Source organism: Aggregatibacter aphrophilus ATCC 33389, from assembly GCF_900636915.1.
Lineage (GTDB): Bacteria > Pseudomonadota > Gammaproteobacteria > Enterobacterales > Pasteurellaceae > Aggregatibacter > Aggregatibacter aphrophilus.
Genome location: NZ_LR134327.1, coordinates 344,227 through 401,897, shown reverse-complemented (window position 1 = coordinate 401,897; position 57,671 = coordinate 344,227). Strand labels below are relative to the sequence as shown.

Annotated in this window: 50 protein-coding genes, 1 other RNA gene and 1 pseudogene (1 of these 52 running past the window's edge); 33 read left to right on the top strand and 19 right to left on the bottom strand. The window is 40.1% G+C overall.

The annotated features are described in order from the left end of the window. The 14 genes from tssM to rapA all read right to left on the bottom strand — a co-directional run. Window positions 1–3,201: the 5' portion of a type VI secretion system membrane subunit TssM gene (tssM, locus tag EL144_RS02140; protein ID WP_005703593.1), read on the bottom strand. Its footprint begins 483 nt before the window's first position; 3,201 of the gene's 3,684 nt are visible here — the first part of the coding sequence; its start codon is at window positions 3,199–3,201; its stop codon lies beyond the left edge, outside the window. Beyond that, on the bottom strand, window positions 3,198–4,625 hold the full coding sequence (locus EL144_RS02135) for a type VI secretion system domain-containing protein (RefSeq protein WP_005703592.1): 1,428 nt from the start codon (window positions 4,623–4,625) through the stop codon (window positions 3,198–3,200). Before EL144_RS02135 ends, tssM begins: the two co-directional genes overlap by 4 nt. 1 nt (window position 4,626) lies before the next feature. After that, window positions 4,627–5,253, bottom strand: coding sequence for a type VI secretion system-associated protein TagO (locus EL144_RS02130; protein ID WP_005701996.1), 627 nt, complete (start codon window positions 5,251–5,253; stop codon window positions 4,627–4,629). Between the two features lie 25 nt (window positions 5,254–5,278). After that, on the bottom strand, window positions 5,279–6,136 hold the full coding sequence (gene icmH / locus EL144_RS02125) for a type IVB secretion system protein IcmH/DotU (protein WP_005703591.1): 858 nt from the start codon (window positions 6,134–6,136) through the stop codon (window positions 5,279–5,281). Further along, window positions 6,133–7,476 (bottom strand): type VI secretion system baseplate subunit TssK, encoded by a 1,344-nt coding sequence (gene tssK, locus EL144_RS02120; RefSeq protein ID WP_005701999.1) that lies wholly within the window; start codon window positions 7,474–7,476, stop codon window positions 6,133–6,135. The genes icmH and tssK overlap by 4 nt, the downstream gene beginning before the upstream one ends. A 3-nt stretch (window positions 7,477–7,479) precedes the next feature. After that, window positions 7,480–8,166 carry a type VI secretion system lipoprotein TssJ gene (gene tssJ / locus EL144_RS02115; protein ID WP_005703590.1) on the bottom strand — a complete coding sequence of 229 codons (687 nt, stop codon included), beginning with the start codon at window positions 8,164–8,166 and terminating at the stop codon, window positions 7,480–7,482. A 14-nt stretch (window positions 8,167–8,180) separates the two neighbouring features. Next, window positions 8,181–8,966: an FHA domain-containing protein gene (locus tag EL144_RS02110; RefSeq protein ID WP_005702001.1), complete on the bottom strand. Its 786-nt coding sequence runs from the start codon at window positions 8,964–8,966 to the stop codon at window positions 8,181–8,183. A gap of 1 nt (window position 8,967) precedes the next feature. After that, complete coding sequence (tssG, locus tag EL144_RS02105) at window positions 8,968–9,966, bottom strand: type VI secretion system baseplate subunit TssG (RefSeq protein WP_005703588.1); 999 nt, start codon at window positions 9,964–9,966, stop codon at window positions 8,968–8,970. Further along, window positions 9,930–11,681 carry a type VI secretion system baseplate subunit TssF gene (tssF, locus tag EL144_RS02100; protein WP_005703587.1) on the bottom strand — a complete coding sequence of 584 codons (1,752 nt, stop codon included), beginning with the start codon at window positions 11,679–11,681 and terminating at the stop codon, window positions 9,930–9,932. The genes tssG and tssF overlap by 37 nt, the downstream gene beginning before the upstream one ends. Continuing rightward, window positions 11,682–12,098, bottom strand: a complete 417-nt coding sequence (tssE, locus tag EL144_RS02095) for a type VI secretion system baseplate subunit TssE (RefSeq protein ID WP_005702007.1) — start codon at window positions 12,096–12,098, stop codon at window positions 11,682–11,684. 9 nt (window positions 12,099–12,107) lie between these two features. Next, a complete protein-coding gene (gene tssC, locus EL144_RS02090; RefSeq protein WP_005703586.1) occupies window positions 12,108–13,592 on the bottom strand; it encodes a type VI secretion system contractile sheath large subunit in 1,485 nt (494 codons plus the stop codon). Window positions 13,593–13,613: 21 nt separating this feature from the next. Then, complete coding sequence (tssB, locus tag EL144_RS02085) at window positions 13,614–14,111, bottom strand: type VI secretion system contractile sheath small subunit (protein ID WP_005702010.1); 498 nt, start codon at window positions 14,109–14,111, stop codon at window positions 13,614–13,616. Between the two features lie 191 nt (window positions 14,112–14,302). Next, a complete protein-coding gene (rluA, locus tag EL144_RS02080; RefSeq protein WP_005702011.1) occupies window positions 14,303–14,962 on the bottom strand; it encodes a bifunctional tRNA pseudouridine(32) synthase/23S rRNA pseudouridine(746) synthase RluA in 660 nt (219 codons plus the stop codon). A gap of 2 nt (window positions 14,963–14,964) precedes the next feature. Beyond that, window positions 14,965–17,826, bottom strand: a complete 2,862-nt coding sequence (gene rapA / locus EL144_RS02075) for an RNA polymerase-associated protein RapA (RefSeq protein WP_005703585.1) — start codon at window positions 17,824–17,826, stop codon at window positions 14,965–14,967. Window positions 17,827–18,023: 197 nt separating this feature from the next. Between rapA and pnuC the strand changes: the two genes are divergently transcribed. Beyond that, entirely contained in the window at window positions 18,024–18,713 is a 690-nt protein-coding gene (gene pnuC / locus EL144_RS02070) for a nicotinamide riboside transporter PnuC (RefSeq protein ID WP_032995061.1), read from the top strand. A gap of 56 nt (window positions 18,714–18,769) precedes the next feature. On the opposite strand, the gene EL144_RS02065 is transcribed toward pnuC, so the two are convergent. After that, window positions 18,770–19,474, bottom strand: a complete 705-nt coding sequence (locus EL144_RS02065) for a tRNA1(Val) (adenine(37)-N6)-methyltransferase (RefSeq protein ID WP_005703583.1) — start codon at window positions 19,472–19,474, stop codon at window positions 18,770–18,772. An 89-nt stretch (window positions 19,475–19,563) separates the two neighbouring features. On the opposite strand from EL144_RS02065, the gene srmB reads away from it, so the two are divergent. Together srmB and mutS are read left to right on the top strand one after the other, a co-directional pair. Next, window positions 19,564–20,892: an ATP-dependent RNA helicase SrmB gene (gene srmB / locus EL144_RS02060; RefSeq protein WP_050332745.1), complete on the top strand. Its 1,329-nt coding sequence runs from the start codon at window positions 19,564–19,566 to the stop codon at window positions 20,890–20,892. Window positions 20,893–20,913: 21 nt separating this feature from the next. Next, window positions 20,914–23,514 carry a DNA mismatch repair protein MutS gene (gene mutS, locus EL144_RS02055; protein ID WP_032995058.1) on the top strand — a complete coding sequence of 867 codons (2,601 nt, stop codon included), beginning with the start codon at window positions 20,914–20,916 and terminating at the stop codon, window positions 23,512–23,514. A 278-nt stretch (window positions 23,515–23,792) separates the two neighbouring features. On the opposite strand, the pseudogene EL144_RS02050 reads toward mutS, so the two are convergent. The 3 genes and pseudogenes from EL144_RS02050 to EL144_RS02035 all read right to left on the bottom strand — a co-directional run bounded on the left by EL144_RS02050 (window position 23,793) and on the right by EL144_RS02035 (window position 28,796). Further along, window positions 23,793–25,949: pseudogene (locus EL144_RS02050) on the bottom strand (AAA family ATPase). Window positions 25,950–26,157: 208 nt separating this feature from the next. Beyond that, window positions 26,158–27,282, bottom strand: coding sequence for a Fic family protein (locus EL144_RS02040; RefSeq protein WP_032995056.1), 1,125 nt, complete (start codon window positions 27,280–27,282; stop codon window positions 26,158–26,160). Window positions 27,283–27,704: 422 nt separating this feature from the next. Beyond that, entirely contained in the window at window positions 27,705–28,796 is a 1,092-nt protein-coding gene (locus tag EL144_RS02035; RefSeq protein WP_005703576.1) for an ElyC/SanA/YdcF family protein, read from the bottom strand. A gap of 209 nt (window positions 28,797–29,005) precedes the next feature. Here EL144_RS02035 and ssrA point away from each other — a divergent pair. From ssrA to EL144_RS01955, 16 genes are all read left to right on the top strand, one after another. Next, window positions 29,006–29,371, top strand: a transfer-messenger RNA (tmRNA) gene (gene ssrA, locus EL144_RS02030). Between the two features lie 287 nt (window positions 29,372–29,658). Continuing rightward, a complete protein-coding gene (locus EL144_RS02025) occupies window positions 29,659–30,903 on the top strand; it encodes a tyrosine-type recombinase/integrase (protein WP_050332738.1) in 1,245 nt (414 codons plus the stop codon). Window positions 30,904–30,966: 63 nt separating this feature from the next. Then, window positions 30,967–31,530, top strand: a complete 564-nt coding sequence (locus tag EL144_RS02020; protein ID WP_005703572.1) for a hypothetical protein — start codon at window positions 30,967–30,969, stop codon at window positions 31,528–31,530. A 193-nt stretch (window positions 31,531–31,723) separates the two neighbouring features. Continuing rightward, window positions 31,724–31,933: a helix-turn-helix transcriptional regulator gene (locus EL144_RS02015; protein WP_005594653.1), complete on the top strand. Its 210-nt coding sequence runs from the start codon at window positions 31,724–31,726 to the stop codon at window positions 31,931–31,933. A gap of 10 nt (window positions 31,934–31,943) precedes the next feature. Then, window positions 31,944–32,216, top strand: coding sequence for a helix-turn-helix domain-containing protein (locus tag EL144_RS02010; protein ID WP_005703571.1), 273 nt, complete (start codon window positions 31,944–31,946; stop codon window positions 32,214–32,216). A 92-nt stretch (window positions 32,217–32,308) separates the two neighbouring features. Further along, a complete protein-coding gene (locus tag EL144_RS02005; RefSeq protein WP_232010639.1) occupies window positions 32,309–32,530 on the top strand; it encodes a hypothetical protein in 222 nt (73 codons plus the stop codon). A 151-nt stretch (window positions 32,531–32,681) separates the two neighbouring features. After that, entirely contained in the window at window positions 32,682–33,065 is a 384-nt protein-coding gene (locus EL144_RS02000) for a hypothetical protein (protein ID WP_005594660.1), read from the top strand. Window positions 33,066–33,086: 21 nt separating this feature from the next. Then, window positions 33,087–33,362, top strand: a complete 276-nt coding sequence (locus EL144_RS01995) for a hypothetical protein (RefSeq protein ID WP_005703568.1) — start codon at window positions 33,087–33,089, stop codon at window positions 33,360–33,362. Beyond that, window positions 33,359–34,123 carry a phage antirepressor Ant gene (locus tag EL144_RS01990; RefSeq protein WP_005703567.1) on the top strand — a complete coding sequence of 255 codons (765 nt, stop codon included), beginning with the start codon at window positions 33,359–33,361 and terminating at the stop codon, window positions 34,121–34,123. Before EL144_RS01995 ends, EL144_RS01990 begins: the two co-directional genes overlap by 4 nt. Before the next feature lie 71 nt (window positions 34,124–34,194). Continuing rightward, window positions 34,195–34,620, top strand: a complete 426-nt coding sequence (locus EL144_RS01985) for a winged helix-turn-helix domain-containing protein (RefSeq protein WP_005703566.1) — start codon at window positions 34,195–34,197, stop codon at window positions 34,618–34,620. 609 nt (window positions 34,621–35,229) lie between these two features. Then, window positions 35,230–35,448, top strand: coding sequence for a host cell division inhibitor Icd-like protein (locus tag EL144_RS11465; protein WP_050332736.1), 219 nt, complete (start codon window positions 35,230–35,232; stop codon window positions 35,446–35,448). Further along, entirely contained in the window at window positions 35,441–35,770 is a 330-nt protein-coding gene (locus EL144_RS01975) for a hypothetical protein (protein WP_005703564.1), read from the top strand. Before EL144_RS11465 ends, EL144_RS01975 begins: the two co-directional genes overlap by 8 nt. Continuing rightward, window positions 35,770–35,970 carry a hypothetical protein gene (locus EL144_RS01970; RefSeq protein ID WP_005703563.1) on the top strand — a complete coding sequence of 67 codons (201 nt, stop codon included), beginning with the start codon at window positions 35,770–35,772 and terminating at the stop codon, window positions 35,968–35,970. The genes EL144_RS01975 and EL144_RS01970 overlap by 1 nt, the downstream gene beginning before the upstream one ends. Further along, on the top strand, window positions 35,957–36,532 hold the full coding sequence (locus EL144_RS01965) for a hypothetical protein (RefSeq protein ID WP_005703562.1): 576 nt from the start codon (window positions 35,957–35,959) through the stop codon (window positions 36,530–36,532). Before EL144_RS01970 ends, EL144_RS01965 begins: the two co-directional genes overlap by 14 nt. Window positions 36,533–36,698: 166 nt before the next feature. Next, window positions 36,699–37,037, top strand: a complete 339-nt coding sequence (locus tag EL144_RS01960) for a type II toxin-antitoxin system RelE/ParE family toxin (protein ID WP_032995054.1) — start codon at window positions 36,699–36,701, stop codon at window positions 37,035–37,037. Further along, on the top strand, window positions 37,034–37,342 hold the full coding sequence (locus EL144_RS01955) for a helix-turn-helix domain-containing protein (protein WP_005640244.1): 309 nt from the start codon (window positions 37,034–37,036) through the stop codon (window positions 37,340–37,342). The genes EL144_RS01960 and EL144_RS01955 overlap by 4 nt, the downstream gene beginning before the upstream one ends. Before the next feature lie 694 nt (window positions 37,343–38,036). Here EL144_RS01955 and EL144_RS01950 read toward each other — a convergent pair. Next, entirely contained in the window at window positions 38,037–38,552 is a 516-nt protein-coding gene (locus EL144_RS01950; protein WP_005702040.1) for an Hcp family type VI secretion system effector, read from the bottom strand. 864 nt (window positions 38,553–39,416) lie between these two features. On the opposite strand from EL144_RS01950, the gene secE reads away from it, so the two are divergent. The 14 genes from secE to glmS all read left to right on the top strand — a co-directional run bounded on the left by secE (window position 39,417) and on the right by glmS (window position 57,627). After that, window positions 39,417–39,827, top strand: coding sequence for a preprotein translocase subunit SecE (secE, locus tag EL144_RS01945; RefSeq protein ID WP_005702041.1), 411 nt, complete (start codon window positions 39,417–39,419; stop codon window positions 39,825–39,827). Between the two features lies 1 nt (window position 39,828). Continuing rightward, entirely contained in the window at window positions 39,829–40,380 is a 552-nt protein-coding gene (gene nusG, locus EL144_RS01940) for a transcription termination/antitermination protein NusG (protein ID WP_005702043.1), read from the top strand. 169 nt (window positions 40,381–40,549) lie between these two features. Further along, window positions 40,550–40,978 (top strand): 50S ribosomal protein L11, encoded by a 429-nt coding sequence (gene rplK, locus EL144_RS01935; RefSeq protein ID WP_005630840.1) that lies wholly within the window; start codon window positions 40,550–40,552, stop codon window positions 40,976–40,978. Between the two features lie 4 nt (window positions 40,979–40,982). Continuing rightward, the gene (gene rplA, locus EL144_RS01930) at window positions 40,983–41,672 is read left to right on the top strand and encodes a 50S ribosomal protein L1 (RefSeq protein WP_005703561.1); all 690 of its coding nucleotides are present in this window, start codon (window positions 40,983–40,985) and stop codon (window positions 41,670–41,672) included. Window positions 41,673–42,029: 357 nt separating this feature from the next. Then, complete coding sequence (gene rplJ / locus EL144_RS01925; protein ID WP_005703558.1) at window positions 42,030–42,521, top strand: 50S ribosomal protein L10; 492 nt, start codon at window positions 42,030–42,032, stop codon at window positions 42,519–42,521. Between the two features lie 51 nt (window positions 42,522–42,572). Next, on the top strand, window positions 42,573–42,944 hold the full coding sequence (gene rplL / locus EL144_RS01920; RefSeq protein WP_005703557.1) for a 50S ribosomal protein L7/L12: 372 nt from the start codon (window positions 42,573–42,575) through the stop codon (window positions 42,942–42,944). A 269-nt stretch (window positions 42,945–43,213) separates the two neighbouring features. Next, window positions 43,214–47,242: a DNA-directed RNA polymerase subunit beta gene (gene rpoB / locus EL144_RS01915; protein WP_005703556.1), complete on the top strand. Its 4,029-nt coding sequence runs from the start codon at window positions 43,214–43,216 to the stop codon at window positions 47,240–47,242. A 103-nt stretch (window positions 47,243–47,345) separates the two neighbouring features. After that, window positions 47,346–51,614 (top strand): DNA-directed RNA polymerase subunit beta', encoded by a 4,269-nt coding sequence (gene rpoC / locus EL144_RS01910; protein ID WP_005703555.1) that lies wholly within the window; start codon window positions 47,346–47,348, stop codon window positions 51,612–51,614. Between the two features lie 316 nt (window positions 51,615–51,930). Continuing rightward, window positions 51,931–52,713 (top strand): NAD(+) diphosphatase, encoded by a 783-nt coding sequence (gene nudC / locus EL144_RS01905; RefSeq protein WP_005703554.1) that lies wholly within the window; start codon window positions 51,931–51,933, stop codon window positions 52,711–52,713. Between the two features lie 7 nt (window positions 52,714–52,720). Beyond that, on the top strand, window positions 52,721–53,785 hold the full coding sequence (gene hemE, locus EL144_RS01900; protein ID WP_005703553.1) for a uroporphyrinogen decarboxylase: 1,065 nt from the start codon (window positions 52,721–52,723) through the stop codon (window positions 53,783–53,785). A gap of 17 nt (window positions 53,786–53,802) precedes the next feature. Beyond that, on the top strand, window positions 53,803–54,393 hold the full coding sequence (locus tag EL144_RS01895; RefSeq protein WP_005703552.1) for a YjaG family protein: 591 nt from the start codon (window positions 53,803–53,805) through the stop codon (window positions 54,391–54,393). A 165-nt stretch (window positions 54,394–54,558) separates the two neighbouring features. Then, window positions 54,559–54,831 carry an HU family DNA-binding protein gene (locus EL144_RS01890; RefSeq protein WP_005702053.1) on the top strand — a complete coding sequence of 91 codons (273 nt, stop codon included), beginning with the start codon at window positions 54,559–54,561 and terminating at the stop codon, window positions 54,829–54,831. 138 nt (window positions 54,832–54,969) lie between these two features. Further along, window positions 54,970–55,746: a DeoR/GlpR family DNA-binding transcription regulator gene (locus tag EL144_RS01885; RefSeq protein ID WP_005703551.1), complete on the top strand. Its 777-nt coding sequence runs from the start codon at window positions 54,970–54,972 to the stop codon at window positions 55,744–55,746. Window positions 55,747–55,794: 48 nt separating this feature from the next. Further along, window positions 55,795–57,627, top strand: coding sequence for a glutamine--fructose-6-phosphate transaminase (isomerizing) (gene glmS / locus EL144_RS01880; protein ID WP_005703549.1), 1,833 nt, complete (start codon window positions 55,795–55,797; stop codon window positions 57,625–57,627). The last annotated feature ends 44 nt before the right edge of the window (window positions 57,628–57,671 follow it).

The window sequence follows — 57,671 nt, the reverse complement described above, 5'->3', positions numbered from 1 at the left end:
AAAGTAATTACGTTGAATATCTTGTAAATCTTGAAGTGCGGTTAAAAATTCAGGTGAAATAATACTTTCTCCGTTAACCACAGAAAGCTCAGTATTATCTTCTAAGAAGAATTTCAAGTAATCATTATAAAATCTCTGTACTCGGCCATTAGGTCCAAAGAACTCTCGGAAATCATCTAATGAAATACTTTGTGTTGCTTTTCGATTTAATGGATAACGGTTCGCAATTCTGCTTTGATAGAAACTATAAACGTTACGATTCCATAATTTATTTATTTCGCTTAAGGCTGTTTTGAGTTCAACAGTCCATGCTTCATCAGCAATATGATTAAGTTGAGTGGATAGCGGTTCAGCTGCTTCATTTGCTAGGCGTTTTAAATCAATAACTGGATTTGTACGCTCTAAATTAAATTCAGCCATGATTGCTTTTAATGCTGTTTGTGCAGGTTCCGGCGATTTCTGAATTGTCTGCATATAGAATTTTAGCTCTGACAATTTCTTCATAATATCATCTAGGTGTGGTTGTGAATCACTACCTGCTTTCACCTCATTTGTTAGTGGAGCAAAATGCTCTGTGATTTTTAATGCTGCAAGTTGATTTGGTGTTGCAACATTTGGATTTTTTGTTGAGTTATCAGTATTGATATCAGCCAGACTTGGATAAATTTCACTATTTTTATCAATTAAATTAATCATTTTTTGTAGTGGTTTTTCATTACTTGTTAATGCCTCTAATACATCAACGGTATGACGTAAATCTACAAAATTAACAACTTCTAAGTCGTTTAATGCTTCTTGCCAAGTATTAATATAGTCAGCAATGTAACGATCACGAATTTCATTTGATAAGGTCGCCAATTCATCTTTTGAATAATTGGTTGTTTGTTGTTTGCCAAGTACCCAGGCGTCGATCGCGGCAAGTTGAAGTAAATCTACTGCTTTAGGATCATAAAAGTCCTTGTACGCCCAATCCGTGAATAGAGGACTGATTAATGTACCTGAGCGGCTAATGTTTTTATCCTTAAAGAATGAAGGATCATCCTCAGCGTTATGATCTACTTTAAATATAGTACTAAATGTTTGCCCAATTTCTGTTTTAAGATTTGTGGCAGGTTGTAATTCTGTATTCGCAAAAATTTTAAAGTTTTGATACACACGATCAGCTAAAGGAAGCATATTATATTCTCGCTGCTTCTCTGCAATTTTTTTATCAAACATACTGAGATCAGGATCAACGTATTTCATTGCATAAGTAAAGTGCGACATTAATTGACGCTGAGTATCAGGGTTTTTAGGGTAGTTTTTTTGTAGATATTTAGCCATCCATTGTTCAGGGATTTTAGCCTTACGGTTTGCCATATCATCAATCATTCGATATACGCGTAATAGCTCTAGCCCTTGATTACTATCATCTGGTAAAGCATCCATTTGTTCAATTAAGCCCATTGCAATTTCTGGTAAGAATCGTTCACCAAGGAATTTTTTATATGCTTCACTTACTTTACTACCAACTTTTTTTCCTTGATACAAACCAAAGTCCTCAATCACAGGAAGTGCTTTTTCATAATCTCCATATGCATAGGTGGCCTGACGTAACATATTTAGCGGTTTTAGCAAATTTCGGCCAGTGGGATCCATAGCTTGGCTGATATTCATTTGCTGAAATTCTTCAGTAATCTTTATCACTTTTTCTGAAGCAGTTTTATTTTGATAGAAAAAGTTTTGCCACATTGCTACCATAAAAATAGAACATATAGCAACGCCAACAGAACTTAATACAAATTTACGTTTATTCCGCCCTAGTTCTTTTTGATTATCACTAACAAGGCCTGCTTCCGGATAAATAATATTTGAGAAGAAATTATGTGTAAAATAGGTGCGTTGTGTTCTTTCTTGTAGATAACTTGGTACCACATGAGGTAACTCAAACTGCTTAGCTAACGCAGATTGGTAGAAATCCATTGGGATACCTTGTTGGAAGATAGATGAAAAGTACACGCCTCGTACATAAGGTGTTGTAGTGAAACGATCGCTTTCTAATACATCACTAATAAATTGTAAGAGAATATCTTTCATTCCTGATAATTGACGAGCGTACATATACAATGATTCACGTTCTTCTTGTGATATTGTTCCCGCAAGTTTATCAAAGATAATTTCTTCAATTTCTTTGATAAAACTGTCGTAGCTGTCTCTTAATTCTTTTGTCCAATCATCAATATGCTCATCAGTATTTAATGTAAAAGAAAAACCTAGATTTTGATAGCGTTCAGCTTGTTTTAGATCACTGTAAAATGTTTCAAAGCCTTCAATAAGGTCGATTTTATTCAATACTACGTATACTGGTACTCTGGCGCCAAATTTTTCTGTCACATCTCTGATTCGAGTGCGAAGGAGCGCAGCTAATGCTTGTCTATCACTGTGATTTGAGGCAATTAATTTAGGCAAATCCACTACAAGTATAATACCGTTAATTGGGCGTAGTGGACGTACATCACTGATCCAATCAAGTAAATGATTCCACAAACCTTGTGCGATTCGTCCTTCAGTATCTTGGCTTGTGTTGAATTGTTGAATCATTTCACCTTCAGGATCAAGCAAGATTGCATCATCACTTGCCCACCAGTCAATTTTATATAATGCATTTTTCCGTAAGTATTGCTTAGATGTCCTTTCAAAAGCTGTTAAAGTGAATTTTTGGTTTGAGCGATTAATAAAACTTGTTTTGCCTGACTCTTTTGTTCCAATTACCATATACCAAGGTAATTGATAAATATAATTTTTATTTGAGAGATGAGATTTTAATGCTTCTGCCATTAATTCAAGACTATCATCTTGATCTTTAATATAAGGTAGAATAGCGTCTTGTTCTTCTTGTTCCTTTTCTAGCTGATTTTTTTCTTTGTTTAACTTAGCATTCTTTAATTGCAGCTTTAAAATGGCAATCACAGCTAAAGAAAGCAGAACGATAGCAGTTGCAATAATGCGACTACCTACGCCAACTTCTTTTGCCATTTTATAATCCCAGCCATTTTCATTTGTTAAACCAGAAAAACTCCAAGATGTTCCATATGTCCATATTCCTATAAACACCAAAATTAAGCCTAGAGTTAGTAATACAGGAACTGAATTCCTTATATGATAAAAAATAGGTCGGAAGAATTGTCTAAAAATTCCTAATAATTGGTTTAAATATTTCATTGATTATCCTTTAATAATTTATCTTTTAATCCTGATAACTGTATAAAGAAATTATTATCCCATTCTTCTACAGTATATTTTTTACAGTTATCAATTAATTCAGAAAGCTCAGTCAGGGCAATAGTAAACATTTCTTCTTTCAAAAAATAACGTATTTTTTCAAATTGAAGATAGTTTTTTGAGCGTATGTCTGTTATCTGTTTTAGTTGTTCATCAATTAATTTTAGTACAGCAACAAATCCCTCAGAATTATAAATTTCATCAAAATTATTTAGTTCTTGTTCTACAGTTTTTAATTCTTGTGGGGAGGCTTCATTTTCTTCTAGCCAAATTGATACTGTTTCTGATAAAAATGGCTCCCCATTTTGGAATTTTGCAGAAGAGAATGTAGAGAATTTACTTACAAACTGTCTAGTTACATTTTTAATTGCTTCTGCCGCTTCACTCATTTTTAATGCTTGGCAACACTTGGCTGATAAGTAACTCCCTTCTACCCAGTATGGACTTGTTGTTACCGTTTTTTCAATTCGACTAAGTAACTCTAAACTGGGAGAAGACGAGACTAATTCTCTATAATCACTTAATTTATCTGCTGGAACAGCTTGCATTGCAGTTATTCCATTGATATCCATCTCGGGTAATTGTGAGATACTATGCCACAATCCAAAACGACGACTGATGTAGCTCAGTATTGATGTAGGTTCAAGTGAGCAAGTTATATCTGCAATTTGGAGATACATCTGCTTTAGTTTCCGTACGTTTTGTAAATCAACTTCATGGATATTCGGGATATCTAAATTTCTAGTGCGTTGAATCGCTGTGTGTTCCTTTGATAACGAAATGTCTTCAGGTTCTTTAGATATTGTTAGAATAGATTCATCGCTATCTGTTTGTTCCTTAATTCGAGGTTGTAATCGATCAAATACACTTTTTACATTTGCTATATATCCATCTAATTGTAAAAATATATCATTAAAAAGTTTATTGAGTTTGTCATTTTCAAGTGCGGTAAATTTTATCTCCGAATTATTATTAAACGCATTTTCAATTCGTTCAATAATGAGACTGATAGCTTTCTCTTTAAATCTATTTAATGTATTATCCGACGGTTTTGGATGCCCTAAAAAAAGATATTTTTTATTAAATTCAGAGAATAACTCAATAAAATCAATAAAGTTTAAGGCGAAGTTTTTATATAGGACAGCATAACCAAAATATTGTAATACCTTGTAGTCTTTACAAACCTCAGATAAATACTTCTGTGAATGAGTAATTAAGTTATCCCAATTAATACTATCATGCTGCAATGAACCAAATTTCATTACTTGTTCATCAATTGTAAAAAAGAGACTCCCTTCCTCGTCAGGAATCCCCACTGGAAATAATTCACCTTGAATATCTTGCAAGATACTTTGGTATTTCATTTTACCAACCACATTCTTTTCTTATTGGCGCAACCTTTGAGGCTAGCCCATTGTTCTTAAAAGTAAACGATCTCTTCTCTTGTGGGATGAGCACTGAAAATGTATCAATATAAAGAATAGCCTTTAGCTGTTGAATTGCATAAAGCCCTCGTCCTGCGTCTAACATATAACCCCGTTCAGCATTTTGCCAATTAATTTTAGAAGCTGACTGTTGAGTTTCGGTATTAGCAATTTCGACAGTTAAAGGATTTTTCGTAACAGGTCTATCCATAACAATCTGAAAGCGAGTTATATTATCTTTACAGGCTATATAAATTGCAGCTTTATCATCAAGACTTGATAAAACAACTTCAAGTTCATTATCTGTTTCTATATTAGTATTTTTTGCTAAAGCAAAAATGTCACTAACTGCACTTGGAATCGTATTGCTTATAACTGTATTATCAATGTGCTGAGAGCGAATTGGTGTTTTAAACAATTCATCAAAACAGGCTAATCGATTCACATTGGATTTAATGGAAGTGCACCGTTCCACTTGCTCTGTTGCGGGATAAGTATAAAAGCTAATTACACTTAAAAAACATACAAAGAACAGTTTTTTTAAAATAGAAGAATAAACTCGAGTCATTCTCAACCTCTTTAATATTTTATGCTTAAGATTTATTCATAATATCATTAATATTGTTTATGATTTCTGTAGAGTAAGAATTTAGATACATACTGTAGAGAAAATAGATGAGTGAGAAAATTAGCAATGTTCCTAAGAATAACCGACTCAGTGATAATGGTTTTTTAACCGTATAATCACGTTCGTATAGATGAGTCTTAGATTTTCGCTGATAATCATAGCCACGCAAAGGACGTAATGTTTTTTGTAACTTTATAAGAATATTTTGGATATTTTCTTGGCCATGTGATTTTAAGGCGTATTGACCTTTAAATCCTAATGCTAAACAAATATACATGAACTCTAGTAACTCATGATATTTTTCAGGCTCTAACATGGTTCGAGATAAAATAGAATAAAATTTTTCCCCTCCCCAAGTTTCATTATGGAAATATGCTAATAGGGAACGCTGTCCCCAAGCCGATCTGCTCCCCCAAGGGGTTGCCATTACCATTTCATCAATAAATGTACAAACACAATACCTAAATGATAATTGGAATGCACTATCATAATTAAGCATTTTAACTTTTTCGCTTAGTGCAATAATCTCATTCTGCATTCTAGTATACAAACTGGAAATATCGTCTAACTGCAAAATTTTTCTCATTCTTAATGCCGTGGCTAGCAAAGGGTTAGCCAATTCCACGAGAGGATTATAAGAGGCTGTTTGTAGTTGAAAATCATAGTCTATATCAAAGTCAACCTGTCCAACCTGATCATATAATAAATCTGTTTTTTCATTTATAACAGGTACATTATTTGTAATATTAATACGATCTATTGGTAAATTATTAGTTAGCTCACCATCATATGAATCAATTACTTCTAATTCATTATGTCTCATGTTAAGTCTCCTCTAATCGCCCAAAATTCAATCTCTAATCCTGGATAATTGCCGGTTATATGAAAACCAAAACCAGCTGAGGATGCAATACTTTTCCAATATGGGGAAGTTTTATCTAGTTGAAAATACATAAAGCCTGAGTGATAAGGTAAATATCTAGGCGCTACAGGTAATGCATGAAGGGGTACGCCAGGTAATTGTAGATGAACCAATTTATTTATTTGCTCTATACTGGATATCTTTGTTTGTTGAACAAATTGAGTTTTTAATAGTTCTGGCTGTAAATGTGCTTTAACAGCAATAATGAATTCAGAACTCGTATACAGCGATGTATCTTTGATTTGTGAGGTATAGATGCCATATTGATGTGCAACCACAGGCAATGGCAACGCTCGAGCATTTGTGACCACGCTTAAATAGGATTTAATATCAGCACATAGAGGTACTAATGAAAGAGCAGGGTTATCGTGAATATAATCATAATAAGTATCTGAAAATCTTTCCTGCAATATAAATGTTGCGAGTTCACTACGTAAGGACGCCAATAATTCATAAACTGTAGCTGGGTGTTCCTTGCCAGATTTAGCAACGGTTTTTATTAAAGGGAGTACCCGATTTAATGTTAATAGCATTAAGAAATCATTTACATCAGCAACGCCAGACTGCTCTGGGTTGTTCATTCTACCTGCGAGATTTTGTGCTCGTAAAGAAATAAGTTCTGATAACTCAGATAATTTTCTGATTAATTCAGGAATGGCTTTTATGTTAAGCGCAGTAGGAAAAAATGTTTCATCTAGAATGACTTGATGATCAGGGGTAACATCCTTAATTCTAGCGACTGGTAATGAGACATAATTACTGAGATCATCTAATGATGATTTTAAGCGATATTGGTTCTTAATTAATTCCAATTGTGCATAGTTGCCAGTTTCACTATGAGTGTCCTTAATTTCTGTGAATAATATCTCACCTCTTGAATCAATCAGTGAATCTTCAAGTGAATAATCTATTTCTATTTCGGTTCCTGTATTTATCGGTAGACTAAAATAAATTATTTTTCCAATAAACCTGCTATCAATAGTAATTGATGAAGGCAAACTGTCTGTTAACGGAAGTTCAAAAAGTGTACCATCAGGCATGGCTCCTTTACATTCAGAAATGGCTAATTTTCCATAAGAAAGCTGGTGATTATCAAAAGATAATTTTTCAAAGCCGAAGCTATATGCTGAAATATCAAGAAGTTGTTTCAACTGAGTCGCAAAAAAACGACTTTCTTGCTGAAAATGCTGGGGGCGGATAAACAGCCCCTCTTTCCACAAAACACGATTTGATACAGACATAAATTAATTATCCTTATAGATTTCAACCTTAGAATCTAGCACACGAATTAATAATGGATAGCTTTCGCCGCCTTTTGGTCTTACTTGGACAATACCTTTCCATTTTCTATTTTCATATCCATTAAATAAGGCAACAACGCCAATATAGTGAGTTTTTTCATTTAATGCTTCTGGTTCAATAAATCTAAATTGGTTTGGTGCAATAATTAGATCAATATTAGATATATAGGTTTTGCCTAAGGAGTCAGTAAAGTCGCTCCCGCGAAAATCATCGTATGTACTACTTAAGAACAAGGATTTATCTGTTAACTGAAAAACTTTTAACATAACAGGTGTTGCTCGTAAATCAGCTTTACCATTCTCTTGTTGGATAACTTGCTTATCGTTTGAAGGATTTGAACTGCTTGCTTTAAGATTATTTTTGTATTCATTGGCACTACGAGGACGTTTAGTCTCTCCCTTTGGACTATCAAAAGCTGAACTATCATAATCCATATTTACTTCATCACTTACAACTGAAATTGCATCGTCCTTTGGAGAGTAAATGTTAATATTTGCACGATCAGTAGCATAGATAGAAAGTGAATATGTTGACGCTTTAGACAGTCGCGGGTTTTCTCCTGGTTCATTAGAAGAACATCCCACAATGATCAGCGCAGGGATTAGTGTAAATAGTTGTTTTAGTTTCATAAGTTTGCCTTTAGTTATTCTATAAAAAATAGAGGATCTAGCATTTCCTCATCATGTTCTTCTCTGTCTCCACTTTTTATGGAAGTGACAGGTTTTAAAGATGCAAAAACATCTTGCGGTGTATTATATAGATTATTTACCGACGCTTCATCTTTCTTGTTTAAAATGTTTAGCTCTATTGGGTCATAATATTCTAAGCTACTATTTATATTGGGGTTAAAAAACTTATAGTCAGAATCTATCATGTAAGATGAGCCTAAATTCAAGATATCTTCAGTGATATCTGAATCTTTGAGCGCTAGTAACGGATCTAATTCTGTTTGATTTAGCGTTAACAATTTTTCAGTGTTTTGTAACGTTTTAGTATGGAGAGAAAAGTCCTCTAGTTTTAGATTATTTTCTCCAATAACCATTTTATCTGAAGGGTTATTTACTAGAAAGGATAGTTCATCTTGTAAGGTCACTATTTCAGCCTGGTTTGTGAATATTTTAGCTCTTATTTCATAATTAAATAATGATATAATGTCGTTATCTTTTAAGCGAATTATTCCTCCTATAGGAAGAGCATAAGAAGATTTGTTGATAAAAATATTTGATGTATGCGCAATTAGACAATAATCAGCATCGTAATATTTTATTTCAAATTCAATATCAGAAATTTCATTTTTAAAATTATTTATCTTCCAGTTTGCTGTCTTGCTGGCACCAATGATCCCGCCCTGTTGATTAAAATGACAATGGGGAAGAGTTCCTTTCTCAAGCATAAAAGCATGTGTAACCATAAGAAGAAGTTTATGCATGCTATCGTTGTCCCTCTATTGTTACTGCATCTAAAGAATATGAATTATCAAATGCTGAATTTAATAATGTAGTCCATCCTAAAAGACTAGATTTATTTTCTCCTAAAACAAAAGTTGAATGAGTTTGAGGATGTAATCCTAAAGAGATATCGTAAGGTAAAGGATCCTTCAGTAAAAAACGGATCAATTCTTTTAATTCCGTATACTTATGGCCTAAGGGTAAGAACTGGTAGAATTGGCTGATATCTAAATTATGTATAGCCACCTCAAATTTATTCGAAAAAGATTCAACGACATCACCTGCAATAAAATCATCACCTAACATCATATTATTGTTACCAAGAGAACTTCTTTGTTCTGAGTTTAATTGAACTAATTGGCGTGCATGTTCTTTTATTTCAACCTTATCTAAGGAGAAATAATATTGAATTATAGTACTTAGAACTTGAGGAGTTCTAATTCTAGATTGGATTATTCCTAGGTAATAGAAGATCTTATCCCATTTTAGATGAGAATATTCTGAATATTCTCTAGATATGCCAATAAGACTCATCATATTCTTTGAATAAATATCTGAGAAGTCTTCTTTAAATTTAATATAGTATTTATACTTTCTCCAAATTTGATGTAAAAGACTAATGAGGTGGTGATTAAAGAAGTCTAAATATTTTATCTTTATATGCTCACTCTCATAAAACTCTTCAGCAATTTCATCTAAAACAGACCCAGGTAATGGCCCAGAGGAGCCTTGTAACCCTAAAAAATTTACTACAATATTAAATTGAGTCTTATTATCTCTATTTATGATATTTACTTTCTCAATATCACCAAGTGGGAAACTAATTTTAGGATTGCTTGAAAATAGATATAATGAATCTTCTAATAGAGTATTTTCTAATAATTCTAAATTGGCTGATGATGCTTTTGCCACTACTTCAATAAGTTGGTGAAAGTTAAAATCTGTTAGATCATATTTTGGAGAGAGATCTTCTGTTCCCATTTGAATGTCTCGTTATTATTTGTATTAATTACCTCTAGAAAATGAAATGAATTAATGGTTCCATATAGTCTAAAAAACTCAGATAAAATAGCGCCAAATAAAAATAATTCACCTTCACATAAGAAAGTATTGCTATCTATCCTTAAAGTTGATTTTTGACCTCTATAAATAATACCTTTTATAATTCTATCTGACTTTTTGGTCTCTAAAGATTCTATTCCTGATAATCTCTTTTCTGTTCTTCTTCGGGCTTGTATATCATTTATTGCAGGGAAGTCATAGGTTGAAAGAACATCTCTTAGCACATCTAAGTGAGTTAAGGATAAGTAATTTAATGATAAATTAGAAATTAATTTCCAATGAAGCTTTTCATCTAATATAGGTCTCACAGTTTTTATTGGAAGAGTTATATTTTTAAATTCTATATAAGATGGTGTATTTTGCGATGGCATACAAATATCACCAATACCAAGTAATTCAGGTAAATTATGGTTTGTACATTTTAGATTAATTGAGATTGTTTCTCTTATTCCTTCTAAGTTTTTATGTTCTCTAGATACAAAAGAAACATAATATTCATATCCATCTTCTTCAACACTCTCTTTTATTACTGATTTATAGAATCTAGTAGATGTATTGTTATGTGCAAAGGATTCAAAATTTGAATACTGCTGAATCCTGTTGTTTCTAGAAGGATCTTTGATCATTGATGATCCTAGAACATCTGTTATACTAAAAATTTCAAAATGACTACGATTAAAACCTACAGGAATGACTGGATATAAAACCTTTTTTCCATCAAAATTAATAGGAATTGCATCATGCTCAAATAAATTAATAATAGGTGAGCAATAGAGTGAAAAATCTGAACTAGTTAGTTTTAAATCTTTTGGTAAAGGTCTATTAAACTCAAATAATAATTTGAAATTTTTTTGAGTCAGAGATTTTAAAAGTATTTGCAATTTTCTTAGTTTAAAAAAGTAAAATTTTTTAGGAAAAAAGAAAAATTCTTGTATTAATCTATACCCATTAAAGGCATTCTCTGGATATGGTATTAAAGCTTCATTTTCACTAAATCCTTGAGGCTCAATGCAATCTACAGGCAGTTTTATAATGTCTTCGCCTGCTTTAACATAGATTTTAGTTAAATAATTAAAAATCCATTGATAGTAGGTTAACGCGCTATAATCACTACCGGATAAATAGAAAGATAATTCATCACATTTTAGTGATGCAAAGTCACCATCTGAAATATTTTCTAAGTTAAATTCTATAAAAGTTGTTTCTGTTGCTGTACTGCTTGTTACTGAATTTAATAAAATCGGGTAAACAGAAACATCCATAGTTGTCTGAAATTGACATGGGGTGCCATCTACTGGTTTTGATGAAACAAAAGTTCCTTTAGGAATAATATGTTTTGTTGTGATCGAGCGATCCTTGGGTGAAAATTTTAAAATTGCACAGCTAGGTAAAGGTCGTAGATAGTTAGGCCAAAGTAGCTGCATCATAGATTGAGTTAATTCAGGTAAATTATCTTGAATTTTTTCTTTTAGGCGAGCAGTAAGAAAAGCAAAAGACTCTATAATTCTTTCTGCCTCAGGATCAATAATTTCATCAGACAAAAAACGAGATAAGTGAGGGTAAGCCTTTGAGAAATGCCGACCATCTTTTTTTAAGAAATCTAACTCGGCTCTAAAAAATTCTTTCAAAGACATCTACACAACCTTAAATCTTTTATTGGAACTATCTAAAATAATATTTAACTCAGTTAATTCATTTTTCTGCTTTAATAACACGACGCACGTTATACGAAAATTAAGCTGTAGGACATCATAAGGATCCGGAATATATTCAATTCTTGAGATTCTTACTCGAGGCTCATAACGTTCAATATTAAAGCGGATATCAGCAATAATTGTTTGGCTTAAACTACGTGTTGTTGCTGTTGAATCGTTGAAATCCCTTAAACCAAAATCAGGTGCACATAATGTGCACCCTTGTTTGGAGTTGAGAACCAATTCTATGTTTTTCTTGATTGAGCGAATCAGTTCACTAATAATTTCTGATTCGCTTTTTTTAACAATCGTTTTTGTTTCTTTTGAGGCTTCTTTAATTCGATTCCAAAAACTCATAAATAATAATTATTTATCATCAAGATCTAAACGACCAACAAGAGAAAGATCAAAACTTGCTCCCATATATTTAAAGTGTGGACGTACAGATAATGAAACTTTATACCAGCCTGGTTCTCCAGCTACACTGGACACTTCTACTTTAGCTGCTCGTAATGGACGACGGCTGCGTACCTCTGCTGGTGGGTTTTCTTGATCTGAAACATATTGTTTTAGCCACACATTTAGCTCACGTTCAAGATCTTGACGCTCTTTCCATGAACCAATTTGCTCACGTTGTAATACTTTTAAGTAATGTGCTAAGCGATTCACAATAAACATGTAAGGTAGTTGAGTACCAAGTTTATAGTTTGTTTCAGCGAGTTTGCCTTCCTCTGTATTCGGGAATTTTTTAGGTTTTTGCACTGAGTTTGCTGAGAAGAATGCTGCATTATCACTACCTTTACGCATCGTTAAAGGGATAAATCCCTCATCAGCAAGTTCAAATTCTTTACGATCAGTAATTAGCACTTCAGTTGGAATTTTAGCTTGTAGTTGACCAAAGGACTCAAATAAGTGAACTGGTAAATCTTCAACGGCACCACCGCTTTGAGGACCAATAATATTTGGACACCAACGGTATTTAGCAAAACTTTCAGTTACTTTTGAAGCCATTAAGAATGCGACGTTACTCCATAAGTAATTGTTGTGCTCACCAGCGATAGTTTCTTGATAGTTAAATCTTTTTGTTGGATTTTCAATTGGATCATACGGCAAACGAGATAAGAAACGAGGCATAGTTAAGGCCAAGTATTTTGAATCTTCAGATTCTCGTAAGGCCCGCCATTTTGCGTATCTAGGACCTTCAAAAATATCTTTGACTTCTTTGATTTCAGAAAGTGATGCATAACTATCTAAACCAAAGAATTCAGGACCTGCCGCTGAGATAAATGGCGCATGAGACATAGCGCCTACGGAAGAAACGTATTGTAACAATTTAATATCTGGTGCTGCTGGTGTGAATGTATAGTTACCAACAATTGCTGCTACCGGTTCACCACCAAACTGTCCGTAATTTGCTGAATAAACATGTTTATATAGACCGCTTTGAGTAATGTCTGTCGCATATTCAAAATCGTCTAAGAGTTCTTCCTTGGTTACGTTTAAAACTTCTATTTTAATATTTTCGCGGAAGTCAGTTCTGTCTACTAGTAATTTTAAACCACGCCATGCAGACTCAATTTCTTGGAATTTTTGATTATGTAAAATTTCATCTACTTGATGACCAATTTTTTCGTCAAGACGGACAATCATCTCATCGATAAGTGTTTTATTTACTACCGCATCAGTATTATCGGTTTTTAACATTTCAGAAATAAATTCTGCAATACCACGCTGAGCAATAGTATAATCTTCATTCTCAGGTTTAAAACGAGTTTGTTCCATTACCTGATCAAGCAAGCTTGTTGTTGTCGCTTGTTGTTCTGTTTGAGCCGCCTTATTTTTTGCAACCATACTAATTTAATCCTTATTTAATTATTCTTTCTCTAAAATAATAGCGAGTTCTTTTTCTAATGCCTCTCTCGCACTTTGATCAGAAATTAAATCTTGTAATTTATTTCTAAATGCGGGAATGTTTCCCATTGGACCTTTTAATGCTAAGAGAGCTTCTCGTAATTCTAATAATTTATTTAATTGAGGAACTTGCTTAGCAATATTATCAGGAGAAAAATCTGCCATACTTTCAATTTTTAAGCTAACACCAATATCTTGGTTTCCAGCGTTGTCGTCTAAACGGTTTGGCACTGCCATATCAATTTTTAAAGCAGACTGCTTCATTACTGCATCAAAATTGTGTTTATCAACAGAGACTGTTTCTCTTTCATCAAGACTTGTTTCCTCTGGGGCACCTTTGAAGTCACCTGTCACAAGTAATTTTAGTGGTAACTCAACTTCTTCCTGTTGGTTTCCTGTGGCTGGTGTATATTTAATATTAATTCGCTCTTTAGGTGCGACTGAACCTGTTTTTGACATATAAAATCCCCTATAAATTGAAACTCGCCATTATTAATAGAAACCGATAAAGCTATTTTTTCACTTACGGTATAGCCTAATGATTATAAGAAACGGAGTATAACAAATCAATAATATAAATGATATTGTTCAATGAGCATGTTTACTTGCAAAATAAAATGGCAAAAATATACTTTAACTTATTGTAATATTTAAAATCCCACCGATGCCGTAAAGGTCATGATTTCCCCGCTGATGGGATGTTGGATTTGCAGGCTCTCGGCGTGTAGGCATAGACGGGGAGACATCGCCTTGGCTTGTGGATGGGCGTAGAATTTGTCGCCTAAAATCGGGTGTCCGAGCGCCAGCATATGCAAACGTAGTTGGTGAGAACGCCCCGTAATCGGCGTGAGTTTTACGCGGGTGGTGTTATTAGGGTAGCGTTGTAAAACATCGTAAAAAGTGACCGCTCTTTTGCCCTGCGCAAAGCAAATTTTCTGGCGCGGGCGATTTTCCCAGTCACAAATCAGCGGTAGTTCCACTACGCCATGATCTTGTTCCACATGTCCCCAAACCAGTGCCTGATAATATTTTTTCGGTTCACGCTCACGGAATTGGCGTTTTAATTCGCGATCCGCCGCTTTGCTCAAAGCAAACAACAAAATCCCGCTGGTGGCCATGTCCAGCCGATGCGCAGGCTCGCAAAAGCCGTATTTTTCTTTTACCCGTGACATGGCGCTGTCGTAATATTGCGGTTGGTTGCCCGGTACCGAAAGCAAGCCGCTCGGTTTATTTACCACAGCGATGTAGTCGTCGCGATACACCAAATCCAGCCAAGGTTCCTGCGGCGGGTTATATTCAATGAGAGCCATATTTATTCCTTATTGGTGGTCACAATCACACGTAGGCAATCCAAGCGCCATGTGGCTTGTTGTAAGCATTGTAGCATTTGTTTTCGTTGCGTCTGCAAGGTGTCAATTTCATCCTGACGGATATTTTTATTCACTTTTCGTAAGGCGATGAGGCGTGTTAATTCTTCGTCAAGGTGTTGCAGTGCCTGTTGTTCGGCATTCGCGATAATCTCCTTGCTTTGCTGTGTCATCACCTTTTCGCCTTGCGTAATGAGTGTTTCGATATTCGGTCGCAACATTTTCGCCACTTTATTCGCCATGTTGCGGTCCATCGGTTTGAGCTTACGTTGTAAATGATCAAACGCCACCTGTTGCGCTAAGTCATTGCCTTTGCTATCTAATAATAAACGTATCGGCGTTGGTGGCAGGAAGCGGGTTAATTGTAACCCTTGCGGTGCTTGTGTTTCCACCACATACACCAGTTCTAATAACAATGTACCGGCCGGCAGATGTTTATTCGGTAACAACGCAACGGCGCTTTTGCCGATGTCGCCGGAGGTGATTAAATCAATGCCGTGGTAAATCATCGGGTGGTCCCACGTGAGAAATTCCAACTCCTCGCGTGCTAACGCCAATTGACGGTCGAACGTGACGGTGACGCCTTCTTCTTTTAAGCCCGGGAATTCCGGTACCAGCATTGTGCCTGTTGGGGTAATCACAATGGATTTTTCCCCTAAATCTTCTTGCTCCACCCCAATGACATCAAACAGATTTAACGCAAAATCGACCAATTCCGGGCTACCGTCTTGTGCGGCAATCTCTTGTGCCAGCTGTTTCGCAGACTCACCACCGTTCGAATTCAGTTCCAACAACAGATCTCGGCCTTGTTCCAATAGCTGTTTTAAATGTAACCGTTCCTGTTGGGTATGTTCGATTAATGCCTTTTGAGCTTCAAGTGCGGTCGGATTTTCCAATGTTTTTTGTAATGCTTCACCAAACCGCTCGAATAACAACGCGCCCATCGGACAGGTTTCGTTGAAGGCATTTAACCCCAAATGATACCAATCGGCCAACGCCGCTTGTGCGCCGTCGGTAAAATACGGCAAATAAATCTGAATATCTTTGGTTTGCCCAATACGATCCAAGCGGCCGATACATTGTTCCAACAAGTCAGGGTTTTCCGGCAAATTGAATAACACTAAACGGCTGGCAAATTGGAAGTTTCGCCCTTCGGAACCGATATTGGAACTGAGCAACACCTGAGCACCGTTTTCTTGTTGGGTGAAGTAAGCCGCCGCACGATCGCGTTCCACAATAGACATTTTTTCATGGAATACGGCGCTGCGAATGCCTTCTTTTTCACGCAGAATTTGCTCCAACTGAATTGCCGTTCCGGCATAACGACAAATCACGAACACTTTTTCTTGCCGATGTTGTTTTAAAAAATCTATCAGCCATTGCACACGTGGGTCAAATTCCCACCATGCCGTATTGGCATTGAGTTCGCGCATGAAATGTTCGGGGTAAAGGGCGCATTGCACGGGATGTTCACCAAATGCCCTGAGGGTTTTAATCGCATTTTCGTATTGTTTCGGCTGTGGTAGGGCGATCGGATGATAAATTCTTTTCGGAAAACCTTGTACGCTTTGGCGGGTATTGCGAAATAGCAAACGCCCTGTGCCGTGGCGGTCGATAAGTTGTTTAATGAGCGTTTCTTTATTCGTCCCATTGAAATTGATCTCCTCACCCAACAAGGTAGAAATTTTATTTTTTTCCACCGCACTTAAGGGCTTATTCGCCAATAAGGATTGTGTAGCCTCGGCAATAGGTTGGTAATGCTGTTGTTCTTCCAAAAAAGCGCGGTAATCGTGGAAGCGGTGCGGGTCGAGTAAATTCAAACGGGCAAAATGGCTTTGTTGCCCAAGCTGTTCCGGCGTTGCGGTGAGCAATAACACGGCGGGAATTTGTTGCGTGAGTTGTTGCACGAGTTGATATTCCAAACTCGGATTGATTTCGTCATACACCAAATGATGCACTTCATCGGCAATCAACATATCAAATTCGGCAGCCAATAGTTGTTGCACCCGTTGCGGATGCTGCACTAGCCAGTCTAAGGCGCAAATAATCAGCGATTCGGTAGTAAACGGATTCACTTCCTCGCGATCTTCCGCCGCGGCAAAATCGGCGCAACGTTCTTCGTCAAACAGCGAAAAATGCAAATTGAAACGACGCAACATTTCCACCAACCATTGGTGTTGTAGCGTTTCCGGTACGATAATCAGCACTCGGCGCACTTTCTCGGCGAAAAGCTGTTGTTGCAAAATCATGCCGGCTTCAATGGTTTTACCCAAGCCCACTTCATCCGCCAACAGTACGCGCGGTGCCACGCGTTGCCCCGCTTCTTTCGCAATATGTAGCTGATGAGGAATGAGTCCCGCGCGAATGCCGCGTAGGCCACGCAACGGCGATTGAAATTGGGCTTTTTGATATTGCAACGCGTGATAACGCAAGACAAAATGCTCGTTACGATCAATCTGTGCGGAAAATAACCGCTCTTGCGGTCGGCTGAAGGAAATTCGATGGGCCAACTCCATTTCGCTGACCACGCGATCTTGTCCATCTTGTGGTTGCACCAAATAGAATAGCAATCCGTTGTTTTCTGCAACGTTGGTCACTTCGCCATGCCAACCTTCAATATGTTGAACCTGATCGCCAAGGCGAAATTGCACTCGGCTTAACGGTGCGCTTTGCACCGCATAAATACGCTGTTCTTGCGCGGCGGGGAAGTCAATGGTCACCTGCCGAAAATCCACGGCGCTAATCACGCCTAAGCCTAAATTATTTTCCGTTTCGCTGATCCAACGCTGACCGATTGCAAACGCCATATTCTATTTTCTCCGCCCATAAAAAAGCGGCTATTTTAGCCATCTTACTGTGAAAAAGAAACTGTCCGTCAGCCCGACCACTAAACGAATTTCATCAAAATTTGTGATCCTATCCACAAAAACGTAGCAAATACTTTACATGGAAAAAAATAACTCCTAAGATGACCGCACTTTATGTCATTAGTGAGGTTACGATCATGAATCCGCAAAAATACTTAAATCAACTGGTGCAGGAAATCATTTCCGACTGGAAACCCTTTGAAATTTTCTGGCTATTTTTATTTGTCGCGGCGCAAATAATCGCCTTTGTGCTAGATCCGCAATCGCCGCTTGCTATGATCTCCGGTATTGCAGGGGTGATTTGCGTCGTGTTTGTGAGTAAAGGCAAAATCAGTAATTATCTGTTCGGGCTTATCTTTGCCTACACCTATTTTTATGTGGCATGGGGACAAAATTTCATCGGCGAAATGAACACCGTATTGTACGTTTATATCCCGGCGCAATTTATCGGTTATTTCATGTGGAAGAGCAATATGCAGCAAGAAAAAAGCGGTGCGGAAAGCGTAATTGCCAAATCTCTTACACTCCAAGGCTGGATTGTCCTTATAACCACAGTGGTCGTTGGTACATTATTATTCGTACAGGCTCTTAATGCTGCAGGCGGCAGTTCCACTGGATTAGACGGTTTAACCACTATCATCACTGTCGCAGCCCAACTCTTGATGATTTTGCGCTACCGTGAACAATGGCTTTTGTGGATTTTATTAAACATTCTTTCCATTGCCCTATGGGCGGAAACGCCGGCCATGTATTTGATGTATAGTGCCTATTTACTGAACTCACTATACGGCTACTACAACTGGACGAAATTAATGAAACAGGCTTAAGATGCAAAGAAAAACACCGCATTTTAGAGAAAGTGCGGTGTTTTTTTATGGCGTTTTTAGAAGTTCAAATAAAAATCCTGCGTCAATGTGATGAAATCGGCGTGATATTGATTCTGCACATCGTAAATGATCAGCTCGCTATGTTTCAACGGTTGCGGTTGCATGGCGAAGGTCAGTAGTACCCGTTGTGGCGCTTTGCTTGCTTTTGTCATCACATCGCAGCGTGCAACGCAATAAAGTGCGGTCGTTTTTAGCAACGTTTCGCCTGCCGCAAAAGGCAAGACAAAACTGATTTTGCCATTTGGCGCCAAGCAACGTTGTGCCGTTTGTAACCAGTGTAAATGGGATTGCGCAAAATAACGGGCGGTATTGCGTTCGTCATCGCGACAGGCTATGCCCGCTTCAAAATAGGGAGGATTGGCAACAATCAAATCAAAGCGCTGTGCTGTTTGAGTGCAAAAACTATCTATATCCTGCTGATACACCTGAATTTTCTCCTTCCAGGGGGAAGCTAATGCGTTTTCACGGGCTTGTTGTGTCGCCGCAGGATCGATTTCCACGGCACAAATTCGGCTTTCGGTAGAACTGCGTTGAGCCAACATTAAGGCGATTAAGCCGCTGCCGCTACCTAGATCCAACATCTGTTTTGCCTGCGTCACATCCGCCCATGCGCCCAATAAAATACCGTCCGTGCCCACTTTCATGGCACAGCGATCGTGATTTACCTGAAATTGTTTAAAACGAAAACCCGTATTGCTCATCGAAAAACACCGTCAAAAAGGACCGCACTTTAACGGCAAAGTGCGGTATAATTCGCCGCAATTTTAATGCTAATGAACGACAAATACCAATGACAAACCTCACTCAATTTGCAGATTTTGATCTCGCGCCCGAATTACTCAAAGCCATTCAGAAAAAAGGTTATCAACGCCCAACCGCTATTCAGCAAGAAACTCTCCCGGCCACCATGGGCGGAGAGGATGTCCTAGGGTCGGCACCGACCGGCACCGGAAAAACCGCCGCGTTTTTGCTGCCGGCGATTCAACATTTGTTGGATTATCCGCGCCGTAAACCGGGCGCGCCGCGTGTGTTGATTCTTACGCCAACCCGTGAACTTGCCATGCAGGTAGCGGAACAGGCGGAAGAACTTGCCTGCTTTACCAAACTCAGCATTGCAACCATTACCGGTGGTGTGGCGTATCAAAATCACGGCGAGATTTTCAATAAAAATCAGGACATTGTGGTGGCAACCCCGGGGCGTTTGTTGCAATACATTAAAGAAGAAAATTTTGATTGTCGCGCGGTAGAAATTCTGATTTTTGACGAAGCGGACAGAATGTTGCAAATGGGCTTCGGGCAAGATGCGGAGAAAATTTCGGCAGAAACCCGTTGGCGTAAGCAAACATTATTGTTCTCGGCAACCCTTGAAGGGGATTTATTGGAAGATTTTGCCGACCGCACGTTAAACGAGCCGGTGAAAATTGATGCGGAACCGAGTCGCCGTGAACGTAAGAAAATTCAGCAATGGTATTATCACGCCGACAGCAATGAGCATAAATTCAAATTATTGGCGCGTTTCATTGAGCAAGAGCAAGTCAGTAAGGGGATTGTATTCGTACGCCGTCGGGAAGATGTGCGCGAACTGGCGGAAAATCTGCGCAAACGCGGTATTCGCAGCACGTATTTGGAAGGCGAAATGGCGCAAACCCAACGCAACAACGCTATCGATAAACTGAAAAGCGGCGTGGTGACGGTGTTGGTTTCCACGGATGTCTCCGCGCGTGGTATCGATATTGATGACGTCAGCCACATTATGAATTTTGATTTGCCGTACAGCGCCGATACTTATTTGCACCGCATCGGGCGTACCGCGCGTGCCGGCAAAAAAGGCACCGCAGTGTCTTTCGTGGAAGCACACGATTATCGTCTGCTGGGTAAAATTAAACGCTATACCCAAGAAATTCTGAAAGCCCGCGTGATTGAGGGTTTGGAACCGCGCACCAAAGTGCCGAAAGACGGCGAAATCAAAACTGTCAGCAAAAAACAAAAAGCGAAAAAATTAGAAAAACGCGAAGCGCAAAAGAAAACGGATAAAAAAGCCAAACAACGTCATCAGGATCGTAAAAATATCGGTAAACGCCGTAAACCAAGTGCTTCAACAACAGAAATCACCCAATAATCGCCGGAATAAGATAACAACATGATGTCAAAAGAGAATTTCGAACAACATACACCGATGATGAAACAATATCTGCAACTCAAAGCGGAGAATCCGGATATTTTGTTGTTTTATCGCATGGGCGATTTTTACGAGCTGTTTTATGACGATGCGAAACACGCCTCTGCACTGTTGGATATTTCGCTGACCAAACGCGGACAATCTGCGGGACAGCCGATTCCCATGGCAGGCGTGCCTTATCATGCGGTGGAAGGCTATTTAGCGAAGTTGGTGCAGTTAGGAGAGTCTGTCGCCATTTGCGAACAAATTGGTGATCCGAATACGGCGAAAGGCCCCGTTGAACGCCAAATTGTGCGCATTGTCACGCCGGGCACGGTGAGTGATGAAGCGCTGTTACCGGAACGGCAAGACAACCTCATTGCCGCGGTGTATCAGGAAAAAGATCATTTCGGTTTGGCGACATTAGACATGACGTCCGGTCGTTTTCAGCTATGCGAACCGCAATCCAAAGCGGATTTGCAAACGGAATTACAACGCATCGCGCCGGTAGAATTGCTTTATTGTGAGGATTTCGCTGATTTTCAGCTAATCGAACACGCTAAAGGTTTGCGTCGTCGCCCTATTTGGGAATTCGAGCTAAAAACCGCCATTCAACAGCTTTGCCATCAATTTAATACCAAAGACTTGTGCGGATTCGGTGTCGAAAAAGCGATTCTGGGTTTATGTGCGGCCGGTTGTTTATTGCAATACGCACGCGAAACGCAACGCACCGCCTTGCCCCATATTCAAAGCATTCATCTCATTCAACACAGCGAAAATATTCAGTTGGACGCCGCAACCCGTCGCAATTTGGAGCTAACGCAAAATCTGGCGGGGGGGACGGAAAACACGTTGGCGGCTGTGTTGGATAAATGCGTCACCCCGATGGGCAGTCGCTTGCTCAAACGCTGGATTCACCAACCGATTTGCGATGTGGCAAAACTCACGCAACGCCAACAAGCCATTGGTGTGATTTTAGAACAGGATTTAGTGGCGGATTTGCAACCTTATTTGCAACAAGTAGGTGACATGGAACGCATTTTGGCGCGGGTGGCATTACGCACCGCCCGTCCGCGTGATTTAACCCGCTTGCGTACCGCTTTAGAGCAGATTCCTTATATAAAAGATCGGTTGGCTGAAAAAACGTCCGCCAAAATGACCGCACTTTACCAACAATTGGGCGATTTTTCCGTACAATTTGACCTTTTGCAACGGGCGATTATTGACAGCCCACCGGTGTTAATTCGTGATGGTGGCGTCATTGCGGCAGGCTACAACGCCGAATTGGATGAATGGCGTGAATTAGCCGACGGTGCCACCCGCTATTTGGAAGATCTGGAACAGCGGGAACGGGAAAACACCGGCATTGATACCTTAAAAATAGGTTTCAATGCGGTGCACGGTTATTACATTCAAATTAGCCAGGGGCAAGCCCATAAAGCGCCGATTCATTATGTGCGTCGTCAAACCTTAAAAAATGCCGAACGTTATATCATTCCTGAATTGAAAACCTATGAAGACAAGGTGTTGAAAGCAAAAGGCGCTTCTTTGGTGCTGGAAAAGCAGCTATACGATGAAATTTTCGACCAATTATTACCGCACTTGGGTGACTTACAGCTCGCGGGTTTGGCATTAGCCGAATTGGATGTACTCACCAATTTAGCGGAGCGGGCAGAAAGCCTGAATTATGTGGCGCCGACCTTCTCGGCACAAACGGGCATTCATATTCAAAATGGCCGTCACCCTGTGGTGGAGCAAGTTTTGAAGGAACCGTTTATTGCCAACCCAACAGAACTTACGGAACAGCAACATTTCCTCATCATTACTGGTCCGAACATGGGCGGTAAAAGCACCTATATGCGCCAAACGGCGCTGATTACCTTAATGGCGTACATGGGCAGTTTTGTACCGGCAGACAGTGCAGTCATTGGCCCTGTTGATCGCATTTTTACCCGCATTGGAGCCTCTGATGATCTCGCTTCAGGGCGTTCAACCTTCATGGTGGAAATGACGGAAATGGCGAATATTTTGCATCAAGCGACAGACAAAAGTTTGGTGTTGATTGATGAAATCGGCCGTGGAACCTCCACTTACGACGGTTTGTCCCTCGCTTGGGCTTGTGCCGAATGGTTAGCGAAGAAAATCCGTTCTTTAACCTTATTCGCCACCCACTATTTTGAGCTCACGGTGCTACCGGAACAGGTGCAAGGTATCGGTAATATTCATTTAGATGCCATTGAGCATAATGACACCATTGTTTTCATGCACGCCGTACAAAAAGGTGCAGCCAGTAAAAGCTACGGTCTTGCGGTCGCTGCCTTGGCAGGTGTGCCACAACAAGTCATCAAGCTTGCCAAACAAAAACTGGCACAATTAGAAAAACTCTCACAGCAAAACGCCAACCAACAGGTACAAAATTTACGCCTGCTCAACCATTGCCAAGGCGAACTGGAATTTGCCACGGCAGAAGATGAGAAGAAAGACATGTTGCTTCATATGCTACAAGAGCTAGACCCTGATGACCTCAGCCCAAAACAAGCGCTAGCATATTTATATCAATTGAAGAAAATGGTGAAGGAATAATTCGTTGATTTGAACGCATATCGGGATGTGTGTTTATTGGTGTATGATTTGTCGAAGGCCTGCTGCACCTGATTTATATGGCGAAGTTGAGTGATTTGGTGATTGTGGCGTGTGGGTAGGGGGGCCTGAAAAACAGGGGGGCAGATTTAGGAAGTGGTTTGCAAAAACGTTTTGAAATTTGACCGCACTTTATTGGAAGTGCTTTAGCCCACCGATGGACTAAATAAGAGATCATTCGAAATCTCAACTTTTCAGACACCTTTAGAGTATAGACACTCTTACATTTTAGCCATCTTTTTAAAATGCGATAAATAGCCGGCTTTTTCAAAAACTAACTTCAATCCATCTCTGAAAGCGTCATAATCAAATTCCTTCATATCTATAATATTTTGACCGACAGAATGAGATTCTCTGTTTATGTATCGGTAAAACGCCTGTAAGCGAATTTCCTGTAATTCTTGCATTTGAAATACATTACTAAGGGCTTGTTTGTTCACAAAGTTGAAGAAGTACTCAATGATATTACGCATACAGTTTGCAATTAATGCAGGAGGCTGTTCTCTGTCATTGATAACGCTCCAGTACGCTTGGTAATCATTTTGTATCTCCTCATATTTCATTGTTTGGATAAAACTTCCATTTGATGATTTTGATATACGAAAAAGATTTTGAGTGTTTTTTCTATCATTATGATTAGTATCTGTTAATTCATAGAAAAAATATAAGCTATGAGTCAAAACAAATATCTGTGAAAATTTGCGTTCATCCTTGAAGAATATGTTTTTAATTAATCTGCCTATATTGAATACAAAAATATGTGAAAGGCTTGAAATTGGGTCATCAATGACAATAATCTTAGTAGTGTTAGAGTCTTGAGTGTCAGTTTTTCCTTTACATAATTCACAAAAATATAAAAAGCTAATCATCATTTTTTCACCTTCACTGAGTGAGTGGAAAGTTTCTTTTGATGAATCATTATCTCGTACTATTCTATATAAATTATTAGAGTGTTTAGAAATCTTGAAACTGTCTAAGCCAATTTCTTGTAATCCATTATTGATTGCAGTAATAGCCTCATCAATATTTACTGTTTCACGTTGAGCATCAATAATTTGTTGGTTTTCTATTGCTATATTTCTATTAATGTTATTTATTTCCTTTTGCAGATAATCATTCTTTTGTTCATATTCCTTTTTATCTTGCTCAAACCTTGATAAAGTTTGAGCGTATTGCCATCGCATAATTGACCAAAATTCACTTTTCAAAGAAAGTAGGGTTTCTCTCCGATTTCGTAGTTTTTGGTTATATAAATTAATATCTTGATTAATTTTTCCTATTATTTGGTTGATTAGTTGAAGTGTATCACTAGAAGATTCTAATACTTTAGGTACTTTGGGATTTTTTATTTTCTCTTTAATTTTATTTAAATTTTCTTGTAATATATGAAATAAATCATTATAAGATTTTGTTATTTCATGTACATAGTTTTGTACAAAATTATTCTCTATAAAAACGTCTAGTTTAGGAATTTGATTTAGTGCAAAGTTGTATTCATCTCTATGTTGCTCTAATTTATTCATATTGTTCTGATATGTTTGATCAAAATAATCATGAATATTCTTAATAAAATGAGAGGTTATAGTTTTTGCTTGACAGAATGGACACTCTTTAACTTCCGATGAAGCATGAGTATCATCTAAATAGTTCAATCCTTACTTTATCCAGTCAGCATTTCCTAAGCGCTCTATCAACCCAGCTACTTCACTGTCAGAATTTCCCATAATTGCTGTATTGAATATAATATCACTCTCAATATTTTTTTTATCAAACTGTAATAGTGGGATGTTGGGAATTTCTACTGATGTATTGTCTTTAAAAGATTCAACTTCTTTTTTAATTTCTTCTAAATTTCTCTGGGGTTCATTTTGGGGTTTATTTACCTTTAATATATGCTCAAATAGTTTTTCCTTTTTACTCATCATACCTTCTAGACAATATTCAAAAACTCGATCGCCTCCCGAATACTGAGTTTTTATTTGCCATACGGTATCTATCGCTTGTGTTTTTTGATCTTGAAATGATTTTTGTAACAGTTTTTGTTCATTAACTTTCTCATCCAAAGCTTGTTGAAGCTGGTTTTTATTATTACTGGCTTGAATAATTTTAGATTCTGCCTCTTTGTTTTTTTTTGATAGACTAAAAATACCTTTTAAACTATCTTGAACAAAAAAATTATCATGTATAAATTTTTGATTATAAACAAGGATAGGATCTTGAGATGTACTTGAATGACTACAGTTAGAAAAACAAGGTTGATTAACATCATAAAAATAATTTGAAATTGTTGATTTACCAACTCCATTTAATCCATAAATCAAATTTATTCTTTTATCTGTGTTTAATGTAGCTTGTTTAAAACTTGCTACATTTTTCATGCATATTTCAGTAATCATACATTTTCCTTAGTTATAAAAAGTTACGCAGAAAAACCATTATTTAACATTTTACGTTTATAGAGCTTAATTTCACGTAAGTATTGCCTCGCATTTAAATGCGATTGTTGTTCTATTTATCATAGTAAACGGAAAGCAAAACTCTTCCATATTCAAAGGTTGCCTTAAACCCCAGATGGCCTTTTTTTCATCAAACCCTCACCAACTCCATCATCCCCTCAAATGAATATAATGCCGACTTTCTTCCACTCGCTTCCTCTTTTAATGACAAAATCCCTTTTTCCAGTATTGCTTTGGTAAAACGGTTTGCTGTTGCCGGCGGAATGTTGGTTAGCTCCGATAGACGACTATTTCGGAAAACAGGATAAGTAAAAACAAAATCCAGTACAGCAAGAGAATGTTTAGAAGAAAGTGTTTCAGTAAAAATAGATTTCATTTCTTCATAAAGTACATGAATGTTTTGTGCAATTTTAAGGTTATGTCCTGCCTGCCAATAGATTGCGTCAAAGAAGAATTGGCACCATTCGTTCCAATTACCTGTTTGAGAAACCTGACGCATCAACTCTGTGTAACGTTCTTTGTGTTCCTCAAAATATCCACTGATATAAAAATGCGGGGCGCTGATGGCCTTAGATTGCCAAAGCATTAAGGTAATCAGCATTCGACCAATCCGCCCATTGCCGTCTTGAAATGGGTGAAGTGCCTCAAATTCGAGATGAGAAACGGCCGTTTTGGCTAAAATTGGCGTAGAATCGTAATTGATATAATTGAATAATTTATCCAAACCTTCTTCCAATTTTTCCGAGCTAATTGGCACAAAGAGAATCGCCCGCTTGCCTTTGTCAGCTAGATAGTTCTGCTCGTGCTTGAATGCGCCGGGCGATTTATTCGCGCCACGACCATAAGATAAAAGCTCTTGGTGCATGGTTTTCAATAAAAATTTGTTGAATAGATAGCCATCTTCTATCGCGCCTTGTGCATTTTTCAATGCCCGCTGATACAACACGGTTTCTACAATGTCCGAGCGGACTTCGGTGGAATCATTACCTTCACCGTAATCTGCCTCATATTGCATAATTTCATCCATGGTACTAATTGTGCCTTCCATACGGGAAGAAATAACAGCCTCTTGGTTTCGTAAGGGCGCAAGTAAAATCTCGCTGTTATGCATATTTTTCAACATTTGATCGTAACGGGCTAGCGCATCAGTTGCTTTTAATAGGCTAGGCATAAGTAGGGCGTAATCTAATGATTGAGGAGGAAATTGATTATAGTGATACTGAACGGCATCGTCGAAGTTAAGCGGTTTATACATGTTATTCTCTCTTTGTGAATCAAAAAATATAATTTTTGATTGATAAAATGCATTGTCGCTCATTTATGATTAATAAACAAGTTTGTGAATCAAATTTGTCAAAAAATGATTTACAAAGAACTTTGTAACTCATTTATGATCGACAAAAAAGTTTGTTAATCAACATTAATAAAAAATGATTGGTAAAATTTTTGAGAAAAGATATTTGTAAAAAATGTTCTAAAATCTGACCGCACTTTGGTGTCCAACACGATTTATTATTCAATACTAAAGGCCGTCTAAAAGTGACATTTCAGACAGCTTTTCTTTAACTTTACTGAGTTGTCTTGGTACTACACCAACAAACAAAAAAGTGCGGTCAAAATTTACGGCGTTTTTTGACCGCACTTTACCCTCGGGATGTGACCAATGCATTACTCGGATTAATCCTGTAATGCCCCGCTATTAAACATTGGCAAGCCCATCGTTTTCAGGCTGTCACGATAAATCCCCAGTAAATCTTTTTCACTCACTTTTTGCAATTCGTCTAATGGCTTATCTAATGCCGCCACGGTTTCAATTTTGATACCTTTCGGGCCCGATTCCAAAGTCGCGATTTCAAACAACGCGCGCCCACGACGCACATGACTGCCGGAGCTAATGAGGACGGCGTGTTTGATGTGGTGTTTGGCTAAGGAATAACGGGAGAACAAGGCATTTTCCACGGTTGAACGGGCATAGTTATCGGCGTAAATGCGTTTGGCGTCAATACCTTTGTCAATGAGCCACTGTTTCATTAACGCGCCTTCCGTTTGGTTATTTTGCGGTACGCCCCCGGTGACGATAATTAAGGCGTGAGGGTTTTGATTGGCGATTTCTAAGGTTTTTTCCAAGCGTTGAATTAAGATGTCGTGCATGCTGCCATCAGGGTTTAGCGCATAACCCAAGGTGATAATGGCAGATTGTTCCGGCAATTTATGATCTAATTTGTCGCTAATCGGTTGGCTCGCTACGCTGTCGATAATGCTGAACAGGTTTTCAAGTTCTGCGGCTTTTGGCGGCGCAAGATTTTTTAACTGTTTGAAGTGATTGTCACTTTCTGCTTTGTTGCCTTTGAAACGATGCCATGCGGTTAAGTAAATATGTGCTTTGACATCGTCCGGTGCAACGTTCAAGACTTTTTGATATAGCTCGATAGCTTTGTCGGTGTTGCCGTTATAAATATTCGCGTTGGCGGCACCAAATAAAAAATCCACGCGATAAGGTTCTAACTCATAGGCTTCCAACAAAATCGCGGCAATGCGTTCCATGTTACTTGGCAATTTCGCCGTGAATCCTGCATTGGACACGCGCGCCGGTGAGTTTTGGATTTTCACCGCTTGTGCGATTAAATCATCCACGACTTGTCGCTGGGTTAGTAATTGTTGGTAGTTAATTTGTGGTTCCAGCACCTGCACCGCTTGTGTATTGGCGGTAGCATGGAAAGCAAGTGCGGAAATAATGGCTAACAATGAAACTTTGAAGGGGTTATTCATCCTTTTCTCCTTGGATTTCTTATTATTCAATTCCTAGTGTATGAAAATTCAATTTTAAAACTGGGAGCCAGATCACATTTTAGGACTTTTGTATAGAAAATTATCATTGAAACAAGAGGGATTTGCCCAAACATAACGTAGGGAATGGTTTCTGACTGATGATCAGGCTTTTATTTGACGTGGAATTTTGCTATTCTTACGCCACTTTTGGGGCTGATTCTGGATTCGACGGGATTAGCGAAGCCCGAGGTGCACGTCGAGGTGCGGTAGGCCTCGTAAATAAACCGCAAAAAAATAGTCGCAAACGACGAACAATACGCTTTAGCAGCTTAATAACCTGCTCATAGCCTTCGCTCCCCAGCTTCCGCTCGTAAGACGGGGATAAAGCGGAGTCAAACCCAAACGAGATCGTGTGGACGCCGCCGTTTGAGGATCGAAGCATTAAATTAAATCAAACTAGCTTAATTATCGCGTGTCTGTCCGCAGGGTTAAGCGAATCTTAAAGACTGACTAAACGTGTAGTACTAACGGTAGAGGAATTTCGGACGGGGGTTCAACTCCCCCCAGCTCCACCAAATAACAATCCAAAGCAAACTTATCAAATCCTAAAAGCCCTTGAAAATATTAACCTCAAGGGCTTTTTTATATCCTAAGCGTTCCTACCCAATCCTATAAAATCCTTGAATTTTAGTTATACGTTTAGTTATACTGATAGCCGTATAACAAAATCGGTATAACTAAAACCATACAAAACCTGTTAGCAAAAGGTTTTGCTCATGTTTTGGCTATATCCAAATTTTTAAAAGTCTGAATCTCCGTCGGAGTTATTTAGAACAGTTTTCAACTCTCAGAAAGAAGCAATATGGCACGCACAATCACGCCGTTAAACAGCACGAAAATAGACAAAGCCAAGCCGCAGGAAAAGGAATTTACCCTATCCGATGGCAAAGGGCTTTATCTGTTGGTTAAACCCAATGGGGCTAAGTTATGGCGGTTTAACTATTACAAGCCTTTCACGCAACCAAAGAAAAGGGCGTTAATTGGCGTTGGCAAATACCCTGATATTTCCTTACAGCAGGCAAGAGCAATTAGAGAGGAATATTTATCTTTACTTGCGCAGAATATCGATCCGGCAATCTATCGCCAACAGCAAGAACAAGCTAAGCAAAATGAGCTGAATAATACCTATGAAGCAGTGGCGTGGGCGTGGCTTGAGTATCGCAAAACCAAAAAAAACTTTTCAGATAATTATCAAAAGGACGTTATAAGCTTGATTAATCGTTGCTTATTGCCACATTTCGGACATTTACCCATTTCTCAAATTACCGCGCCAATGGCATTAAAAGCATTTAAGCAATATCAAGATGAAGGACACTTAGAAAAGCTCAAACGGACGATTCAGAAGCATAACGAGATCATGACTTACGCCCTACACCGAGACTTAATTTCTTTTAATCCAACGGCGAATATCGCAAAGGAATTTGACAGCCCAACGGTTGAACATTTTAAAACCCTTAAGCCTGAGGATTTAAGCGAATTTATGTTCACGCTACAAAACGCTCAGATTCACTTACAGACGCGTTATTTGATTTTATGGCAACTGCTCACCATGACAAGACCGAACGAAGCGGCTACGGCGAAATGGGCGGATATTGACGAGAAAAACAGAATATGGACGATTCCGGCAGAGCAAATGAAACGCGGCATTGAACATAGAATCACGTTATCACGGCAAGCCTTAGCCCTGTTAGGACAAATTAAAAAATTGAGTGGCGGAAAAACTTACCTATTCCCCAGCGTAAAGAACCCACAAACCCACGTTAATACGCAAACGGCAAACGCTGCCATTAAGCGAATGGGCTATGCCGGTAAATTGGTAGCGCACGGTTTACGCAGTATCGCTAGCACCTATTTAAACGATCAGGGCTTTAATAGTGATTTGATTGAGGTAGCACTATCACACCTCAATTCAGACCGAGTAAAAACTGCCTATGACAGAGGGGAAAAATTAGAACAGCGATTCAAGCTATTGCAAGCATGGGCGGATTTTGTAGAACAATCCTCACAAGGCACTTTGCCGCAGTTTCATTTGAAGATTGTAGCTTAAAGTGCGGTCGATTTTGGCGGAATTTGATCGTTTGTAATTAACAAAGAACAACTAGGAGCGTTTATGGAGCATGAACATTCTTTACTTGATGAAGTAGAGCATATAAAAAAAAGTACGCAAGCATTGATCGATAAAAAGAAAATGCTAGATCACTGTTATTCTATAAAAGGAAAACCACAAACAGAATTTACTAAAGATGAAAAAATTTACAAGGGTATAAAATACGCACTTCATACAATCGATAAATATTTTACAGTTCCATTAGAAAATACTTTATTAGCTGAGTTAGAAACCGTAAATGAAGAAAAAATTGAAGAATTAAAGAAACTAAAAACCAATTTAAAAAGGCTGGTAAAAATTAGAAAGTATATATTGCAATTAGCGGATAGCTATAAATATCGAACAACATTAACAGCTAAAAGAATTAGAGCAAAGAGAAAAACAATAGAAGATCCGAGTAAGCAAAAAGCGATTGAAGAAGCCGTTACAATGTGGAAACGTACCCCCAGATTATCGCTTGATGATATAGCTGAACATATACGAAAAGAGGGCATATCAGAAAAGTCTCACGCTCAAATAAAAAGATGGATAGCTCAATATAACCCCAAAAGAAAAAATAAAACTTAATCATTTAAAGCCGTCAGTAATTTACTGACGGCTTTTTTGTTTCTTTAACGGTTAAAGAGATGAATTAACTGTTAAAGAAATTGATTGACAGTTGGCGTCATTTCCACCCTAAAAACCCTCCTCCATAATCCACTCCGACACAACGAAGCCCTAAGCGGCTTTAACCATTCCAACCAGTACGGAGTAAAACATAATGAATCAATCAGATCGCATTATCCGCCGCCTTGACACTATGAAAATGCTAGGCGTAAGCAAATCCACCTTTGCCGATTGGCAAAACCCTAAATCGAAACGTTACCGCCCGGACTTTCCAAAGAAAATTCAATTAGGGGTTAATTCAGTCGGTTACTTGGAAAGCGAAATTAACTCTTACATTGCCAAGCTGGCAGAAGCGAGAGCATAGGAGGGCGTTAATGATTATTTCCACCACCAGCACAGGCGAACAACGCCGATTCACCATTGAACGACTGAGAGAGCGCCCGCACAGCACTAACGAACTACGCCAAATGGGCGTGTACTCCCCGCCGGCACGTATTAAGGAATTGCGCAATCAAGGTTATTTGATTGATACGTTCTTTCGTGATGAAACCGACAACACCGGCTTAATTCACCGTGTAGGTGTTTATGTTTTACATGAAAACGCAGTAAGCCAAAAACGCAATGAGACGAGCATAGAGGGATTTTAACTATGAATAATACACAATCATTAACCTAGCCCCCAAAATGCAACACAGTGACGCTATGGAGCATTTACGCAATTATTGAGCGTATGTATGAAATGGCTGATTTATCACTTGATGGAAAAATAACACAAACCCGAATTGATGAGACCGGGCAAAAGGTACAAATTCCGTTCACGCACAAAGACGCTTTAGAGTTTATTTGCGACCAAGCCACTTATGCCCTGATGGAAATAGACCTACTGAAAGGACAGCTTGAAATGCTAATTAGCAATCAAGAAGACAAAGGCGAATCGGTCGATTTGTCGGTGGTGGACTAAAGAGAGTTTTGCGACCAGTACGCGCGCGAGGAAGTTCAGGCTATTTTCCCCGCTCTCTGCCACTTGGATCATGGTTTGCGACCAGTACGCGCGCGAGGAAGTTCAGGATAGGTGCATATTGCACAAAAGCAATTAAGGGGAATTTAAAACGATGGGATATGGCCGCGAAATACGAAACCAATTTGCGAAAACCTACGCCCGAATGGGCAATGCAACGCACGCTTTGCGAATGGTATTAGGGGAAGGGCGTGCCGGCAGAATGAAACCGCACACACTACGGGCAAAAGCCAGCGAGTTACTGAACCATTATCGAGTAGCGGAACAAATTGAGCAGGAAAAGGCAGAAATGCAACAGCGTGGGGAAACCTTGCCACATTACCGCTTGAGAACATGGCGGGCGGATTTATTAAGCGGTGAGCCTTATCAACCGCCTGAACCGCCTCCGCACCCTTTTGCGATTCCGCGAGGAATGAAAGGGCTATTTAAGGGAATGGCGAGATTAAAAAGATCCGCTACTAAAACATCACCTTTTTAAAACTGAAAGGATAAGTATTTAATGAAATGCGCAATCGCCAAACATAACCCGCTCATTTTACTTCAAGCGGTTAAACATTATCAGAAATCGGCTCAAATCTTCACTTTTCCGAGCCTGTATGACGATTTTGAGCCTTATCCAATAAAAGAGGTGGTGGATGTATTAAAGCTCAAGGTAAGCGATTTAGAGTGCGCTATAGACGCTCACCTGTTGAATGAATCACTAAAAACCAGCTTTTACACGACCAAGAAACATTTAGAGCGCATGGAAAAGCGACTAAAGGAGATGACACCATGAAAACCGAAATTATAAACCTATTACAAACCACACAAGCCCTTGATGGTGGAAATCAAGGCATTAATGCACGCGATGTTCACCGACTTTTGAAAGTGGGGCGGGATTATTCAAAATGGATTAAAGCGCGAATTAATCAAGCGGGCTTTATTGAAAATCAAGATTTTGCCATTGTTCAAAGTTTAGTCGTTGATTTGCCAAAATTGGCAAGCAAAGAAAGTGATTGTTTTTTGCACGACAAAATGGGCGAGCAAAAAGAAACCCGAGGAGGACACAATAGGGTTGATTATATCGTTACCCTTGATATGGCAAAGCACCTTTGCTTAATGGAGAAGAACGAAATCGGCAGAGCGGTTAGACAGCACTTTATTGACGCAGAAAGACAGTTAAGACAGGTTGCGCCAACGGTTTATAAAAACACGCTTGCCAAAACACAGGCACGGTTGGCGGCAATCGACCATAACCGAGAAATGACGGACGCAATCAAGGCAACATTACAGCGCACTAATAAAGCCCCTAAAGCGTTTTATTACTCAAGGGAACAGGAAATGCTGGATAGTCTTGTTCTAGGTGAAAACGTGCGCCGGTGGAAGAAACAACAAGGCATTATTGGCAATGTGCGCGACAGATTCACCACAGAACAACTAAACACCCTGAAAACCTTGCAGGCCACCAACACCGCGCTAATTAATTTAGGCATGAACTACTACGAGCGCAAAGGACGATTGATAACACTGGCAGAACGGGAACGCCACCATTCATAAACAAAAATGCCTATGCTTTCTTCAAGAATGGGCATAGGCAAGATTAAATATAAATTGAACAGGTTTATTATATGACGGGTTACGCAGAAAGAAAAGGCAGAAGCGGTAAACGTAGCGAACTGAAAAAAAGTATTAATGACAGTACATTCACTGCCTTACGGCATGATGTAATCAATAGCCCTAGCTTCTTAGGCTTAAGCAATTCCGCAAAAGTGGCTTTTTTACACTTATTGGCAAAATATAACCGTAAGAATAACGGGGATTTATCCGCGCCACAAAGCCGATCTAAGCAAGAATTTAACTTATCCGCCCCTAGTCTAAGAACCAGACTAAAAGAGCTTGAACAGAACGGCTTTATTGAAACCACCCGACAAGGTGGCAAGAATCAATGCTCACTTTATGCCTTAACGTGCTTTCCGCTAAATGATGTAAACAAGGCGGGAATATTTATCAAAGCGACAGAAAGACCGAGCGATAAATGGAAAAAGTCATTTTAGCTTTTGGCCCGAATTTTTTTGCGAAAGACCAAATTATATTTATCGTTCATTTTTTGAATAATTTTACAGATAAAAAACACAATAAAAAAACATAGCCTATGGCTATAATATATAAAGGTAGTAAAAATTTTACCCAATGAGAGTACTAAAAATACGCTGACTTAGTAAAATTTTTACTCAACTCAACATAAAAATGATTAAAAAATGCGCAAGGTATGTAAAATTTTTTCCTAAGTTAGGTAAATTTTTTACTATCAAAAAATCGAAATTACCCTCAAAAACCGCTTTACAACCCCCCATATTTTTGCCAATATATTCACGCAGTCGCAAAAAACGATTGCCAGCCGTGAGAAGCTGAATATTAAGTTATTGGCGAACGATAGCACGCCACAGAACCGTGCTTTTTTTGTTCGTAACATTCGCACACCTCAAGAATTTGCGGATTTTGTTTTATCTAATCTAAAAATTCATTCAATGGTAGAGCGTAATAGGCCGTCTTTGACGGGCTGTTTTCCAATAACGACAGTTTCTCACCCTGTTACGTTCTACCGCCCGACCGTGAGAAGTCTAGCGGTAGATTCTAAAAATCAGTTATTGGAATCTACGCAAATGTATCAATTCATTTTTGCGGCTATTCGCCGTACCGATCTAACCAATCAGATTCAAAAAATCCGTATCACTGCTGACACTGAACGAGCCGCACGCGCCCAATTCGCCCGTGATTTTGTTCTTGTGCTTGCCGGCAAAATCAATCTTCAAAACACCGTGAAAAACGACCGCACTTTTGCGGCAATCTCTCGTGATTCTATGGAGGTGGCTCATGCTTAGTTATGGCGCTATTCAAATGGCATTAAATGACGTAGTTGCTCGTGATGATATTGATGAAATGGAGCTTATAAAGTTACGTTCAGAAAGCGAAACGCTTTGCGAAACTATCGAGTTCGGACTAATGGAATTAGGCGATATGATAAGCCGTTTAGGGCATTTTGCTGATTCTAAGCAGGATTTTGATAATCAAGCGATGAGCAATGACAATGTAAAACATATTGGAGCATTAATTCAGGCTAACGCATATTTTCTAAACACATTGCGCAATGTATCAACAGAAGCCACCTATCACCTTAACAGTGGAAATAAGGGGGCGAAATGATGAGTAACACTAAATTTCCTTACGCCCTTGTTTTTACCTATGACAACGACGATCAATTCACAGCAGGGCAATATTGTTCACTTAGAGACGCACTACAAGCCAAAATCAGGGCGAAAGCTGAGATTGGCGAAACAGATATTACCGGCAGACGTTTAGAAACTATCACCGTTTTAACGGAGGGTGGAAATGAAACCAACTAATCCAATGGCAAAGCTTGAGCAATGGAAGAAAAACAACGAGCAAGAAAAAATAAATCAGTTTGTGAATGAAATGAACCAAACCCAAATTGGTGCGGTTAAAAATTGCGAAACCGATCGCCAGTTTGCGAAAGCGCAGAAAGCAAATTTGCATTCTGATCAAAAAACGCAACAGGAAGCGCAAAGCGGAGAGAAACGCAAATACCAAGGGAAACTATCATTCAACCCATTAGCCTTTGAATATGCCCAGCTTTCGCGCCAATTTAAGCTAATTCATGATAGCAATAGGAAATGTCTTGAGGTTTACCCAGACGACTTCCACCACAAACTAAAAATGCGTGAGGAATGCGTTGATTTAGTAGAGCGGTTGAAAGGTGGTGGAACGTTATTTAACGAATTAGCGAAAGCTGCCGATTTAACAAAAGAACAGACCGCACTTTTGAAGGCATTTAATCAGGTGAGCGGCTATCTAATCCATAAGTTTTCGGAAGTGGTAGAGCAGATTGACCGGCTCAGTATTGAGCGCGTTGAAAGGCAAAAAACGACGGATAGCAAAGTGGATTAATCCACCGGTTACACCGATGTAAAAAGGCTTGATGTAGTGCATTGAGCCTTTTTTATTGAATTTCGCGACCAGTACGCGCGCGCGAGGAAAGGAGCATTGAACAAAATGTTTACTTCATACCCTTAAAGCGTATAATAAGCAACAAATAACATTTAGCCTATTTATCGTGAAACTATCGTTTATTGAATTGCCGCCCTTTGAGCGTTACAGAAAAGCGTATTTGTCCGATGATGAATATAGGGCTTTCCAGAATGAGCTATTAGAAAACCCCGAAAAGGGAGACGTGATACAGAACACGGGCGGATTGAGAAAAATTAGAATCGCTGACAGTGAGAGAAACAAAGGTAAACGTGGTGGCGCACGAGTGATTTATTACTATCTCATACGTAAATCACGGATATTACTCGTTACTGCTTACAGTAAAAACAGATGCGAAGATTTAACCACAGAGCAATATAAAATTTTAGCTAAACTGGTGAAAGAGATAGAGGAGCTAGAGCAATGAGTGAATTATTTGATGAGCTTATAGAGGGGCTAAATGCCTATAAAGACTTTACACAGGGGAAAATAACGCTAAGAGTAGAGACGCGTGAACGAATTGAACCTGCAAGCATTACGGCAGAGGAAGTGAAAGCAATTAGAGAGAAATTAAACCTTTCTCAAGCTGTCTTTGCGCAGAAGTTACGAACCAGTGTAAGAACCTATCAAGGCTGGGAGCAAGGCAAAACCAAACCTAGCGCGCACGCCTCTTTATTGTTGCGCATGGTGGATAAAGCCCCGCAAACCTTTGAGCTTATCGCAGGGATATAAGAAAAATCAACGCCATTAATCATAGAACGCCTACTTTAGGCGTTTTTTATTGAGTTTTTTGACCAGTACGCGCGCGCGGGAAATTACTGCAGGTTTTAGGCCTTAAAACCGCCCATCCCACTCAATTACCACCACCGCAAAATTAAGATTTTATGATGACAGATAAAACCGGACTTGTTTACCTTTGAGTAAAGGTACTCCTAGATGGGCTAGGACTTCCACGGGGTAACGGGTGCGCGGAGACTGCCAATTTTTCACATTTCTAACCATCATCATCTTCTGGTTAAATCGCTTTTTTATAATTCCCGAAAACCTCTTTTTTATAGCGTTCAGAAACCTCCCGATTACCGCCATTTTTATAGGCACTTTAGATTTTAGTTATACGTTTAGTTATACGGAGTAAAAACCAAATTGCACAGATCTAGCAATAACAAGGCTTACAAGCAACAATTCAGATAACCCCAGCGCAAGAGGGTTACTCGGTATTTGTTATCGCTTAAAAGGGTTTAAACAGAAGAAAGATAAATGAGTTAGTGCTCATTTTACCTCTCAAAAGAGGGGAAGGGTAAATAGTAATTACTGCAATAATTATTATATTTCAGCGAAACTAAAAGGACTGAGTCCAACATATATCGAAATCAGTCCTATAATTAGTAGTCTAACTTTTAGAATTAGATTATTTTTTGAATTATGGTTAAACCTGAGGTTTACGCCAGTCATCAGAACCAGAGGTGCCTGCAATGGTGTGATCCCAGTTAATTTTACGATAGCTCATACTCACTTCTAATAGTTGAGTATAAGGTGCGTTGCTAGGATCTTGTGCATTTGGCATTACTAAATTCATATCTACGATTACTGCGTCTTCTAATACAGTAGAGAAGAACTGTTCTTGACGACCATCAATAGAAGTACGATACCAAGTAACTTCAACTTTAGGCAACATTTCACCTGACGCTAATGCGTTGTACATTAAAGGAACTGCTTTATTTAATGAGCAAGTGAATTTAAATGCTTGGTGTACACGTTGTCCAGACGGTTGACCAGATTGTGGGTCTGTTGGAACTGTAACGATATGGCTTACAGCTTGTGCCATAATTTCGTCTTCATGACCTTCTACATAAACATTACCGACAGAATCTTCGGTAAAAGCACCTGCAGTGATTTTTCCTTGGTTACTACCTTCGATTGAAATAAACGCTGGTGTAGGCATAGAATTCTCCTAAATTAGCTTTAAAGATTAAGTTTGTCTTAAATCAGACGGATGTAACTATATCAAATTAAATATTATTTAGCAGCAATTTTTCTTATGGGGGCTCAAAAAAATCATCAAAAATAAAAGTTATTTCACTTTAGAATAATATTCTTACATAGGAAAATAGACTTGGATTAATGTCGTTAAAACTTATTTTGACAGAGGTAATATCTATGTGCTGTTGTGATTTTTCTATACATAAAGAATAAGTGTAATGATTGAAATCTATCGGATAAGTTTCACAGTATGACTGATGAGATAGTTAGTATTCTATTGGGTATTTACCTATATTAAATCGAGCTTTGTTGTTCCTTAAATATATTATGTGGTTCTTATATGAGAGAATAAGCTTGTGAAGAAAATCAACAACACTCTATTATTCATTCAATTTCTATTTATTTTGTTCCAACTGATATTCAAATTTTATTAATACATTTTAGGATGTTTGGAGCTATCAAATGGGATTTATAAGACCAATTATTCTATTACTTTATTCTTGATAGCATTGTGTAAAAAAAAACTATGGTTTCATAGATATATTGCAATCTCTCTGCGTTTTTTGGGAATAAGCTATAGATTTAGCTACTATTTGTGATTTTTCTTTGCGTAAATGTAGGCGTAGAAACTGATGTTTACCAATACCGGTAACCAGGTAAAGCGTGGTAGAAAGACAACCCTACAAGTTGATGACTTAGGTTATGGAGACAGGTGATCTTGCAAATCTTTGTGTAATTTTAATATGAAACTGGAAAATTAGCTGCTATAATCCTGCGTTCGAAAAAGGATCCCTGTTTTTTAAAGTTACATAATGGATAAATTTTTATGGCATTAGAAATTGAGAAAAAGAAAAATGCACCTGAGCCTTTAGAAGGAAAGTCTAAGGGGTTAAACATTTTTTTATGGCTGTTGACTGTTGTGATTATTGCGGCAACAGCTTTCGGTAATATTTATTTCCAAGACCAATATTCTACCCCGATTCGTGTTGTTGCCATTGTTGTTTTGCTACTGATTTCTTTAGGTGTAGCAGCAATGACTAATCAAGGTCGAAAAGCCCTTGGTTTCTTTAAAGATTCCCGTACAGAACTGAGAAAAATCGTATGGCCAACCCGTCCGGAAGCAACTCAAACAACCTTTATGGTTGTTGGTGTGACAGTGTTTGTGTCGTTGATTCTTTGGGGATTGGATTCAATCATTGTACGTATTATTACCTTTTTAACCGACTGGAGATTCTAAAATGACAGACACCGCAAATAAAAAACGTTGGTACGTGTTGCAGGCTTTCTCCGGTTTTGAAGCCCGTGTGGCAACAACTTTACGCGAATATATTAAGCTTCATCAAATGGAAGAACAATTTGGCGAGGTGCTTGTACCGACCGAAGAGGTGGTTGAAAATGTAGCCGGTAAGCGTCGTAAAAGTGAACGTAAATATTTCCCGGGCTATGTGTTAGTACAAATGGAAATGAATGACGATACCTGGCATTTGGTTCGTAGCGTGCCACGTGTGATGGGCTTTATTGGTGGTACACCGGATAAACCGGCGCCAATTAGTAACCGTGAAGCAGATATTATTTTGAATCGTTTGGAACAAAACAGCGACAAACCAAAACCAAGAACAACGTTCCAACCGGGCGAAGAAGTGCGCGTAACCGAGGGGCCGTTTATAGATTTCAACGGTACAGTAGAGGAAATCGATTACGAAAAAGGCCGCCTGAAAGTGTCTGTTTCTATTTTTGGTCGTGCTACACCGGTTGAACTTGAGTTCGGCCAAGTGGAAAAGAATAGCTAGTTAAAACGTTTAAAATTTTGACCGCACTTTAAATGAAATATGATAAAGTGCGGTGACTTTCTCAAGTATTTTTACTTGAAAAACTGGTTGACTTTGATTAGAATGCAACCCTTTTTATCAACAGGGGAGCTAGTAGTAGCGTTATTACCCACTTAGAGGAAACTTAAAAATGGCAAAAAAAGTCCAAGCCTATGTTAAGCTGCAAGTTGCAGCTGGTATGGCAAACCCATCACCACCAGTTGGTCCGGCATTAGGTCAACAAGGTGTGAACATCATGGAATTCTGTAAAGCATTCAACGCTCGTACTGAGAGCTTAGAAAAAGGTTTGCCGATTCCGGTTGTTATCACAGTATACGCAGACCGTTCATTTACATTTGTTACTAAAACTCCACCGGCAGCAGTTTTATTGAAAAAAGCAGCAGGTATCAAATCAGGTTCCGGTAAACCGAACAAGGATAAAGTGGGTAAAGTAACTTTAGATCAAGTTCGTCAAATCGCTGAAACCAAAGCAGCGGATATGACTGGTGCAACTATTGAAACTAAGATGAAATCAATTGCTGGTACTGCTCGCTCAATGGGCTTAGTGGTGGAGGAATAATACGATGGCTAAATTGACTAAAAAAATGAAAGCAATCAAAGCTGGCGTAGATTCTACTAAAGCATACGAAATCAACGAAGCAATTGCTGTATTGAAACAATTTGCAACGGCTAAATTCGTTGAAAGTGTTGATGTCGCAGTAAACTTGGGTATCGACCCTCGTAAATCTGACCAAAACGTACGTGGTGCAACTGTATTACCACACGGTACTGGTCGCGAAGTTCGCGTAGCTGTGTTCACCCAAGGTGCAAACGCAGAAGCAGCTAAAGAAGCTGGTGCTGATTTAGTAGGTATGGAAGATTTAGCTGAGCAAATCAAAAAAGGCGAAATGAACTTTGACGTTGTTATCGCTTCTCCTGATGCAATGCGTGTTGTTGGTCAATTAGGTCAAGTATTAGGCCCACGTGGTTTAATGCCAAACCCGAAAGTGGGTACTGTCACACCAAACGTTGCTGAAGCAGTGAAAAATGCTAAATCCGGTCAGATTCGTTATCGTAACGATAAAAACGGTATCATCCACACTACTATCGGTAAAGCAAACTTCTCTGAAGTACAATTGAAAGAAAACCTTCAAGCGTTGTTAGCGGCTTTAACTAAAGCGAAACCTGCAACATCTAAAGGTATCTTCATTAAGAAAGTAAGTCTTTCTACTACAATGGGTGCCGGTGTAGCTGTTGATCAAGCTTCACTATAATCCGTAGAAATACGATGAAATATGACCGCACTTTTATAAGTGCGGTTATTTTTTGCGGCATTTCTCGTTGTTGAATTGGTGACTTTTTTATCATCAGGCATTTACAAATGTTATTTAGACCGTTATAATTTGCGTCCTTTTTAGGCCGTAGTTTATTTGCGGTTTAGCATTTCTGGTTGGTGTTTGACCTCATTCAAGCCCCGTCCAAGACCGTAGGGGAGCAATCTTAATCATCCTACGTAGATGGTGAACAGAATAAGAATTTTCTTGCTTCTGTGCACCGAATTCGTCCTAATAGTCGTTTTATTAGGTATTTAAATTCCGAGCAATCGGAGTGTATTCAGGAGCTAACAGCCAATGGCATTAAATCTTCAAGACAAACAAGCAATTGTTGCCGAAGTAAATGAAGCAGCCAAAGGTGCCCTTTCTGCTGTGATCGCGGATTCCCGTGGTGTGACAGTAGACAAAATGACCGAATTGCGTAAATCAGCACGCGAAGCCGGTGTTTCTATGCGCGTTGTTCGTAATACTTTATTACGTCGTGCGGTAGAAGGCACTGAATTCGAATGTTTGAAAGACACATTTACCGGTCCAACACTTATCGCATTCTCTACTGAACATCCAGGTGCTGCAGCACGTTTGTTCAAAGAATTCGCGAAAGCAAACGATAAGTTTGAACTTAAAGGTGCAGCCTTTGAAGGTAAGATCCAAGATGTTGAATTCTTAGCAACATTACCGACTTACGACGAAGCAATTGCACGTTTAATGGGCACAATGAAAGAAGCTGCGGCAGGCAAACTTGTTCGCACTTTTGCGGCATTACGCGACAAATTACAAGAAGCGGCTTAATCAAGCGTTTCTTCATCCAATTAACTTTATTTACTTTAGGAATTGATTGTTATGTCATTAACTAACGAACAAATCATTGAAGCGATTGCTTCTAAATCTGTAACTGAAATCGTTGAATTAATCACAGCGATGGAAGAAAAATTCGGTGTTTCCGCAGCAGCAGCAGTAGCAGCAGCTCCAGCAGGTGGTGCAGCAGCAGCGGCAGAAGAAAAAACTGAATTCGACGTAGTTCTTGCTGAAGCTGGTGCTAACAAAGTAGCAGTAATCAAAGCAGTACGTGGTGCAACCGGTTTAGGCTTGAAAGAAGCTAAAGACTTAGTTGAATCTGCACCGGCTGTATTGAAAGAAGGCGTTGCTAAAGCAGAAGCAGAAGCGCTTAAGAAAGAATTAGAAGAAGCCGGCGCGAAAGTAGAAATCAAATAATTTTGATTCTATTTCGTCCTGTTTCTCAGGCTAAATGGCTGGTGGGTGACCATCAGCCATTTTGTGCTATCAAAAACAGAAGTAAATTTGCCGTTTGATTACTTTTGTTTCCTCAAGTTAAACAAAGCATTTTAATTTGAGCTACCCACTCAAGAAGTAAGGTTCATAGTGCGGTCATCTAAAAACGGTATCTAATACATTGTCACCAATATTTGCCCAAATTATTGCGTGTTGATTGTGGGTCACTGAACAGCAAGCAGAGGAACCCTATGGTTTACTCCTATACCGAGAAAAAACGAATTCGTAAAGACTTCGGCAAACGTCCGCAAGTTTTAAATATTCCTTATTTATTAACAATTCAGATTGATTCTTTTGAAAAATTTATTCAAAGAGATCCTGATGGTCAACAAGGCTTAGAAGCCGCTTTCCGCTCTGTATTCCCGATTGTCAGTACAAACGGAAATACTGAATTACAATATGTCAGCTATCAATTAGGCGAGCCGGTGTTTGATGTACGTGAATGCCAAATTCGTGGTACCACCTATGCAGCACCTTTACGAGTAAAACTACGCTTAGTTAGTTACGACAAAGATGCCGCACCGGGCACCATCAAAGATATTAAAGAACAAGAAGTTTATATGGGTGAAATCCCATTGATGACTGATAACGGTACTTTCGTTATTAATGGTACCGAGCGTGTTATCGTGTCTCAATTACACCGCAGTCCGGGTGTATTCTTTGATAGCGACAAAGGTAAAACTCATTCTTCAGGTAAAGTGCTGTATAACGCACGTATTATTCCTTACCGCGGTTCATGGTTGGATTTTGAGTTTGATCCGAAAGATAATTTATATGCACGTATCGACCGCCGTCGTAAATTACCGGCAACCATTATTTTACGTGCGCTAGGCTATACTACCGAACAAATCTTAGATCTTTTCTTTGATAAAATTTCCTTTGAAATCAAAGATAACAAATTATTAATGACCTTAGTACCGGAGCGTTTGCGTGGTGAAACCGCCGCGTTTGATATTGAGGCTAAAGGTAAGGTTTATGTTGAGCGTGGCCGTCGTATTACTGCACGTCATATTAAAGCCTTGGAAAAAGACAAAGTTACCCAAGTTGAAGTGCCGACTGAATATATTGTAGGCAAAGTTGCTGCGAAAGATTATGTGGATCTAGCAACCGGAGAATTAGTTTGCCCGGCAAATATGGAGCTTTCTCTTGAGTTATTGGCAAAATTAGCACAAGCCGGTTATACACAAATTGAGACTTTATTTACCAATGATCTTGATTATGGTCCGTATATTTCCGAAACCTTACGTGTAGATCCTTCTAATGACCGCCTAAGTGCGTTAGTGGAAATCTATCGCATGATGCGTCCGGGTGAACCACCGACAAAAGAAGCCGCAGAAGCATTATTTGACAACCTGTTCTTCTCTTCCGATCGTTATGATTTGTCTGCTGTAGGTAGAATGAAATTTAACCGCTCTTTAGGTATTGAAGAAGCCACCGGTAACGGTACGTTAAGTAATGAAGATATCGTCAGTGTGATGAAGAAACTGATTGATATTCGTAATGGTCGCGGTGAAGTGGATGATATTGACCACTTAGGTAACCGTCGTATCCGTTCTGTGGGTGAAATGGCAGAGAACCAGTTCCGTATTGGCTTGGTACGTGTTGAACGTGCGGTGAAAGAGCGTTTATCTTTAGGTGATTTAGATGCCATCACACCACAAGATTTAATTAACGCAAAACCAATTTCTGCTGCGGTGAAAGAATTCTTTGGTTCATCTCAGTTATCTCAATTCATGGACCAAAACAACCCGTTATCAGAAGTCACACACAAACGTCGTATTTCTGCATTGGGTCCGGGCGGTTTAACCCGTGAACGTGCAGGTTTTGAGGTGCGTGACGTACATGCTACCCACTATGGTCGCGTGTGTCCGATTGAAACGCCTGAAGGGCCAAACATCGGTTTGATTAACTCCCTTTCCGTTTATGCGCGTACTAACGACTACGGCTTCTTAGAAACTCCGTACCGTAAAGTAGTAAATGGTCAGGTGACTGAAGAAATCGAATATTTGTCTGCCATTGAAGAAGGCAAATACGTTATCGCACAGGCGAACTCCAATCTTGATGATGATTTCCGCTTTACCGATGCCTTTGTAACCTGTCGTGGTGAACATGGTGAATCCGGCTTATATAAACCGGAAGAAATTCACTATATGGACGTTTCTACCCAACAAGTGGTTTCCGTAGCGGCGGCATTGATTCCGTTCCTGGAGCATGACGATGCGAACCGTGCTTTGATGGGGGCGAACATGCAACGTCAAGCCGTGCCGACATTGCGTGCGGACAAACCGTTAGTCGGTACAGGTATCGAAAAATCGGTTGCCCTTGACTCCGGTGTGGCGGTTGTGGCAAAACGCGGCGGTACTATTCAATATGTAGATGCTTCCCGCATCGTGGTGAAAGTCAATGAAGACGAAACTGTCGCGGGCGAAGCCGGTATTGATATTTATAACCTCATTAAATATACCCGTTCGAACCAAAATACCTGTATTAACCAAATTCCTTGCGTGGAATTGGGCGATCCGGTGGAACGCGGTGAAATCTTGGCAGACGGTCCTTCCACCGATTTAGGTGAATTGGCGTTAGGTCAAAATATTCGCGTAGCTTTCATGCCGTGGAACGGTTATAACTTCGAAGACTCCATGTTAGTCTCCGAACGTGTGGTTCAACAAGATCGCTTCACCACGATTCACATCCAAGAGCTGTCTTGTGTGGCGCGTGATACCAAATTAGGCGCGGAAGAAATTACCGCAGATATTCCTAACGTCGGTGAAGCCGCACTAAGTAAATTGGACGAATCTGGTATCGTGTATATCGGTGCGGAAGTGAAAGGCGGCGATATTCTGGTAGGTAAAGTGACACCGAAAGGTGAAACCCAATTAACGCCGGAAGAAAAATTATTGCGTGCGATCTTCGGTGAAAAAGCCTCCGATGTGAAAGACTCTTCTCTACGCGTACCAAACAGCGTTTCCGGTACCGTTATTGACGTACAAGTGTTTACCCGTGATGGCGTAGAAAAAGACAAACGTGCGTTAGAAATTGAAGAAATGCAGTTAAAACAAGCGAAAAAAGACTTGAGCGAAGAGTTTGAGATCTTAGAAGCCGGCTTGTTTATGCGTGTCCGCAACCTATTGTTGTCCGGCGGTTTCGATGCGAAATCCTTAGATAAATTAGACCGCACTAAATGGTTGGAGCAAACCTTAGATAACGAGGAAAAACAGCACCAATTAGAGCAGTTAGCGGAACAACACGAAGAATTACGCAAAGAATTTGAACGTAAATTAGAAGTTCAACGCAACAAGATTATCCAAGGCGACGATTTGGCACCGGGCGTGTTGAAAGTCGTTAAAGTGTACTTGGCGGTGAAACGTCAAATTCAACCGGGTGATAAAATGGCGGGTCGTCACGGTAACAAAGGGGTTATCTCCAAAATTAACCCTGTGGAAGACATGCCATACGATGAAAACGGTCAACCTGTTGAAATTGTATTGAACCCGCTGGGCGTTCCGTCCCGTATGAATATCGGTCAAATCTTAGAAACTCACTTAGGTTTGGCGGCAAAAGGTATCGGTGATCAAATTAACGCGATGATTAAACAACAACAATCTATTGCGAAATTGCGTGAATACATGCAAAAAGCCTATGACCTTGGCGGCGGTTCACAAAAAGTGGATCTCAGCACCTTTACTGACGAAGAAGTGATGCGTTTAGCACAAAACTTGCGTAAAGGTTTGCCGATTGCGACACCGGTATTTGACGGTGCCCATGAAAAAGAAATTAAAGGCTTATTAGAGCTTGGTGGTTTACCGACTTCCGGTCAAATTACCCTTTATGATGGTCGTACAGGTGAGAAATTCGAGCGTCCGGTAACTGTAGGTTACATGTATATGCTCAAATTGAACCACTTGGTTGATGACAAAATGCACGCGCGTTCAACCGGTTCTTATAGTCTTGTTACTCAACAACCGTTGGGTGGTAAGGCGCAATTCGGTGGTCAACGTTTCGGTGAGATGGAGGTTTGGGCACTTGAAGCTTATGGTGCTGCTTATACCTTACAAGAAATGTTAACCGTGAAATCCGATGATGTGAACGGTCGTACGAAGATGTATAAAAACATCGTCAGCGGCAACCAACACATGGATCCGGGCACACCGGAATCTTTCAACGTAATTATGAAAGAAATCCGTTCACTTGGTATCAACATCGACTTGGACGAAGAATAAGTCAGGGTATTGACCCCCTATTGAGCCCAAGTGTGGTCGATTTTAAAAACGTTTTGAAAAACGACCGTACTTGAATAAGTTTAACTCCGACAGGAGCAAATCTGTGAAAGACTTAGTTAAGTTTTTAAAAGCACAATCAAAAACCGCTGAAGATTTTGATGTGATTAAAATCGGTTTAGCCTCACCTGACATGATCCGTTCTTGGTCATACGGTGAAGTTAAAAAGCCTGAAACAATCAACTATCGTACCTTTAAACCGGAACGTGACGGTCTTTTCTGTGCCCGTATCTTCGGACCGGTAAAAGATTACGAATGTTTGTGCGGTAAGTACAAACGCTTAAAACACCGTGGTGTGATTTGTGAAAAATGTGGCGTTGAAGTCACTCAAACTAAAGTTCGTCGTGAACGTATGGGGCATATCGAATTAGCTTCACCGGTGGCGCACATTTGGTTCTTAAAATCCCTGCCGTCCCGTATCGGTTTATTGTTAGATATGCCTTTGCGTGATATTGAACGCGTGCTGTATTTTGAATCTTACATTGTGATCGAACCGGGTATGACCGATCTTGAGCGTGGTCAGTTGTTAACCGAAGAACAATATCTTGACGCGGAAGACCGTTGGCAAGATGAGTTCGATGCCAAAATGGGTGCGGAAGCCATTCAAGCCTTATTGCGCGGTATCGATTTGGAAGCGGAATGCGAAAATTTACGTGAAGAATTACAAGAAACCAATTCCGAAACCAAACGTAAGAAAATCACTAAGCGCTTAAAATTATTAGAAGCCTTCTTACAGTCCGGCAACAAACCGGAATGGATGGTGATGACCGTATTACCGGTGCTTCCACCGGATTTACGTCCGTTAGTGCCGTTAGACGGTGGTCGTTTTGCAACTTCCGACTTGAACGATTTATATCGTCGTGTAATCAACCGTAACAACCGTTTAAAACGTTTATTGGATTTAATCGCACCGGATATTATTGTGCGTAACGAAAAACGTATGTTACAAGAATCCGTTGATGCATTGTTAGATAACGGTCGTCGCGGTCGTGCTATCACCGGTTCTAACCGTCGTCCGTTAAAATCATTGGCGGATATGATTAAAGGTAAACAAGGTCGTTTCCGTCAAAACTTGTTGGGTAAACGTGTTGACTACTCAGGTCGTTCCGTAATCACAGTAGGCCCATACTTACACTTACATCAATGCGGTTTGCCGAAGAAAATGGCGTTGGAATTATTCCGTCCGTTTATCTATGCAAAATTAGAAAGCCGTGGTTATGCAACGACGATTAAAGCTGCGAAGAAAATGGTGGAGCGTGAAGATGCGATCGTTTGGGATATCTTGGCTGAAGTCATTCGCGAACATCCGATTCTGTTGAACCGTGCGCCAACATTGCACCGTTTGGGTATTCAAGCGTTTGAACCGATCTTAATCGAAGGTAAAGCGATTCAATTACACCCACTTGTTTGTGCGGCGTTCAATGCGGACTTCGACGGTGACCAAATGGCGGTACACGTACCGTTAACCTTGGAAGCGCAATTAGAAGCGCGTGCGTTAATGATGTCTACGAACAACATTCTTTCTCCGGCAAACGGTGATCCGATTATTGTTCCGTCACAAGACGTGGTGTTAGGTCTTTACTATATGACCCGTGAAAAAGTGAACGGTAAAGGTGAAGGCATGTTATTGCAAGACCCGCGCGAAGCAGAAAAAGCCTATCGTACCGGTCAAGCAGAATTACATTCTCGTGTGAAAGTTCGTATTACTGAGTATGTGAAAAACGAAGCCGGTGAGTTTGAATCAAAAACCACATTAACAGATACGACTATCGGTCGTGCCATTTTATGGATGATCGCACCGAAAGGTATGCCGTTTAGCTTGTTTAACCAAACACTGGGCAAAAAGGCGATTTCTAAGTTAATTAACGAAAGCTATCGTCGTTTAGGCTTGAAAGCCAGTGTCATGTTTGCTGACCACATTATGTATACCGGTTTTGCTTATGCTGCACGTTCCGGTTCTTCCGTTGGTATCGACGATATGGTCATTCCGGCGAAAAAATACGAAATTATTTCTGCAGCGGAAGAAGAAGTTGCTGAAATTCAGGAGCAATTCCAATCCGGTCTTGTGACTGCCGGCGAACGTTATAACAAAGTGATCGATATTTGGGCTGCCGCCAACGAACGTGTGGCGAAAGCTATGATGGAAAACCTTTCTACGGAAGAAGTGATTAACCGTGAAGGTAAACCGGAAAAACAAGCGTCCTTCAACAGTATCTTTATGATGGCAGATTCCGGTGCGCGTGGTTCTGCAGCACAGATTCGTCAGTTAGCGGGGATGCGTGGCTTGATGGCACGTCCGGACGGTTCCATTATCGAAACCCCGATTACGGCAAACTTCCGTGAAGGTTTAAATGTTTTACAATACTTTATTTCCACCCACGGTGCGCGTAAAGGTTTGGCGGATACCGCGTTGAAAACAGCGAACTCCGGTTATTTAACTCGTCGCTTGGTTGACGTAGCGCAAGACCTCGTTATCGTAGAAGACGACTGTGGTACACACGAAGGTATCGTGATGACCCCGTTAATTGAGGGTGGCGATGAAAAAGTGCCTCTACGCGAACAAGTTTTAGGTCGTGTCGTTGCTGAAGACATCTTAAAACCGGGGACGGAAGAAGTATTAATTCCACGCAATACCTTATTAGATGAAAAATTGTGTGATGTATTAGACGAAAATTCTGTGGACAGTGTGAAAGTCCGTTCTGTTGTAACCTGTAATACCGACTTTGGTGTGTGTGCGAAATGTTACGGTCGTGATTTAGCGCGCGGTCACCTGATTAACCAAGGTGAAGCCGTGGGTGTTATTGCGGCACAATCTATCGGTGAACCGGGAACACAGTTAACCATGCGTACGTTCCACATCGGTGGTGCGGCATCTGCAGCAGCCAAAGAGTCTAGCGTACAAGTGAAAAACAACGGTACATTGCGTTTGGCCAATGCGAAATTTGTAACTAACAATGAAGGCAAATTGGTGTTAACTTCTCGTAATACCGAATTAACCATTGTGGATACCTTCGGTCGTACCAAAGAACACTATAAAGTGCCTTACGGTGCGATCTTAAACAAAGGCGATCAGCAAGATGTGAATGCCGGCGAAACTATCGCTAACTGGGATCCGCATACCATGCCGGTTATCTCTGAAGTGGGCGGTTTCGTGAAATTCGTGGATATCGTGGACGGCTTAACCGTTACCCGTCAAACCGACGAATTAACCGGTCTTTCTTCCGTTGTGGTACAAGACGTGGGTGAACGTGCGACAGCCGGTAAAGACTTACGTCCGGCGATTAAACTGGTTGATGATAAAGGTAACGATATTGTCGTGCCGGGTACCGATGTTGTAGCGCAATACTTCTTACCAAGTAAAGCTATCGTGACCCTAGATGACGGCGCAGAAGTGCATATCGGTGATCCATTAGCACGTATTCCGCAAGAATCCGTAGGAACGAAAGATATTACCGGTGGTCTTCCACGCGTGGCAGACTTGTTTGAAGCACGTAAACCGAAAGAGCCGGCCATTTTGGCAGAAATCTCCGGTATCGTGTCCTTCGGTAAAGAAACCAAAGGTAAACGTCGCTTATTGATTACTCCGACGGAAGGTGAAGTGTACGAAGAAATGATTCCGAAATGGCGTCAATTGAACGTATTCGAAGGTGAAATGGTAGATCGTGGTGATTTAATCTCCGACGGTGCGGAAACGCCACATGACATCTTACGTTTACGTGGTGTACACGCAGTAACCGAATATATCGTTAATGAAGTCCAAGAAGTTTACCGCTTACAAGGGGTAAAAATTAACGATAAACACATCGAAGTTATTGTACGCCAAATGTTGCGTAAAGCGATTGTCACCAAAGCTTATGACTCCGAATTCCTTGAAGGGGAACAAGTGGAAGTGGCTCGCGTGAAAATCGTTAACCGTAAACGTGAAGCGGAAGGCAAACCACCGGTGGAATATGAACGTGAATTATTGGGTATTACCAAAGCGTCCTTGGCAACCGAGTCCTTCATCTCTGCGGCATCCTTCCAAGAAACCACACGTGTGTTAACGGAAGCGGCAGTAGCAGGTAAACGCGATGAATTACGCGGCTTGAAAGAAAACGTCATTGTGGGTCGTTTGATCCCGGCGGGTACCGGTTTTGCGTATCACCAAAATCGTCATAAAAATCCAACCGTGATTTCCGAAGAAGAGGTGCCGGTAAGATTATCGGCAGCGGATGAAGAAGAGATTGCTTCCGAATTCGTCATGACTTCTGATGAAGCATCGGCAAATTTGGCTGAAATGCTGAATATGGTAGAAGACGACGATCACGCAGAATAATTTATTCTCGTCACTTAAAACCCGGGCTCATGCTCGGGTTTTTGTTTATACGCAATAATCTGATTTTGCATGGGGTTTTATTCGCTAAATTGAAAAATACCCTCTATAATGACCGCACTTTTCATGCAATGAGATAACGTAGTCAAACATAGCTGAGATTACAATCATTGCGTTTGTCGAAATATAAGTAATTTCAGCGACTAACAACATAAGACTAGAGGTTTGACAAGTTCACCAAGCTTCTTATGTTGTCGCCTAAGAGCAAAAGTGCGGTCGTTTTTTGCGGCGTTTTTCAACCAACTAAACAGGTGTTCATATGCAACCGATTAAACCCGAAGACATGGGGTTTTGGTTATTTACACAAGGCTCAAGCATTCATTTAAACCATGGTAAGTTGCCTTTTGGAAAGGCGGTCGATTTAGGTTTAAATGGTTTAAATGCGCTGAAAATTGGCGAGTGGCAACAACAGCCGTTTTATTTGATTGAAAATCAAACGGAAGATACCCGCGATTACTTTTCCTTACGTGAGCAGCTAGGCGAACCGCAGGACTATTTCAATTTATTGTGCCGAGGCGTGGAACTCAACCATTTCTATCAAACCCATCAATTTTGTGGCAAGTGCGGTGGAAAAAACGAACAAATGTCAGATGAGTGGGCGGTGAGATGTCATGCTTGTGGCTTTCGTACTTATCCTGTGATTTGTCCGTCGATCATCGTTGCCGTGCGCCGTGGAAGACAGATTTTATTGGCAAATCATATGCGGCATAAAGGCGGCATATACACCACCCTAGCAGGTTTTGTGGAAGCCGGTGAAACTTTTGAAGAGACGGTGCGGCGGGAGGTTTACGAAGAAACGCATATTCACGTGCAAAATTTGCGTTACTTTGGTAGCCAACCTTGGGCGTTTCCCAATTCACAAATGGTTGGTTTTTTAGCAGATTACGCAGGTGGTGAGATTCAAATTCAGCCTGAAGAAATTCATGACGCGCAATGGTTTGATTATGACGAGCCTCTGCCCGAGTTGCCGCCACATGGCACTATTGCACGTAAACTAATTGAAGCGACACTGGAATTGTGTCAACAACATCATGATAACTAGAGGTTTTATGACCACATTAAAAAATGATCGCTATTTAAAAGCCCTTTTACGCCAACCTGTAGATATGACGCCTGTTTGGATGATGCGTCAAGCGGGTCGATATTTGCCGGAATACAAAGCCACTCGTGCGCAAGCCGGTGATTTTATGTCTTTATGCCGCAATGCGGATTTAGCCTGTGAAGTCACCTTGCAACCGTTGCGTCGTTATGATTTGGATGCCGCTATTTTATTTTCCGATATTTTAACGATTCCCGATGCCATGGGCTTGGGGTTGAGCTTTGGCGCAGGTGAAGGTCCTAAATTTGAACGGGTCATTGACAGCAAAAGTGCGGTGGAAAATTTGCCCGTTCCTGATCCGGAGCAGGAGCTACAATATGTGATGAATGCGGTGCGCACGATTCGCCGTGAACTAAATGGTGAAGTGCCACTTATCGGCTTTTCCGGTAGCCCGTGGACATTGGCCACTTATATGGTGGAAGGCGGTTCTTCTAAAGCCTTTACGAAAATTAAAAAAATGCTGTATAGCGAACCGCACTTATTACACGCCTTGTTAGATAAACTGGCAGACAGCGTGATTCTTTACTTAAATGCGCAAATTAAAGCCGGTGCCCAGGCGGTCATGGTGTTTGATACGTGGGGTGGCGTGTTGGCACATCGTGAGTATCCGGAGTTTTCCTTGCGTTATATGCACAAAATCGTGGACGGTTTGATTCGTGAGCATGATGGTCGTCGCGTGCCGGTAACTTTGTTTACCAAAGGCGGTGGGTTATGGTTAGAAGCCATTGCCGATACTGGTTGTGATGCAGTGGGCTTGGATTGGACGGTGGATGTCGCTGAGGCACGTCGCCGTATCGGGCATAAAGTGGCATTGCAAGGCAACATGGATCCGAGCGTGTTATATGCGCCTGCCGGCCGAATTGAAGACGAAGTGCGGTCGATTTTGGCGGCATTTGGTGAAGGTAGCGGGCATGTATTTAATCTTGGTCATGGTATTCATCAGGATGTGCCGACGGAAAGTCCGAAAGTGTTGGTGGATGCGGTACACCAACTGTCCAAGTCTTATCATCTCTAAAGTGCGGTGAAAATATTATGCGAAATCCGATTCATAAACGTTTAGAAAATCTCGCCACTTGGCAGCATCTGACTTTTATGGCATGCCTATGTGAACGGATGTATCCCAATTATCATTTGTTCTGTCAAATTAGCGAACAACCGCAAAATGCGAAGGTGTATCACAATATTTTGAATTTGGTGTGGGAATACTTAACTGTGAAAGACACTAAAATCAATTTTGAAAACCAACTGGAAAAACTCGAAGATATTATTCCCGATGTTAATGATTACCGGTGTTATGGTGTTATTCCTGCTTTAGATGCGTGTGAAGGGCTTTCAGAAGTGTTACACACCATCATTGCGGGGGCATCATTGGAGCAAGCCGTAAAAGTTAGCCAACTTTCTTTAGGGACGGTTGCGGGTTATTTGGAAATGGAACAAGAGCGAGAATTGTCCGACACCGAATTGAAAGAATCGGATCTGATTCAGCAGGAATTGGACCTGCAATGGCAACTTTACCGTGTGCTGAATGAAGCGGAAAAACATAATGTAGCGCTGATTCAGGACTTAAAAAACGAGTTACGCGAAGAGAAAATCTCAAATATTTGTATAAAAATTGACCATTAGTGCGATATTTTCAGCAATTTTTGCAATTCCTGCTTTGCTTTAAGGCCAACTTAGATTAATCTTGGCACTGCACTGATTACAGTGATTATGGTCATTGAATAGATAATTACAGAATTATTTATTCCTCCACTGTTAAATTTTATTAAAAATAGAAGGTACTAATCTATGAACAAAACAGATTTAATTGATGCTATCGCAAGCTCAGCTGAATTAAATAAAAAACAAGCTAAAGCAGCTTTAGAAGCAACTTTAGAAGCTATCACCGGCAGCTTGAAAAAAGGTGAAGCTGTACAATTAATCGGTTTCGGTACATTTAAAGTGAACGCGCGTAAAGCACGTACCGGTCGTAACCCACAAACCGGCGCAGAAATCAAAATCGCTGCATCTAAAGTTCCGGCATTCGTTTCTGGTAAAGCATTAAAAGACGCTGTTAAATAATTAGAGCCCTTATATTTAATGACTAAACCCTGTTTATCGTAAACAGGGTTTTTTGTTGTCTTTCTTTCTGTTTACATCTCCTTTAAATCCTTATAAACTTTCGAACCGAAATTTAATCTGAACTATTTATTGGTAAAAATGACTAAGCGTAATATTCAACCCCGTAATACCCAACAACGCCGTCATGGCATTATGCAATTATTGTTGGAACGCGGGGAAATCAGCGTAGAACAGCTTGTCCAGTTGTTTGATACATCGGAAGTCACTATTCGCAAGGACTTATCCGTATTAGAACGTAATGGCTTTCTGTTGCGTCGTTATGGTGGAGCAATTTTAATGCCACAAGAACTGATTGAGGATGAACAAGAAGATTTTCTTTCGGAACGAAAGTTGTCGATTGCAAAACGAGCGGCGGAACGTATTTTGGATCACAACCGTATTATTATCGATAGTGGTACCACAACAGCTGCTTTGATTAAGCAGCTGAATCATAAACAAGGCCTAGTGGTGATGACTAATTCCATGTACGTGGCGAATGAACTTCGTTCCCTAGAAAACGAGCCGACCTTATTAATGACCGGCGGTACATGGGATAAGGCTTCAGAGTCTTTTCAAGGTAAAGTAGCGGAACAAGTATTGCGTTCTTATAACTTTGACCAGTTATTCATTGGTGCCGATGGTATTGATTTTGAACGTGGAACGACAACGTTTAACGAGTTAGTCGGGCTGAGCCAAGTGATGGCGGATGTGGCGCGCGAAGTGATCGTGATGGTGGAATCACAAAAAATCGGTCGCAAAATGCCGAATGTGGAATTAATGTGGCAGCAGATTGATGTGTTGATTACCGATAATCTGCTGTCGGAAGAGAATAAACGCCGTATTGAGGCGCATGGCGTGGATGTCATTTGCGCATAAAGTGCGGTGGTTTTTTTCAGTGTTTTTTAGTCTTATAAAGGAAATCTTATGTGTGGAATTGTCGGTGCGGTAGCACAACGTGATGTGGCAGAAATCTTAATTAACGGATTACACCGTCTTGAATATCGGGGTTATGACTCGGCAGGTTTGGCGGTTGTGGATGCACAGCACGAATTACAACGTGTACGTTGCTTAGGTAAAGTGAAAGAATTGGATGATGCGGTGGAAAAATCCCCTATTAGTGGCGGTACCGGTATCGCACACACCCGTTGGGCAACTCACGGTGCACCTTCCGAAGATAACGCGCACCCGCATGTTTCTGGCAATTTCGCAGTGGTGCATAACGGCATTATCGAAAATTATGAAGAATTACGTACCCTGTTAAAAGAACGCGGTTATGTGTTTACCTCTCAAACCGACACCGAGGTGATCGCACATTTGGTGGAATGGGAAATGCGTAGTACCGACAGCCTGTTGGACGCAGTACAAAAAGTAGTGAAACAGCTTACTGGCGCTTATGGTATGGTCGTGATGGATCGTATGCATCCCGAACATTTGGTTGCTGCTCGTTCCGGTAGTCCGCTGGTGATTGGCTTGGGTATCGGTGAGAATTTTCTTGCTTCTGACCAACTTGCGTTATTAAGCGTAACTCGTCGTTTTATTTATTTGGAAGAAGGCGATATTGCAGAAATTACTCGTCGATCCGTGGATATTTACGATCGTGACGGTAAGAAAGTAGAGCGTAGCATGCATGATTCCAACGCTGAAAATGATGCTGCGGAGAAAGGAAAATTCCGCCATTACATGCAGAAAGAAATTTACGAACAACCGACTGCACTAGTGAATACCATGCAAGGCCGTTTGACTCACGATAATTTAGTCATTCAATCCATTGGCAACGGCGCAAAAGACATTTTAGAGAAAGTGGAACACATTCAAATTGTCGCTTGTGGAACCTCTTACAATTCCGGCATGGTGTCGCGTTATTGGTTTGAAAGCTTGGCCGGTATCAGTTGTGATGTGGAAATCGCTTCCGAATTCCGTTATCGCAAATTTGTGACCCGCCCGAACAGTTTGTTGATTACGATTTCCCAATCCGGTGAAACCGCCGATACCTTGGCGGCGTTGCGCTTGGCAAAACAAAAAGGCTATATGGCAGCCATGACGATTTGTAACGTTGCCAGCTCTTCTTTGGTGCGCGAATCGGATTTAGCCTTCATGACCCGCGCAGGCGTGGAAATCGGCGTGGCATCTACCAAAGCCTTTACCACACAGTTGGCAGCGTTGTTAATGTTAGTGGTTGCCGTAGGCAAAGCGAAAGGCACACTTTCTGCCGAAAAAGAGCAGGAAATCGTGAAAGCCTTAGAAGCCTTGCCGGCAGAAATTGAAAAGGCCTTGGCATTCGATCAGCATATTGAAGATTTGGCAGAAGATTTTGCAGAGAAACATCATGCCTTATTCTTAGGGCGTGGTGAATTCTATCCGATTGCGATGGAAGCCTCATTGAAGTTAAAAGAAATTTCTTACATTCACGCAGAAGCCTATGCTGCCGGTGAATTGAAACACGGCCCGTTAGCATTAATCGATGCCGATATGCCGGTAATTGTGGTGGCGCCAAACAATGAATTGTTGGAAAAAATCAAATCCAACATTGAAGAAGTACGTGCCCGTGGCGGTCAGTTGTATGTTTTCGCCGATAAAGAAGCCGGCTTCAGCGAAGTGGAAGGCATGAAAATTATTACCATGCCGACGGTAAGCGAGATCACCGCGCCGATTTATTATACCGTGCCGATGCAATTATTGGCCTACCACATTGCCTTAATCAAAGGCACCGATGTGGATCAGCCTCGTAACTTGGCGAAAGCGGTAACAGTAGAATAATCTCTAAAAACGTTTGAAATTCTGACCGCACTTTGAATGAGAAA

Bases quoted from the DNA above. Each gene is read 5' to 3' on its own strand.
- EL144_RS02135 (WP_005703592.1), bottom strand. From the start codon at position 4,625: ATGAAATACCAAAGTATCTTGCAAGATATTCAAGGTGAATTATTTCCA.
- EL144_RS02130 (WP_005701996.1), bottom strand. From the start codon at position 5,253: ATGACTCGAGTTTATTCTTCTATTTTAAAAAAACTGTTCTTTGTATGT.
- icmH (WP_005703591.1), bottom strand. From the start codon at position 6,136: ATGAGACATAATGAATTAGAAGTAATTGATTCATATGATGGTGAGCTA.
- tssK (WP_005701999.1), bottom strand. From the start codon at position 7,476: ATGTCTGTATCAAATCGTGTTTTGTGGAAAGAGGGGCTGTTTATCCGC.
- tssJ (WP_005703590.1), bottom strand. From the start codon at position 8,166: ATGAAACTAAAACAACTATTTACACTAATCCCTGCGCTGATCATTGTG.
- EL144_RS02110 (WP_005702001.1), bottom strand. From the start codon at position 8,966: ATGCATAAACTTCTTCTTATGGTTACACATGCTTTTATGCTTGAGAAA.
- tssG (WP_005703588.1), bottom strand. From the start codon at position 9,966: ATGGGAACAGAAGATCTCTCTCCAAAATATGATCTAACAGATTTTAAC.
- tssF (WP_005703587.1), bottom strand. From the start codon at position 11,681: ATGTCTTTGAAAGAATTTTTTAGAGCCGAGTTAGATTTCTTAAAAAAA.
- tssE (WP_005702007.1), bottom strand. From the start codon at position 12,098: ATGAGTTTTTGGAATCGAATTAAAGAAGCCTCAAAAGAAACAAAAACG.
- tssC (WP_005703586.1), bottom strand. From the start codon at position 13,592: ATGGTTGCAAAAAATAAGGCGGCTCAAACAGAACAACAAGCGACAACA.
- tssB (WP_005702010.1), bottom strand. From the start codon at position 14,111: ATGTCAAAAACAGGTTCAGTCGCACCTAAAGAGCGAATTAATATTAAA.
- rluA (WP_005702011.1), bottom strand. From the start codon at position 14,962: ATGGCTCTCATTGAATATAACCCGCCGCAGGAACCTTGGCTGGATTTG.
- rapA (WP_005703585.1), bottom strand. From the start codon at position 17,826: ATGGCGTTTGCAATCGGTCAGCGTTGGATCAGCGAAACGGAAAATAAT.
- pnuC (WP_032995061.1), top strand. From the start codon at position 18,024: ATGAATCCGCAAAAATACTTAAATCAACTGGTGCAGGAAATCATTTCC.
- EL144_RS02065 (WP_005703583.1), bottom strand. From the start codon at position 19,474: ATGAGCAATACGGGTTTTCGTTTTAAACAATTTCAGGTAAATCACGAT.
- srmB (WP_050332745.1), top strand. From the start codon at position 19,564: ATGACAAACCTCACTCAATTTGCAGATTTTGATCTCGCGCCCGAATTA.
- mutS (WP_032995058.1), top strand. From the start codon at position 20,914: ATGATGTCAAAAGAGAATTTCGAACAACATACACCGATGATGAAACAA.
- EL144_RS02040 (WP_032995056.1), bottom strand. From the start codon at position 27,282: ATGTATAAACCGCTTAACTTCGACGATGCCGTTCAGTATCACTATAAT.
- EL144_RS02035 (WP_005703576.1), bottom strand. From the start codon at position 28,796: ATGAATAACCCCTTCAAAGTTTCATTGTTAGCCATTATTTCCGCACTT.
- EL144_RS02025 (WP_050332738.1), top strand. From the start codon at position 29,659: ATGGCACGCACAATCACGCCGTTAAACAGCACGAAAATAGACAAAGCC.
- EL144_RS02020 (WP_005703572.1), top strand. From the start codon at position 30,967: ATGGAGCATGAACATTCTTTACTTGATGAAGTAGAGCATATAAAAAAA.
- EL144_RS02015 (WP_005594653.1), top strand. From the start codon at position 31,724: ATGAATCAATCAGATCGCATTATCCGCCGCCTTGACACTATGAAAATG.
- EL144_RS02010 (WP_005703571.1), top strand. From the start codon at position 31,944: ATGATTATTTCCACCACCAGCACAGGCGAACAACGCCGATTCACCATT.
- EL144_RS02005 (WP_232010639.1), top strand. From the start codon at position 32,309: ATGGCTGATTTATCACTTGATGGAAAAATAACACAAACCCGAATTGAT.
- EL144_RS02000 (WP_005594660.1), top strand. From the start codon at position 32,682: ATGGGATATGGCCGCGAAATACGAAACCAATTTGCGAAAACCTACGCC.
- EL144_RS01995 (WP_005703568.1), top strand. From the start codon at position 33,087: ATGAAATGCGCAATCGCCAAACATAACCCGCTCATTTTACTTCAAGCG.
- EL144_RS01990 (WP_005703567.1), top strand. From the start codon at position 33,359: ATGAAAACCGAAATTATAAACCTATTACAAACCACACAAGCCCTTGAT.
- EL144_RS01985 (WP_005703566.1), top strand. From the start codon at position 34,195: ATGACGGGTTACGCAGAAAGAAAAGGCAGAAGCGGTAAACGTAGCGAA.
- EL144_RS11465 (WP_050332736.1), top strand. From the start codon at position 35,230: ATGTATCAATTCATTTTTGCGGCTATTCGCCGTACCGATCTAACCAAT.
- EL144_RS01975 (WP_005703564.1), top strand. From the start codon at position 35,441: ATGCTTAGTTATGGCGCTATTCAAATGGCATTAAATGACGTAGTTGCT.
- EL144_RS01970 (WP_005703563.1), top strand. From the start codon at position 35,770: ATGAGTAACACTAAATTTCCTTACGCCCTTGTTTTTACCTATGACAAC.
- EL144_RS01965 (WP_005703562.1), top strand. From the start codon at position 35,957: ATGAAACCAACTAATCCAATGGCAAAGCTTGAGCAATGGAAGAAAAAC.
- EL144_RS01955 (WP_005640244.1), top strand. From the start codon at position 37,034: ATGAGTGAATTATTTGATGAGCTTATAGAGGGGCTAAATGCCTATAAA.
- EL144_RS01950 (WP_005702040.1), bottom strand. From the start codon at position 38,552: ATGCCTACACCAGCGTTTATTTCAATCGAAGGTAGTAACCAAGGAAAA.
- secE (WP_005702041.1), top strand. From the start codon at position 39,417: ATGGCATTAGAAATTGAGAAAAAGAAAAATGCACCTGAGCCTTTAGAA.
- nusG (WP_005702043.1), top strand. From the start codon at position 39,829: ATGACAGACACCGCAAATAAAAAACGTTGGTACGTGTTGCAGGCTTTC.
- rplK (WP_005630840.1), top strand. From the start codon at position 40,550: ATGGCAAAAAAAGTCCAAGCCTATGTTAAGCTGCAAGTTGCAGCTGGT.
- rplA (WP_005703561.1), top strand. From the start codon at position 40,983: ATGGCTAAATTGACTAAAAAAATGAAAGCAATCAAAGCTGGCGTAGAT.
- rplJ (WP_005703558.1), top strand. From the start codon at position 42,030: ATGGCATTAAATCTTCAAGACAAACAAGCAATTGTTGCCGAAGTAAAT.
- rplL (WP_005703557.1), top strand. From the start codon at position 42,573: ATGTCATTAACTAACGAACAAATCATTGAAGCGATTGCTTCTAAATCT.
- rpoB (WP_005703556.1), top strand. From the start codon at position 43,214: ATGGTTTACTCCTATACCGAGAAAAAACGAATTCGTAAAGACTTCGGC.
- nudC (WP_005703554.1), top strand. From the start codon at position 51,931: ATGCAACCGATTAAACCCGAAGACATGGGGTTTTGGTTATTTACACAA.
- hemE (WP_005703553.1), top strand. From the start codon at position 52,721: ATGACCACATTAAAAAATGATCGCTATTTAAAAGCCCTTTTACGCCAA.
- EL144_RS01895 (WP_005703552.1), top strand. From the start codon at position 53,803: ATGCGAAATCCGATTCATAAACGTTTAGAAAATCTCGCCACTTGGCAG.
- EL144_RS01890 (WP_005702053.1), top strand. From the start codon at position 54,559: ATGAACAAAACAGATTTAATTGATGCTATCGCAAGCTCAGCTGAATTA.
- EL144_RS01885 (WP_005703551.1), top strand. From the start codon at position 54,970: ATGACTAAGCGTAATATTCAACCCCGTAATACCCAACAACGCCGTCAT.
- glmS (WP_005703549.1), top strand. From the start codon at position 55,795: ATGTGTGGAATTGTCGGTGCGGTAGCACAACGTGATGTGGCAGAAATC.